The following is a 57035-nucleotide window of genomic DNA, read 5'->3' on the forward strand; positions in this document are numbered from 1 at the left end:
AGGACAAGGGCGGCTACTACCTGCTCAACGGCAGCAAGATGTGGATCACCAACGGGCCCGACGCCGACACGCTGGTGGTTTACGCCAAGACCGAACCCGAGCTGGGCGCGCGTGGCGTCACGGCCTTCCTGATCGAAAAAGGCATGAAGGGTTTTTCCGTTGCGCAAAAGCTCGACAAATTGGGCATGCGCGGCTCGCACACCGGCGAGCTGGTCTTCAGCAATGTTGAGGTGCCGGCGCAGAACATTCTGGGCGGCCTCAACAGCGGCGCCAAGGTGCTCATGAGCGGGCTCGACTACGAACGCGCCGTGCTCACCGGTGGGCCGCTGGGCATCATGCAGTCCGTCATGGACAGCGTGATTCCCTACATCCACGACCGCAAACAGTTCGGCACCAGCATTGGTGAGTTCCAGCTGATTCAAGGCAAGGTGGCCGACATGTACACCGTGCTGCAGGCCGGGCGCTCGTTTGCCTACACCGTCGCCAAAAACCTCGACCTGCTGGGCACCGAGCACGTGCGCCAGGTGCGCAAGGACTGCGCTTCAGTCATTCTCTGGTGTGCCGAGAAGGCCACCTGGATGGCCGGCGAGGGCGTGCAGATCTTCGGCGGCAACGGCTACATCAACGACTACCCGCTGGGCCGCCTGTGGCGCGATGCCAAGCTGTACGAAATTGGCGCCGGCACCAGCGAGATCCGCCGCATGCTGATCGGCCGCGAGCTGTTTGCCGAGACCATGTGAAAATCTGGCGATGTCTTCTGAAATCCAAATACTTTTTTCCCACAACCGCGCATGGGCCGCGCAGATGGAGCGCGAGCGGCCAGGCTTTTTTACGAGCCTGATCAAGCAGCAGCGCCCCAAATACATGTGGATAGGCTGCTCCGACAGTCGCGTGCCCGCCAACCAGATCACCGGGCTGGAGCCGGGCGAGGTGTTTGTGCACCGCAACGTGGCCAACATCGTGGTGCACTCCGACCTCAATGCGCTGTCGGCCATCCAATTTGCGGTGGACATGCTCAAGGTCGAGCACATCATGGTGGTGGGTCACTACGGTTGCGGCGGCGTGCAGGCAGCGCTGGAAGGCGCGCGCATCGGTCTGGCCGACAACTGGATACGCCACATCCAGGACGTGCGCCATCGCCACCGGCAACTGCTCGACAGCCTGCCTGACGCCGTGCGCGCCGATGCGCTGTGCGACCTCAATGTGATCGAGCAGGTGGTCAACGTCTGCGTCAGCACCGTCATGGTTGATGCCTGGGCCAAGGGCCAGAAGGTCAGCATTCACGGCTGGGCTTTTGGCGTGCATGACGGCCTGCTGCAGGATTTGAAAATGACGATTTCCGACCCCGCCGATCTTGATGCGCTGTACCGCATAGCGGTCGAACGCGTCTGGGACTCCCGGCGTCCCGTCTGACGGTCATGTTTCCCCAGCGCCTCGACTCCCCCCTGGCCTACCAGGTCGCCAAGGCGATGATGGATGGCTTCAACCGCCACTACCAGCTGTTTCGCACCGAGTCGGCCCGCGCCAAACACCGGTTTGAAACCGCCGACTGGCACGGCCAGCAGCGGGCGCAGCGCGAACGCATCGAGTTTTACGACCTGCGCGTGCGCGAAGCCTCCATGCGCCTGGAGCGCGAGTTCAAGGCGGGCGAGCAGCCTATGGACGTCTGGCACCAGATCAAGCTGCATTACATCGGTTTGCTGGTGAACCACCACCAGCCCGAGCTGGCCGAAACCTTTTTCAATTCGGTTACCACCAAGATCCTGCACCGCAGCTACTTCCACAACGACTTCATTTTTGTCCGCCCGGCGGTCAGCACCGAGTACATTGAAAACGACGAGCTGGCCACCCAGCCGACCTACCGCGCCTATTACCCCCAGCGCGACACGCTGCATGAACACGTCGTCCGCATGGTCAATGACTTCGAACTGCATGTCGAGTTTGAAGACCTGGCACGCGACGCCGGCTATGTGGTGGAAGAGCTGAACAACCGGCTGGGCGAGGTGAAGTTGCGCGCCAATTTCCAGATCCAAGTGCTTTCCAGCATATTTTTCAGGAACAAGGGCGCCTACATCGTCGGCAAGCTGATCAACGGTTTCAGCGAGCTGCCTTTTGCGCTGCCGCTGCTGCATGCTAAATCGGGCAAGCTGGCGATTGACTCGGTGCTGGTCGGCGAAGACGACCTGCTGATCCTCTTCAGCTTCGCGCGTGCCTATTTCATGGTGGACATGGGCATTCCCTCCGCCTATGTGCAGTTCCTGCGCAGCATGATGCCGCGCATGCCGCGCGCCGAAATCTACAACGCGCTGGGCCTGGCCAAGCAGGGCAAGACCCTGTTTTATCGGGATTTTCTTTACCACCTGCGGCACTCGACCGACAAGTTTCGCATTGCGCCCGGCATCAAGGGCATGGTCATGCTGGTGTTTGACCTGCCGTCTTTTCCCTACGTGTTCAAGGTCATCAAGGACTATTACCCGCCGCAAAAAGACACCACGCGCGAGCAGATCAAGGGCAAGTACCTGCTGGTCAAGCAGCATGACCGCGTCGGCCGTATGGCCGATACGCAGGAGTACAGTGAAGTGGCATTCCCGCGTGAGCGCTTCGACGACGAGTTGCTCGCCGAAATCGAAAAGTTTGCGCCCAGCCAGCTCGAAATCAGCGACCGTGATGGCGACGGAAACATGGAGGTCATCATCAAACATGTGTACATCGAGCGGCGCATGATCCCGCTGAACATTTACCTCCAGGAAGCGTTTGACACCGGCGTTGAAGACCCGTTTGCGAAAGGCCAGATCGAGCGCGCCGTGGTCGAGTACGGCAACGCCATCAAGGACCTGGTGGCCGCCAACATCTTCCCCGGCGACATGCTCTGGAAAAATTTTGGCATCACGCGGCACGGCAAGGTGGTGTTCTATGACTACGACGAGATCGAATACATCACCGACTGCAATTTCCGCAAGGTGCCGACCCCGCGCAATGAAGAAGAGGAAATGAGCGGCGAGGTCTGGTACTCCGTCGGGCCCAAAGACGTGTTCCCGGAAACCTTCGAGCCCTTTTTGCTCGGCAACGACGCCGTGCGCGAAGTTTTCATGAAGCACCATGCCGACCTGCTCGACGCCACCTTCTGGCAGCAGCACAAGGACCGCATTGCCGCAGGCCATGTGCATGACGTCTTTCCTTACGAGCGCGAGCGGCGCTTTGTGCGCAAATACGCGGAGCAGAAAGCCTGAGCCCATGAGAGACGCCTGGGAATACGCCAGCTTTGTGGTGACCGCACTGGCTCTGCCTTTCGCGATTTTCTTCTTCGCCCTCGAGCAGCGCAAGGAGCGCAACAACGAGGAGGAAGAGGCCTACCAGCTGCTGTCCGACGCCTACAACGACTTCCTGAAGGTCGTGCTGGCCAACCCCGACCTGCACCTGCGCACCAGCGAGGCGCTGGAGCACCCCACGCCTGACCAGAACGAGCGCACCATGATCATCTACGAGATGCTCATCTCCCTATTCGAGCGTGCCTACATCGTCGCCTGGAACGAACGTATGAGCGAGGTCGAGGCGCGTCGCTGGAACAGCTGGGACGACTACATGCGCGAGTGGTGCCGGCGCGAGAATTTTTTCAATGCCCTGCCGCTGTTGCTGCGCGGCGAAGATCCGGGCTTTCAGCAATACATCCTGCGTGTCGCCCAGGAAGAGCGCGGCACAGTCATTCAACTTAACTGAAGGAGAAAACCATGTCCACATCCAACATCGCTGACCCCATCGTCATCCTCGGCGCAGCCCGCACTCCCATGGGTGGTTTCCAGGGCGACTTTTCCAGCCTGTCCGCCCATGACCTGGGCGGTGCTGCCATCAAGGCCGCCATCGAGCGCTCGGGCATTGCACCCGAGAAAATCGACGAAGTGCTGTTCGGCAACTGCCTGATGGCCGGCCAGGGCCAGGCGCCTGCCCGCCAGGCCGGCTTCAAGGGCGGCCTGCCGGCCAGCACCGGCGCCGTCACCCTCTCCAAAATGTGCGGCTCCGGCATGGAGGCCACCATGCTCGCGCACGACCAGCTCGTCGCCGGCAGCCGCGACGTGATGGTGACCGGCGGCATGGAAAGCATGACCAATGCGCCGCACCTGCTGCTCAAGGGCCGCAGCGGCATCCGTATCGGCCACGACCGTATTTTTGACCACATGATGCTCGACGGTCTGGAAGACGCGTACGAGCCCGGCCGCGCCATGGGCACCTTCGGCGAGCAGTGCGCCGAGAAGTACCAGTTCACGCGCGAAGCGCAGGACGCCTTTGCCATTGCCAGCGTGCAGCGCGCCAAGGCCGCCACCGAATCCGGCGCCTTCAAGGCCGAAATCACCCCCGTCACTGTCAAGGGCCGCGCCGGCGACACCGTTATTTCCATCGACGAAGGTCCGGGCAAGGTCAAGCTCGACAAGGTGGCCACGCTTAAGCCCGCGTTCAAGAAAGACGGCACCATCACCGCCGCCTCCAGCTCGTCCATCAACGACGGCGCCGCCGCGCTGGTGCTCACGCGCGCATCGACCGCGAAGGAACTGGGTGCCACGCCCATTGCCCGCATCGTCGGCCATGCCACTTTCGCGCAGGCGCCCGAGTGGTTCACCACCGCACCGGTCGGTGCCGTCAACAAACTGCTCAAAAAAATCGGCTGGAGCGTGAAAGACGTGGACCTTTGGGAAGTCAACGAGGCCTTTGCCGTCGTGCCCATGGCTGCCATGAAAGAACTCGGCATCAGCCACGACATCGTCAACGTCAACGGCGGCGCCTGTGCGCTGGGCCACCCCATAGGGGCATCCGGTGCGCGCATCATCGTCACCCTGATTCACGCGCTGAAAGCCCGTGGCCTCAAGAAAGGCGTGGCCACCTTGTGTATTGGCGGTGGTGAAGGCACGGCGCTGGCTGTGGAGTTGCTATAAATAAAATAGCTGCTTGCGCCCGCCGCATAAGGACTAGGGGCCAATTTTCCTTGAAACAACGCTGACATGAGCACTGTTCTCGTCATGGGCGCATCGCGCGGCATCGGTCTGGAGTTTGTGCGCCAGTACCGTGAGGCCGGCGCGCGCGTGATCGCCACCGCGCGCGACGACGCCGGGCTGGCGCGGCTGAAGGCGCTGGACGCCACGGCGCTGCGGGTTGACGTGGCTTCTCCGGCCAGTGTCAGTGGCCTGGCCTGGCAGCTCGATGGCGAGAAGATCGACGTGGCGCTGTATGTTGCGGGCGTGCTGGCCGGTGGCAATGCGGGTGATCCGCCGCCCGAAGCGGAGTTTGACCTGGTGATGCGCACCAATGTGCTGGCGCCCATGCGCGTGCTGCCCATGCTGACCGAAGTGCTTGCGCCCGGCGCCAGGCTGGTTGTGCTGTCGTCGCGCATGGGCTCCATGGGCCTGCGGACCAACGGCAGTAGTTGGTTGTACCGCGCCTCCAAGGCCGCGGTGAACTCGGTGCTCAAAGACATCTCGTTCGGCGTGCAGGGCAAGGCCATTTGTGCCGCCATGCACCCCGGCTGGGTGAAGACCGACATGGGCGGCGCGGGCGCCGACCTGGATGTTGCGCAAAGCGTGTCCGCCATGCGCGCGACGATTGCCAACTTGCGCGCCGAACACAACGGCACATTTCTCAACTACGACGGCCAGGCCTTGGCCTGGTAGGAAGCCCCATGATCCTGACCCAAGACCAGCAAATGATCCGCGACGCGGTGCGCGACTTCGCTCAGGCCGAGCTCTGGCCGAACGCCGCCAGGTGGGACAAGGAGCACCACTTCCCGGTCGAGGCGCACAAGGGTCTGGCGGCGCTGGGCGCTTACGGCATCTGTGTGCCCGAAGAATTCGGCGGCGCCAACCTCGACTACGTCACGCTGGCCCTGGTGCTGGAAGAAATTGCCGCCGGCGATGGCGGCACCAGCACCGCCATCAGCGTCACCAACTGCCCCGTCAGCGCCATCCTCATGCGTTATGGCAATGCGCAGCAGAAGAAGCAGTGGCTCACATCGCTGGCGCAGGGCGACATGCTAGGCGTGTTTTGCCTGACAGAGCCGCACGTAGGTAGCGACGCTTCGTCCCTGCGCACCACCGCCGTGAAAGACGGCGACGAATACGTGATCAACGGTGTCAAGCAGTTCATCACCAGCGGAAAGAACGGCCACGCCGCCATCGTCATCGCGGTTACCGACAAGGGGGCCGGCAAAAAAGGCATGAGCGCCTTCATCGTGCCGACCAGCGCACCGGGGTATGTGGTGGCACGGCTGGAAGACAAGCTGGGCCAGCATTCCAGCGACACGGCGCAGATCAATTTCGACAACTGCCGCGTCCCGGCCGACAACCTGATCGGCAACGAAGGCGAAGGCTACAGGATCGCACTGGGCGCGCTTGAAGGCGGGCGTATCGGCATCGCCGCGCAAAGCGTGGGCATGGCGCGCAGCGCTTTCGAGTTCGCACTCGCTTACGCCAAGGAACGCCAGAGCTTCGGCACCGCCATCTTCAACCATCAGGCGGTGGGTTTCCGCCTGGCCGATTGCGCCACGAAGATAGAGGCCGCACGCCAGCTGATCTGGCACGCCGCCAGCCTGCGTGACGCCGGCCTGCCCTGTCTGAAGGAGGCGGCCATGGCCAAACTTTTTGCCAGCGAAATGGCCGAAGAAGTTTGCAGCGCCGCCATCCAGACGCTGGGCGGCTACGGTTACGTCAGCGACTTTCCGGTGGAACGCATCTACCGCGACGTGCGGGTTTGCCAGATCTACGAAGGCACGTCCGACGTGCAGAAAATCATCATCCAAAGACAGCTCTAGGCACACCCCCGTTGAGGCTCACTGCGTATAGCCTCCTCCCCCCTTGCAGGGGGCGGCGCCTGCGGTCTGGCGAAGCCAGTCCCGCGGCCCCTACTTGAATTGTGCGTCGAGGTGCAGGCTTGTCATTGCGGACTTGATCCGCAATCCATGTATGTGTACTGGCGGCGGTGGTTTGTGCTGCATGGATCCCGGGTCAAGCCCGGGATGACAAACCGGGGTTAACGCAGGAATGGTGCACGCCGTAAACTTTGTCATTGCGGACTTGATCCGCAATCCATGTCCGCAAGCCAGCAAGCAGGAGACCAACCCCATGCCTATCACCAAAGGATTCCGCGCCCTCGTCGATGAGGCCATGGCGCAGGTCACCACTTATTCGGTCACCGAAGCCCAAGCCAAACTTGCCGACCCGAAGGTACAGATCGTCGACATCCGCGACGTGCGCGAGCTGGAGCGCGAAGGCACGGTGCCTGGTGCCTTGCTGGCGCCGCGCGGCATGCTGGAGTTCTGGGTGGACCCGGCCTCGCCCTATTTCAAACCGGTGTTCGGCGACGAGGGCAAGGAGTTCATCCTCTTTTGTGGGGCCGGCTGGCGCAGCGCGCTGGCCACCAAAACCCTGCAGGACATGGGCATGACCAACGTGGCGCACATCGACGGTGGTTTTGCCGAGTGGAAAAAGCAGGGCGCTCCCATGGAAACCCTGGAGGCGCACAAGCAGGCCCACGCGGCGCGCCACCCCGCTAGTACTGCAGCACGGAAGTAGCGAAACAAAATGAAAGTGATGACCTCGTGCCCAGGGCAAGGCGCAAGCCGCAGCGAAGGCTGTGCGCCTTCGCAAGGATTGCAACGCCGCCATGGGTGCGAAGGCGCGCTTTCATGGTTCGATATTTTCGGGCTGCAGTACTAGGGGCTGACGGTGGCCGCCTGCCCCTGCGGACGCGCCGATGCGCGCGGCCGGCCGCTGGCTTACGCCGCTTGCTGCGGCCGGTTCGTGGACCATTTTGCGCAGACGCCTGCACCCGATGCCGAAGCCCTGATGCGTTCGCGCTACAGCGCTTTTGTGTTCGAGCGCGCCGACTACCTGCGCGCCACCTGGCACACCAGCCGCCGTCCCTCAGACATCACGTTTGACCCCGGCGTCAAATGGTTGGGGCTGGAAGTGCTGCAGCACCAGGTGCCGGACACCACCCACGCCGAAGTCGAATTTGTCGCCCGCCAGAAAGGCCCCGGCAGCCCGGCCGTGCGCCTGCATGAGCGCAGCCGCTTCGTGCTCGAAGCCGGGCGCTGGTACTACGTGGACGGCGACCAGCTCTGAAGCTCCGGTTTAGAGTCAAAAGTGCCTCCAGCCCATACCCCCTGTGCGTGATAAGCTACCAAATAGATAGCGAAATTAAAGAACGCTTTCCCAGTTGAAAGGCTATGCACCGTGGTCTGGCGGTCCGCTGCAATGCGCGGTCAAATAGGCCTCCAGCCCTTATTCCACGGGCGCCACCAGCTACTTATTCGATAGCAATCCATGGCAACCATAGCACCCATAACAATTCAGAGAAAGGTTTTCCCTTGTTGAAATTCGATGCCGTGTTGTTCGACTGTGATGGCGTGCTGGTGGACAGCGAGCCCCTCACCAATGGCGTGTTGCGCGACATGCTAGAAGAGGCCGGCTGGAAGCTCAGCTCTGCGGAGTGCATGCGCCTGTTCATCGGCAAGGCCGTCAAGGACGAAATCGCCATCATCGAGGCGAACACCGGGCGCCCGCTGACGGCGCAGTGGCTGGACGAATTTCGCGGGCGGCGCAACGAGGCACTGGTCGAAGGCCTGCTGCCGATCCGCGGTGCGGTGGAGGCGGTGGCGCTGATTCACCAGTTGTACGACGGCCGCATTGCCTGTGGCTCCGGCGCCGACCGTTTCAAGGTAGAGCTGCAGCTCGAAAAGTGCGGCCTCATGCCTTATTTCAAGGGCCGCATCTTCAGCGGCCACGAACTGCCGCGCTCCAAGCCCGCGCCCGATGTTTACCTGGCCGCAGCCGCGGCGCTGGGCCTGGACGCCAGGCGCTGCGCGGTGGTGGAAGACACCGTCACCGGCGTCACTTCCGGCGTGGCCGCAGGCGCCACCGTGTTTGGCTACAGCCCGCCCGAAGCCGGGCATGACGCGCCGGAGGCCCTGCGCTCGGCAGGCGCCAGCCTCATCTTCATCGACATGGCCGAGCTGCCCGCGCTACTGATGGCCTGAGTGCGTCTTTGTGCCGGATTTATGCATGAAATCGGCCGCCCGCCCTTGGTCAGGATGCCTGCTTGGGTGGACCCATTCGCATCGGCCGGCTTCCGAGTTTTGCGCCCGTCACTGCATCGACGCCGATGGGCTGGATCTCAAGGCCCGTCTCATCGTCGATATAGCGCGCGAGGTTCTGGCCGCAGTTCCGCTGCGCCCAAGCACCGATCATCAGCAAGACCGGCAGGAAGTCGCGGCCGGCATCTGTCAGCACGTATTCCTCGCGCGGAGGGCGCTCGGAGTAGATCCGTTTTTCCAGCAATCCTGCGTCTGTCAGGGCACCTAGCCGCCGGGTGAGCATCGTCGGCGCAATTCCGAGGTTCTTCCTGAACTGGTCGAAGCGTGCCAGGCCTGCGTGCGCGTCCCGCAGGATCAGGATGCTCCAGGCATCACCGACGGATTCGAGGCCCCGAGCGACCGGACACCCCAGGGTCAAAATATTTTCTTCGATCATATCGTTTTGATAGTGACTTAGTACTGTTTTGATAGTAACATCCCTTTCATCGGCAATCCAGCCTGTGACGAAGGAGATCGAATGAACAACACAAACAAGGGTATCGCACTCGTGACGGGGGCTTCGTCGGGCATCGGGCGGGTGACTGCCCAGTCCCTGGTAAACGCCGGGTACCAGGTTTTTGGGACAAGCCGCAAGGCGATCTCCAGCCCTCCTCATGGCGTCACGATGCTGGTTTGCGACGTGACCGACGAGGCCTCTGTAAAGAGCCTCGTGGAGGAGGTCGTCAAGCAGGCGGGGCGTATCGACCTCGTCGTCAACAACGCAGGCGTGGGCCTGCTCGGCGCCGCCGAAGAGTCGTCGATCAACCAGGCCCAGCGCCTGTTCGACGTGAACGTGTTCGGCGTCGCCCGCGTCGTCAACGCGGTCCTGCCCATCATGCGGGCCCAAAAGGGCGGCCGCATCATCAACATGAGTTCGATCCTGGGGCTGATTCCTGCGCCGTTCAATGCTTTTTATTCGTCCACCAAACACGCGATCGAAGGCTATTCGGAATCCCTTGACCACGAAGTGCGCCGGTTCGGTATCCGCGTGGTATTGGTGGAGCCGGGCGTGACGCGCACCGCCTTCGAAGAGAACCTGACGCGGGCCGACCAGCCCATGGCAACCTATGCCGAAGACCGTGCACGCAGCGAGGCGCTCATGCGCACGTTGATGGAGGCCGGCGACGCCCCGCAGGTCGTTGCCGATGTCGTCGTCAAGGCCGCCACAGCCGCAACGCCGAAGTTGCGCTATTCGGCGGGCAAGCAGTCAAGCCAGGTGCGTGTGCTGCGCCGTTACATGCCCGAAAGCATGGTCGACAAGGCGCTGCGCAAGTTCAACGGCTTCCCGGTTTGACGATGGAAGATGCCTCCCACGCGCGGGCCGGCTTTGATTCATGTATCAAATTGGCATCCAGCCCTTGTCTGATGGTCGCGAGCAGCTACTGATTCAATAGCAACCCAGGGAAAGGTTTTCCCTTGCTGAAATGCGAAGCCGTGTTGTTCGTCCGTGATGGCGTGCTCGTTGGCAGCGAGCCCATCATCAATGGCGTGTTGCGCGACCTGTTGCGCGGGCACGGCGCAAAACCGGCTGCCGCCACGGGAAGGGCGGGCAGTGCTAAGCTGCCGGGCCGAACCTGTTTCAACTACTCCGAGAAAACCCTATGCCTGGATTGCTGCCCCACGTTGACCCTGATGGCCTGCTTGAATTTTCGGTGGTCTACACCGACCGCGCACTCAACCACATGTCCAAGAGCTTCCAGGGCGTGATGACCGACATCTCCTGCATCCTCAAGGAAGTTTATGGCGCGCACTCCGCCGTGCTGGTCCCCGGCAGCGGCACCTACGGCATGGAAGCCGTGGCACGCCAGTTCGCCGCCGGCAAACACGTCATGGTCATTCGCAACGGCTGGTTCAGCTACCGCTGGACGCAGATCTTCGACATGGGCAGCATCCCCGCCTCGTCCACCGTGCTCAAGGCACGCCAGACCAGCCAGGGCGCGCAAGCCCCCTGGGCGCCGGTGCCGATTGCCGAGGTGCAGGCCGCCATCGCCAAAGAAAAACCGGCCGTCGTGTTTGCCCCGCATGTGGAAACCGCTTCCGGCATGATCCTGCCCGACAGTTACCTCCAGGCCGTGGCCGACGCTGTACATGCCGTGGGTGGCCTCTTCGTGCTCGACTGCATCGCCTCCGGCGCCATGTGGGTAGACATGAAAACCACCGGCGTGGACGTGCTGATCTCGGCCCCGCAAAAAGGCTGGAGCAGCTCTCCCTGCTGCGCCATGGTCATGCTCAGCGAGCGTGCCCGCACCGCCATTGAAGGCACCACCAGCTCCAGCTTTGCCTGCGATTTGAAGAAGTGGCTGCAGATCATGGAAACGTATGAAAAAGGTGGCCACGCCTACCACGCCACTTTGCCCACCGACGCACTCACGCGCCTGCGCGCCGCCATGAAGGAAACCCAGGCCTACGGCTTTGCCAAAGTCAAAGCCGAGCAGGAAGCCTTGGGGCAAAAGGTGCGCAAGTTGTTTGAAAGCCGCGGCCTGCCCAGCGTGGCGGCCGAGGGCTTCAAGGCCCCGGGCGTGGTGGTCAGCTACACCACGGACCCGGACATCCAGTCCGGCAAGAAGTTTCTGGAGCAGGGTTTGCAAACTGCTGCCGGCGTGCCGCTGCAGTGCGACGAAGGCGCCGACTTCAAGACCTTCCGCATCGGCCTGTTCGGGCTGGAGAAGTGGCACCAGACAGACCGCACGGTCGGCCAGCTTGCGGCCGCGCTGGACCGCATCGGCCTGACAGCGCCGGTGGCCGAAGCGGTGGCTGGCTGAAGCCCGCCCGCTTCGACTTTTCTCTTTTCCTTCCTTTCCCTTTTTAATCTGAAGAAGAGATGTGCCCATGAAATGCGCATTGGTAGGCTCCCGTTTTTTCGCCGCTTCGGTTTTTGAGGCGCTGCGCAAGGAAGAAGGCATAGAGTTCACCAGCGTCGTCGCGCCGGCGGCCGATGACCGGCTGGCGCTGGCGGCGCAAGCGGCCGGCATTGCTGTGCATGTGCTGGCCAACCCCAAGATGGTTCCGGGCGAAGCGATTGCCGAGGGCACCGACCTCATCATCGCCGCGCACACGCATGCGCGGGTGAGCGACGAAGCGCTGGCGCGCTCGCGCCTGGGCGGCATCGGCTACCACCCCTCGCTGCTGCCGCGGCACCGCGGGATTGCCGCCGTTGAGTGGACCATTCTGGAAGGCGACGCCATCGCCGGCGGCTCGGTCTACCACCTGGCCGACGGCTGGGACGCCGGCGCCATTGCCGCGCAGGACTGGTGTTTTGTCAAAAAAGGCGAAACCGCACGCGAGCTCTGGGAGCGCGCCCTCGCGCCCATGGGGCTGGCCCTGCTCAGCAAGGTGGTCCAGATCGCCCGGCTGGAAGGCCGGGTGCCCGCCACCCTGCAAGACACCACCTTCGCCACCCGCGCACCCATGATCCGCCGGGCAGTTGTGCTGACCGAAGAAGCCTCGCCCACAACCGCCTCACTCGTCGTCTCCATCGTCGGGGCTGACCGGCACGGCATCGTGAGTTCGCTGGCTGAACGCGCCCATCGTTTCGGCGCCAACTGGGCAGCCAGCCGCATGACCCGGCTGGCCGGTGAGTTTGCCGGCATGGTGCACTTCGAGGTGCCACGCGAAAACGCAGACGCCCTGGCCGCCTCGCTGCGCGGGCTGGAGTCCAGCGGCCTGCAGGTGGTCGTGGCCAAGAGCAACGGCGCCAGCATGCCCACCTCGCTGCGCGTGGTGGAGCTGGAGCTGGTGGGCGAAGACAGGGTGGGCATCGTCAGCAACCTGACGAAGATGCTGGCCGAACGCGGCATCAGCATCGAGAACATCCACACCGACATCGTCCGCAGCGGCGTGTCGGGCAAGCAGACCTTCAAGGTCGAGGCGCACCTGCTGGTGCCCGCCGCCCTGTCCATCGAGGCCCTGCAGCGGGAACTCGGCCCCCTGGCCAGCGAGATGATGCTCGACATCGCTTTAGGTGAACGCCAGGCCCAAAGCCCGGCGCCCGCCCGCGCCGCGCCCGCCGGGGTGCTAGCACCGCAGTAGTGCTCCGCCGGTGCTCGGCCCCTGCGCCTACTCCCTCTCCATGCGGGAGAGGGCAGGGGTGAGGGCTCTCCCGCCAGAAAATATGGTCAAAAAGACCTCTAGCCCTTATATGACGGGCGCAAGCAGCTATTAAATACGTAGCATTTTTGATGCCTCCGATGGTTGCTTGGTCATAGTCCAACACAGGCAGCCTTGCGTGTTGTATCGCCGAGCGATACACTGCTTGGGTGATCAAATCGTTTCGCCACAAAGGGCTCCAGGCTTTTTTTGAGAAGGGCAGCAAGGCGGGCATTCAGCCGCATCAAGCCGACAAACTTAATCGCCAGCTGACGGCCTTGAACCAGGCGGCCGCGCCAGAGCAGATGGACATTCCCGGTTGGCGACTTCATGCCCTGGCTGGGGACTTGAAGGGTCATTGGTCTGTAGGGGTCAACGGTAACTGGCGGCTGACTTTTGTGTTTGAAGGACAGGACGCCATGCTGGTTGACTACCAGGACTACCACTAGCGTGTTTGAAAGTTGATGAAGATGACTATGCACAATCCCACCCACCCCGGTCTGATCATTCGTGATGACGTCCTACCCGAATTGCAGCTCAGCGTGAACGAAGCGGCAGAGCAGTTGGGCGTGTCACGTGTCACCTTGTCGCGTGTGATCAACGGGCGCGCCGCCATCACAGCCGAGATGGCGCTTCGCGTAGGCAAGTGGGTCGGCAATGGCCCCGAAATATGGCTGCGCATGCAGGGCCAGTACGACCTCTGGCAAGCGAAGAAAAAAGGCGAGCCGAAAGTCAAGAAAGCCAAACGGCCTACGGTGGCTTCCGGTTTGCCCGCATGAGCGCCTGAAGGTAGACAAATACCGGCTTGCGAAAGGAAAAGCCTCCCTGGTGGAGGCTTTTTTCTTATTAAGCCGGATTCATGTCGAAACGCAGGCTCGCCATTCGTCGTACAGGTGTGACGTTCAACAACCCTCAAAGGACCTTCCCATGAAATACCTCTGCCTCGCCTACTACCACCCCGAAAAATTCGCCGCCATGGCGGCCGCCGATGTGCAGGCCCTGGTCAGCCAATGCCCGGCCAAAGACGCCGAACTCAAGAAAACCGGCCAACTGGTGGTCAGCGCCTCGCTCGGCGGCCCGGAAGCTGCTTTTGCCCTGCGCCCGCGCAGCGGCAAGACACAGGTGACCGATGGGCCCTATGCCGAGGCCAAGGAGCTGGTTGGTGGGTTCTTCATCATTGAAGCGGCGGATCGGGACGAGGCCGTGCGGGTGGCCTCGCTGCACCCGGCCGCGACTTTGGGTGAAGCTGTGGGGTGGGGGATCGAGATTCACCCGATTGGGTTTTTTGAGATGACACCGGGCCAATAAGCCGTCAGTGCGGCGCAAGTACCTGTAGCCGCAAGTCGTCGAGCGCGCCTTGACCGAGCAGGTGGCAGGACGCGGTTGCGTACAAAAATCATTCGAGTGATGGAGCAAACAATGAGAAAGCTGAAACTGGAAATGCAGGTCTCCGCCGACGGTTTTGTTGCGGACGATGAAGGCGGTACCGACTGGATGGTGTGGAACTGGGCGCCCGAATGGCAGTGGGACCCGCGCCTGCGCGAATACCATAACGCGCTCACCGCTTCGTCCGACTGCATCCTTCTGAGCAGGGCCATGGCGCAGAAGGCTTCATCGACCATTGGGAGCAGGTGGCGCGCAACCCGGCGGATCCCCAGTACGCGTTTGCGCAGCGCATCACGCAGATGCGCAAGGTCGTGTTCAGCCGGACCCTGGAGCGGTCTTCATGGCCGCGCACGGAACTTGCCCACGGCGGCTTCGAAGAGGCCATCCATGCCCTCAAGCGCGAGCAGGGTCAGGACATCCTGGTCTATGGCGGGCCTACCTTCGCCTCTTCGCTGTTGGCGGCCGGGCTGATCGACGAATTGCACATTTTCCAGAACCCCACCTTCCTGGGCACCGGAAGGCCCATGTTCAAGGACTTGCGGAAACCGGTGGCGATGCAACTGCGGGGCGCGGTGCCGTTCGACTGCGGCGTGGTCGTGCTTCAGTACGTTTCACAGCGGCGATGAGCACCGCGACACGCGTCATTTGTCGTCGTTATGGAATTTCGCCGGGCTCAAGGCCACCGGCGAGCTAGGTGCAGCGCCTCCCTCAAAGGCCCGTAAGCTGCTTTCGCGCTGCGCCCGCGCAACGGCAAGCCGCAAGTGACCGGCGGGCCTTATGCCGAGGCCAAGGAGCTGGCCGGCGGGTTTTTATCATTGAAGCGGCGGATCGGGAAGAAGCGGTGCGAGTTGCCTCACTGCACCCGGCCGCGACTTTGGGTGAGGCAGTGGGGGTGGGGGATTGAGGTGCACCCGATTGGGTTCTTTGAGATGACGCCCAGCAAATAAAGCGTTTAGCACGGCGGAAGCAAAGACTGCGGCCGGCGTGCCGCTGTAGTGCGACTAAGGCCTCGACTTCACGACTTTCCGCACCGGCCTCCGTTGCTGGCTGAGGGCTGCTTCCCTGCTATTCAAAGAAAAGGCTTCCCGGGTGGAAGCCTTTTTATTGAAGAGTTTGAAAGAAGGACTTCCCATCCCGCCACTCAGCGTGCCTTCGAGACCAAGTCCGGTGCAATGTCCATGAGGAGCCTGTCAACTGAAGGCGAGACAAGCTGGGTCAAGGAGTCGTCAAACTCGCGAATGTTTCGCATGGCATCGTCGGTAGATGAGTATGTTTTTATCTGCGACGGGTATGGCCGAGCGTGGTGGGGATGAATTCCCGAGGGGACGCCCCACCAGATAAACGAGGGCGGAGAATTCGAACCATCTGACGAGGATTTTGTGGAGCTGGTTGTCGATGGTGATGCAGGAGAGAGAGGCTTTTTTGGCGGAAGGACGGTTCGAAGCGAATACCTGATGCAGGGAGAGACGCGGGGATAGCTGCAACTTCCGGCATCGAAACTCAGGCCAAGCACCGGCAAACCGCGCGAAAAAGGTACTGCTTCAAGTACCGGCAAGTTGTAACGTCGATCCGTCCCACCTCTCAGAGCGTAGGGGATGGGTAGCACCTCGACCGCAATGCTCGCTCGCTGGAGGCTTTCCACCAGCTGCGTTACAAACTTTTGGTGATGGTCCGTCGCAATACCGTTTTTTGAGGCGCTGTCCGCCAGTTTGGCGTGCATCGCGGTAAGAATTGCATCCGCGCGGGTTTCCCTGTCCGGCTGCGCCAAAGCCACCAAGAGATCCATTTCCCCAAATACAACGGCAATGGGAACGTTGTACTTGAAGGGCGCCTGGTCGACGACAAGCACAATCCGCGTCTGGTTTGCCGTCTTGAGTTGGTCCACCAGAGGCGCGGTGGAGACACAGCCCGTCAAAAAAAGAGCTGCGATCGTTACCACAAACCGGTGCAGCCCAATCTTCGGCAAGCTGCAGATTAAACCCGGGCGTCTTGTTGTTTGAAATTGCTGCATCTTGCCTCCATCTTTTTTTGATGCTACCAGAGAGAAAAGTCAACTTTCTAGGGCTCACTTGGTGCGGCAACTCTTAAGAGTCTCCTCAATCCAGGGCAAGGTGGTTGGCAGAGTTGCTATCCCAGAGAGGACTGAATCGGGTCCTCCTGTGGAAAAAACAAACCGTTTTCCTTTAAGCAAGTTGGCTGCAACTTCATCAGTGATGGGCTTTTCGTGTGTCTCCAATAAAGCTGGGTATTTGTTGTAGCCTCGTCTATGCATCCAAATAGCGACGTCTGCGTTCTGGCCCTCTTTCAAAGCGAATTTACTGGCCCAAGCAGGTCCCGGCGATGAAAGAACAATGCGGTCTACCCGTACCACTACTTCAACTTTGTCTGTCGGAGAGCAACTTCCTTCGGGATATTTCAACCTGCAATCCATACTGCGAGTCGCAAGAATCTCCCCCACGAAGATTTGTGGGGCGGCACAGACCATATTTTCTGGAATTGCCGGTGACAGTGCTAGGGCAGGCGCCGTTACTATTGCCAATAGAACGCCGTATCCAATGAGTGCCAAAGGCGATTTGTTATGCGTCTTATTCATTGAGTTAGGTGGTATATCAAATCCTACCCGCGCATCAAAAAATGCAGAGAGTGATCTCTTGGAGGGATGCCGGGAATACTAAGAATCAAGTTGTCGATAGGGTTGTTCGGATCAGCGTAAACCAAGTGCTCATTGCGCATGAAGTCCTCAATGAGGGTCGGTTTCTGGGATCTAAAAAAGAGCGAGCTGCGTGAATAAACCTGAATGGCATGGTTGCACTTTTCAACCTCATCATCGTCGAGAACGAGAGTTGATAAGCGAGGCTCAACCATGAAGGATCCTGGTCGGCTTACGATGACGCTCATATAAGGTGTAATTGGCACCAAAAGTTTTGGTGTAAGGGGTGCGGTGTTCACGGCAACAACGTTGTGAAAGAAACCATCGCCAAAGATAAACTCTCGCCCCTCTGAAAAAAGAACTGCGTACTTTCCTCGTGTACCGAAGCTGTCTGTGATGATGCGTTGCGAATGGCACATATTCACACCAATTAAGGCGTTTCGCTCATGACTTGGCAGGGTTCCTCGCAGCCTTTCAGCAAGTGCGACTGAGGCCGCGCGATTTCTGGGGCTACGAACTGCCAGTGAAACCACACTTTCGGTCAACAACCTAAGTTGATCGTCGCTGGCCGACAGTGCAAGGAACCTCCGGCGAAGATCGACCTCTGGTATGAATTTACGTTCGAGACCTTCTAGCCAAGAAATCACGGACGGGAAGTTGTTATCAGCGATATCAAACTCTCTCTCGAAACTTGAGTCCCATGAGGTTTCTACGCCTGGGGAATGACCTAATTTGATGTGATGGGCATTTCCAATCGCGCCCAACCGGTGGGGTGGAACGCGAACAATATTGCCATCCGGCCTTATCCAACCTGTGGTGCCGTCTTCTGCGGCCCAATTGCGAGAGACGCATCGGGGCCACCAGTGATGTTGTTCGGACTTTAGCTTCGCCATGCAACAACCAAAAGCAAATCGAAAAAGTAAAAAACCCACTCTTTTGGATCAGTACCCTCCCTGCTCGTGCAGACCGATAGTTGATCTTGTGGCATTTCAGTACTCGCTGCGAAAGGTAACTGGTTCACTATCGGGCGCCTTGAGTGTTGTTTCAAGCGCGTTCAAACGTTCTCTCAACTTCACCCATTGCGCGGTGCGCTTGTCGAGGAACACCCCAAAGAACTTCACGAATAGGTGCACGATCAAAAGGATGAGCGCCTCGGCATTTGCCAAGATGAGGACGAGCAGTTCCAGACGTCCCACAGGACCGTCCTTCATCAGGAAACTTACGTTGACCCAGCCGAAATAACAAACGGCAAAAGTGATCGCGGTACGTTGCCCCCAACGCGTCACGAGTTGGGTAGCAAAAAGGCGCTGTCTCGGCTTCAGCGCTGTCCATGAGATCACGAACGTCGCAAGGCCGCCAATTGCGGCGCCGAGTGCAGTTAACCACCAAGGCATTTGTTACTCCTCCTTTTTAAGAGATTTTCGTAGCAGAAGGGGTTTGAAAGGTGCGAGAAGACCCTTGCTTGCTACCAGAATTTCTACCTGTAACGGAAGCGCTATGGCCTGAAATACTCCTGCACCGTCTCCCAAGCCACCGCCTGCAAATGCTGTGCAACTGCCGGGTCCAGCCCGGCGCTGTACTTCAGGCCCACCGGTGACGCCTTGAACAGCGCGGCGTAGGTGGTGCAGGCTGCCAGGTAGCTGCCGGCAAGGCTGGGGTGGCGCTTGTCGGCCACGTAGAGGTTCAGGTCGGGCTTCTGGGCGATGGACCGGGCGAAGGCCAGGCCTGCGGGAATGACGAAGGCGTTGTTGTCGTTGCCGGCCTGGGTGTAGGCCTCGGCGAGTTCTGCCGTCATCGACGGCACGTCCTGGTAGGCCCAGGATATGAAGAATACCGGCTTGGCGCCATGCTTGCGCACGGTGTCGGCGTGTTTTTTGGCGTATTCCCTGAACACATCCTTGAGCTGCGGGTGCAGCGGGCACTGGCTGCAGTCCATCATGATGGCCACGTCGAACAAGCGATCGAGCTTGTTGAAGCTGACGGTGTTGTTGGCGCCGAAAGAGTACGAGCCTACGGCGTTGGGGCGGAAGTAGCTTTCCACGTCGTGCCAGTTGAAGCCCGAGCCGCTGATGGTGGCAGAGCTGGCGCGGTGGCGAAGGCCTGGCATGCTTTCCCTGATCAACTGCCCCACATGGTTGTGCAGGCTGTTGTTGTAATAAAAGAAACTGTTGCCGATGTAGATGGACGAGGTGGGCTTGTCGATGCCCACGTCCTTGAGTTTGGGTTTGGTCTGGGCCAGCGCGCCAGTGGCGGCGCTGCACAGCAGGGCGAGGCCGAGGGCCGCGGACAACAAAGGGCGAATCAAGAGGTGGCGCATGGTGTCTGTCTCCTTTTTTGCTTCTGGGTATCGGTCAGTCTAGTGGATAAACCGGTTTCACTGAGCATGCCGCAGGGTCATGGCTCCGACAGACTTATCCCGAACGGCGTGGTGTCATGATGTGCGATAACCATTCATCCATTAATTCAACAAGGCAAACCAACATGACCAACCCACCTGGCCCGACCCCTACCGGCCTTCAACTGCAGTCCCTGGTCAAACCTGAAGGCGTGCTGGAGATCTCGCTGACCAGCGTACCCACGCCCACGCCTGCCGCCGATGAAGTAGTGGTGCGCATCGAGGCCACGCCCATCAACCCGTCCGATATCGGCCTGCTGTTTGGCGCGGGCGACATCAGCACCGCTACGCTGGCGGGCACGGCCGGCCAGCCCGTGGTGACGTTACAGATTCCGCCGGCGGCCATGAAGGCCATGGCTGGCCGGCTGGGCCAAGCCATGCCCGTGGGCAACGAAGGCGCGGGCGTGGTGGTGGCCGCCGGCAACTCGGCCGCCGCGCAGGCGCTGCTGGGCAAAACAGTGGCCACGCTGGGCGGCGCCATGTATGCGCAATACCGCTGCGTCAAGGCCGAGCAGTGCCTGCTGTTGCCAGAAGGCAGCACGCCGGCCGACGGAGCCTCGTGTTTCGTCAACCCGCTGACCGCACTGGGCATGGTCGAGACCATGCGGCGCGAGGGGCACACGGCTCTGGTGCACACGGCGGCGGCCTCCAACCTGGGTCAGATGCTCAACAAGATCTGCCTCAAGGACGGCATCGGCCTGGTGAACATTGTGCGCAAGCCCGAGCAGGCGGCGCTGTTGAAGTCGTTGGGCGCGAAATATGTGTGCGACGCGTCAACCCCGACGTTTATCGAAGACCTGACGCAGGCCCTGGTGGCCACCGGCGCCACCCTGGCCTTCGACGCCACCGGCGGCGGCAAGCTGGCAGGACAGATTCTCGGCTGCATGGAGGCCGCTCTGAACCTGACCGCCAAGGAATACAGCCGCTACGGGTCAACGACCCACAAGCAGGTCTATATCTATGGTGGCCTGGACACGCGACCGACGGAGTTCAACCGCAACTTCGGCATGACCTGGGGCATGGGCGGCTGGCTGCTGTTCCCCTTTCTGCAGCGTATTGGCCCGGTGGCCGCACAAGCCTTGCGCGAGCGTGTGGCCAGCGAGCTGAAAACCACCTTTGCCAGCAGCTACTCGAAAGAGATTTCGCTGGCCGAGGCGCTGCAACCCGCAGAGATTGCGGTGTACGGCCAGCGCGCCACGGGCACCAAGTATTTACTCAACCCCAACAAGGGCATCGCCGCTTAATCGCGTGGCGCTGGTTTGGCCCAAAACCTCAGCACGCCGTCGCGCAGCGGTGAAAACTTCAGCGCCAGCAGGTCCAGCAGGTAGTTCTGGTACATGCGCCATGGCCGCCTTAAGCCCTGGCGCGCCAGCAGGTGGGCAGAGCGCTGTACATAGCCCGAGCTCAGGTCGATGAAGGCCTGCGTCGGCAGCTGCGGGTCGTCATTGACCGGCATACACACGTCGAGCTTGCGCGCCTCCATGTCATTGAGCAGGCGGCAGACATAACGCGCCACCAGCTCGCACTTGAGCGTCCACGACGCATTGGTGTAGCCCGAGGCCACCGCCAGATTGGGCACGCCGCTGAACATCGCGCCCCGGTAGACGATGGCCTTCGACATGTCCACCGCTGCGCCGTCCATGCTGAGTGACACGCCGCCCAGTACCTTGAGCTGCAGGCCGGTGGCGGTGACAATCACGTCCGCCGCAATTTCCTCGCCAGAGCTCAGGCGCAGGCCGCGTGATGTGAAGCACTCGATTTGCCCGGTCACGATGTCGGCCTTGCCCGACCGCACGGCCTTGAAGATGTCTGCATCCGGCGCAATGCACAGGCGCTGGTCCCAGGGCTTGTAGCTGGGCGCAAGATGGCGCTCTACGTCGAAGGCAGGGCCCAGCAGCCGCCTGGCCTGCCGCAGGATCAGGCGCCTGACGGTGGCCGGCCTGCGCCGCGCGAATTGGTAGAAAGCGCTGGCCAGCGAAATGTTCTTCCACCGGATCAGCGTGTGCGAGATCCGGTCCGGCAGGCATCGCCGCAACAGCGCGCCAATACCGTCGTGTGTCGGCAGGGCGACGATGTAGCTGGGCGAGCGCTGCAACATCGTCACATGGGCGGCGCTGCCTGCCATCTCGGGCACCAGCGTCACCGCGCTGGCGCCGCTGCCTATCACCACCACCTTGCGGTTGCGGTAGTCGAGGTCTGCCGGCCAGTGTTGTGGATGCACGATGCGGCCGGCGAAAGTCTCGCGGCCCGGCCACTGCGGCTCGTAGCCCTGCGCGTAGTCGTAGTAGCCGCTGCAAAAGAACAGAAAGCAACAGCTAAAGCGCACTTCGCGAGGGGGCTCGCCATCGGCGTTGAGGGTGGCGGTGATGGTCCAGCGGGCTTGCTGCGCGTCCCACGCGGCGGCGCTGACGCGATGGCCGAAACGGATGTGCTGGTCTATGCCTTCATCGCGCGCGGTGGCGGTCACGTAGTCGCGGATGTCCGGACCCGCCGCAAAGCTGGCGTTGCTCTGCCAGGGCCGGAAGCTGTAACCCAGGGTGAACATGTCGGAGTCGGAGCGCACGCCGGGATAACGGAACAGGTCCCAGGTGCCGCCGATCGCCTGCCGGTTTTCCAGAATGACGTAGCTGCGTGCGGCGCACAGGGTCTGAAGATAGTGAGCTGCTGCGATGCCGGAGAGCCCGGCGCCCACGACCACCACGTCGAAGAAAGGGGTGTCAGGGTCGGCGACTGTCATGCGGACAGTTTATGTCACGCCCTGCGCACGCGAGCAAGCGCCTACGCCTGAACGCCTTTGCGAAACTCGCCCGGACTGGCCCCCGTCCATTGCTTGAAGGCCCGGGTAAAAGCCCGCTGCTACAACTGCCGCAGATCGTTGCCTTCGAGCCGTTCACGGACGCGACGCTCGTGTGAAGGGCGATGGCATGGGGCCTGTTACCAGGCCCAAGCTCTGTTGGTGCGCGGAAAAATCAAGGATTGCCTGGACGACAGGTTCGCTGTCCCCGCACCACCAAAAATGATCTTCACCTTCGAGCGGGCGCCAAATTGCGCCGGGAATTTTTTGCGCAAGATGCTCACCCGCTTCAAAACGAACCGCCCGGTCGCCTCGCCGATGCATCACAAGTGTTGGCACGGCGATACGCCCCAGATCGGCGCGCATGTCGGTATCGCGCAGGCCTTCAAGAATGGCTTCGAGTCCGCCGGGAGACGCCGCATGCCGCACGAGGCGAGCCCACCAGGCGCGTAGCGCGGGGTCGTCTTTCTCACTTGGCGCAAACGTCTCGATGCCGACCGGTCCGCCCCATGCAGCAATGAGCCGCTCCAGCCACACGCCATACGCAGTTGTGGACAGGGCCCATGGGTAGTCGGGCGCGGCTGAGCCGCGTGCAAGTGATCCAAACAGGCACAAGCCATGGACCCGGTCCGGATGATCGATGGCGAGGCGCATCGCCCCCATGCCACCCTCGGACGATCCGAAAAGCCATGCCTTCGATACGCCTGCGTGTTCGAGGATCGCCTCGATATCGGCAGCCGTGGCGGAAGGCGTGCTGGTGGCGCCCAGGCGCTCGGACAAGCCGACACCGCGCCGGTCGAACATGATGACCTGGAAGCGCTCCGCCAGTGCCTCGACGAAAGCGTGAAAAGGCGGATGTTCCAGCGCGATCTCGATCTGGCAGACGAACCCGGGGGCGATCACCAGGGTTTGGTCACCTGCGCCGAGCCTGGTATAGGCAACGACACCAAAGCGACTTTCGGCGAAACGCACGGCCGGCCGTACCACCCGGCTGGACGACAGGCGCTTCAGGTCCTCCGTCAGTCGCAGGTACGCCGTCTCGGTTTGTGGGCCAGGCCGGATGCCGAACTCCGCTCTCAAGACGTCCGCGCAGCGCGTGTAGGTCGCCTCGACACCGGCGCTATGGCCCTGGCGAGCGTGCAGCTGCATCAGTAGCACGTAGCTTGGTTCACGGTACACGTCCTGCGCAATTAAAACTTCGGCAAGATCCAGCGCTGGCGCCAGGTCGCTTCGCGTGCCAAGCGCGTCGATCAGGCGCTCGAGCAAACGCGCCAGCAGCCGCTCGTGTTCAATGGAGGTCGCCTTGAGCCAGTCGTCAAAGATGTCAGATCCGAAAGCGATGCCTTGCAGCAGTGGACGACGCGCCAGTTCCACCCACTGGCAGGCTTGCGTCAGGGCGTCGTCGTCGAGCGCTGCCGCGGCGACTGCGCCACGGGCGAAATGCGCGAACCGGAGTGCGTCGATTTCGACCATCTGGGCAATGAGCGCGAGACAGTCATTGTCGGAAGAAAAGATCCTGCAACCCACTGCGCTTTCAATCGTGTAGATCAGCCTGCGCAGGCGGGCGCGCCCCTGTGTTTCGCCTGCGTCCGGCCACAGCACGGTTGCCAGGTGCGCCCGCGGCACGGGCCCGATGTTGAAGGCGAGATACGCGAGCAGCGCGACGGCGCGCTTTAGCGGGAGTGGCGTTTCGCGTCCCTGTACGAGTGTCATGGGCGCGCCTAAGATCTGCAGTTGCAACGCGAGTGATGAAAGGTGCGACGGCATGAGGTGTTTATAGCTGTGCAGGCGTTTTTTGCATAGGGACGTTCAAGGGACGCCCATCTTCTAAGCTTGCGCACATCGCCCTGCCGCTTCATGCTTCATGTAAGCAGGAGGTTTTCGCGATGTGCTGCTGCAGCGGCCGGAACCGAATGCCCGGGCGTTGCGCATGCTTCCACGTTTTGCCTCGGTGCGCAGCGCCGGGGCTTCAGTTTGTCTTTGCAATAGGAGGTCGCCCATGCGCGGTCTGTTTTCGTTTCTCTACGGTGTGGTTGCCTACGTCGCGGGCATGGCTGCGCTGCTGTATTTCGTCGGCTTCAGCGGCAACCTGCTGGTGCCCAGGTCGGTGGATGTCGGCGCGAGCGCACCCGTGGGCGTTGCCCTGCGCACTGATCTGCTGTTGCTGGCCATGTTCGGCATTCAGCACAGCGTGATGGCCCGTCAAGGTTTCAAACGTTGGTGGACGCGCGTCGTCCCTGCGGCCCTGGAGCGAAGCACCTATTTGCTGGCTACGTGCGCCGTGCTGGTGGCGATGTTCTGGTTCTGGTTGCCGATAAAGGCGCCTATCGTGTGGCAGGTCGACCACAGCGTCGGTGTGGCACTGCTGTGGAGCCTGTTCGGGCTCGGCTGGCTGTTGGCTCTGCTCAGTACTTTTCTTATCAATCATTTCGAGTTGTTCGGACTGCAACAGGTCCTTGCACGCCTGACACGGCGTGCCATGCCGGAGGCCCAGTTCAGGACACCGCTGCTTTACCGCTACGTGCGCCACCCGCTGTATGCGGGCTTGCTGCTGGGCCTTTGGTCCGTGCCAGTCATGACGGGCGGGCGGCTGCTGTTCGCTCTGGGGCTGAGCGCCTACATCCTGATCGGCATCGCGTTTGAGGAACGCGACCTTCTCCAGCAATTCGGCGATCGCTACCGCAGGTATCGCGAGCAGGTCGGCATGCTGTTTCCGCGCACGCGATCTTCCAGGCGAATGGCGGACGATGGCCTGGATCCCAAAGACTGATGTTGTCTACCAACTTTTCTACCAAGGACCTGAATGTGAAATCCGTGCAACACCGGCCACGCGCATTCGATGCGGCTCACGACCCCTTTGACGATGGCCGCGCCCTGCAGGACCGCCTGCAAGTGCATTGCTTCGGGTGCGGCACGCTCAATGAACGGGGTTTGCATATCAAGAGCCGTTGGGACGGCGACGAGTTCGTCTGTGTCTGGCAGCCCAGGCCCGAGCACATAGGGTTCCCGGGCTACGTCTACGGCGGCACGATTGCGTCTGTTGTCGATTGCCACGCCATCTGGGCATCGATGTCAATGCATTGCCGTGATTCGGGGCATGACCTGAACAGCGGCCCCCCGCCTTTTGGCGTGGTGACCGGCAGCTTGCGTGTGACCTACCTCAAGCCGGCGCTGGTGGCCCACGCGCTGGAACTACGCGCCCGGATCGTCGCGCATGGCGAGCGCAAATCGATCGTGGCCTGCAGCGTGCGCCAATGTTCGGTGGAATGCGCCACAGCCGAAGTGATCACCGTGCGTGTGAAGGCATTGGGCTGAGATGCGTGCCGTCATCTGCAGCAGCTTCGACGGTATAGGCGCACTGGAGCTTGGCGAGCTTGCTGACCCCGTCCCGGGTCCGGGGGAGGTGCTGGTTGACGTCCATGCGGCTGCCGTAAGTTTCATGGACACGTTGATAGTCGCCGGCCGCTACCAATTGAAACCGGCCCTGCCTTTCGTTCCCGGCAGCGACGCCGCGGGGACAGTGCTGGCTGTTGGCGAGGGCGTCCAGCGGGTGTGCGTGGGGGACAGGGTGGCCTGCAGCCACTGGTACGGCGGCATGGCCGAGCGCATGGTGACGCCCGAGTGGGGGGTCACGAAACTGCCGGATGGTGTCGATTTTGAAATCGGCTCGACTGTGCGATACGCCTACGGTACCGCTCATTACGCGCTGAGTCGCGCACAACTGCGACCGGGGGAAACCGTATTTGTCAGCGGTGCGGCAGGTGGTGTCGGTATGGCCGCTGTCAACCTGGCGAGCCAGCTGGGTGCCACGGTTATTGCGGGCACCAGCTCGGCAGCCAAGGGCGACGCGGCACGCGAGCAGGGCGCGGCCCACACCATTGACTACTCTTGTGAACCGGTACGCAGCCGCTTGCTTGAATTGACCGAGGGTCGTGGCGTGGACGTCTATTTCGACAACGTCGGCGGTGTCCTGTTCGGCACCGTGTCACGGGTAATGGCCTGGGGTGGCCGCATTCTGCCTATTGGATTCACCGGCGGTGACATACCAAGCCTTGCCATGAACCTTCCGCTCATGAAGAACTACAGCGTGGTGGGTTGTTATTGGGGCGCATGGACGGAGCGGCAGCCACAGGAAAGTCATCTTGCTGACAAGCAACTTTTCGCTGCAGTGGCACAAGGCACCCTTCGGCCTCAAGTCTCGGTCGTCCTGCCGCTGTCGTCATTCGCCGATGCCTTGCGGCGACTGGAACGCCGTGAAGTGATGGGACGGATTGTCCTGAGCGCAAAGCAGCGCCCTGGCGCGCTCGCATGATGCCGATAGGTCGCTATGGGTGCCTGTCCGGGCAGCGCCATTCACGACAACCCCGGCGGCGGCACGACGTAACTTGCCGGCCGCTGCCGGCGGATCAGGAGGTTCTTCACCTCCCATTGCACGCCCGCCTCGAGTTCCCGCAGATAGCGGATGTCGCCGCCGCTTTGCACTGCGATCGGCACGCCGCCCTCGAAGAGCAGCCGGTTTCCCGCCAGGCGCGGCACCTTGTCGCCCGGTGTCAGGATGCCGGCGAGATTCAGTGGATCAACCGCCGAGATGGCCACCCGCTCGTGGCCCGGCACCTTCGCCGTCTTGCGCAGGGCCGCGGCGGCCTCGGGCAGCGCAAACTGCTCGCCGGAGAAGCCGCTGACGAAACGGCCGCCGCGCACCTCGCCGCGCGCTTCTAGCCGGCGCAGCACGTAGTACAGCTCGCGCCACGGCGGCAGCCCGTCCTCGCGTTCGATCAGTTTGCGGAACAGCACGCCGTAGCGGCGCAGAAGCACGCGAGCGATGTGCTCGACGTGCGGTGCCGCCAGCGCGCCTGGTGCATCGGGCGCGGGGCGCGCCCGGCGCGTCAGCGACCAGCGGCCGGCGTCGTCCATGGGGTCGTGCGCGCCACGTTTGCGCCGCAGCTTGTTGCGCCGGTCTTCCGGCATGACCAGGGTGCGCAGCCCGGCGAACGAGTCGCAGGTGACCAGGCCGTGCGCCACCAGCTCGGCCAGCGCCTGCTCGGCTTGCGTGCCCAGCAGCCGGGTGTCGTGCTGCAGGTCGGCAAAGAAGCTGGCCCCGTGTGTGCGCAGCGCATCGAGCACCTGGCGTGCGGTGCCGGAGAGCGTCGCTTCATCAACCACCGCCGCGCCGGCGGCCTGCTGCCAGTGCGGCAGGGCGTCGCGTTCGCACAGCAGCACCGGCGTGCCGCGGATGGGCCCGGTCTTGCGGGGAATCCGTTCGTCCGGGGCTTGTCCAGGCCGTTCAACCAAGGCCTGCCGAAGGGCCGGCCGCCACCATGCCATGCGCCCCACGGCGCACAGCTTGTCCAGCATCGCCGGCGTGTAGTCGTTGATGCGCGCTGTCAGCAGGTCTTCCTCCCAGGCCGACACCGGCGCTGAATGACCTTCGAGCTGCCGCAGCACATCCAGCAGCCCGCTTTCGCCTTCACGACGTTCGTCGCCATCGCTGGTGTCGAGCTGGTGCCAGCGGAACAGGAACCGCATGAACTGCGCTGGTGGCACCGGCTGGAACTCGGCGCGCAGCTTGTCGCGCGTGCCGCGGTGGATGCGCGCGAGCAGGCGGCGGTCGCACCACTCGGCCGCGCCGGCGGCGGTGAAGGCGCCGCGCATCACCGCGCCTTCGGCTTCGAGCTGCAGCAGGGCCGGCAGCACGGCGTTGCCGTTCATGCCCAGTGGCTCGCCCAGCGCCCCGGCCGTGACCGGGCCGAGCAGTTCCAGGCGTCCACGCAGGATCTCGCGCAAGGCTTCGTCAGAGGCGGGCCGGTTGGCAGACGTTGGTGCTATGGGCTCCGACAACGCTGCGCCCGGGAAAACCGCTTGGAACTCGTGCAGGCGCTCTGCCGCCACAAGAAGGGTGGCGCCCGCCGACGTGTGCAGGCGCGTGATGCGGCGCTGCTGCGCGAGGATGCCTTCGAAAGCCGGAAACGGCGCTTCACCGGCGGCGAGGAAGCTGTGCACCACCAGTGCATCGTGCAGCTCGTTGGCGTCGCGGATTTCGGGCCAGGCGTCTTCGCGCACCTGTGCAATCACCAGCGGGTCGAGTTTGCCGATGTCCTGCGCGGTCTGCAGGTCCATCAGAGGCTGGGTGCTGACGGTCTTGGTGCGCCGCTCTTCGGCCGCGCCGTCGTCGAGGAAGGCGAAAGGGCGCGCGTTGAGAATGGCATAGGACAACGGCGAAGGGGCCGCCAGGTCGCGGGTGATGACTTCCACCTCGCCGGCTTCGATGCGTGCCAGCAGCTGCTCGAAGCCGTCAACGTCCATGGTTTCGTGCAGGCAGTCGTGCAGCGTCTGCGCCACCAGCGGGTGGTCGGGAATCTCGCGTTCGCCGACGAGGTTTTCTGCGCACGCGAGCTGGTCCGGGAACACCACCGTGAGCAGGTCTTCTGCATCGGAACGCTGGAACTGCGGCGGCACCTTGCGCCCGCCGTTCATGCGGCGCACAGCCAGCGAGGCGGTGGCATTCCAGCGCCAGCGGGTGCCGAACATCGGTGCGTCCAGCAGCGCCTGCACCAGCACGTCGCGCGCACTGGCGGACTTCAGGTAGTGCTGTATTTCCTCCAGCGCAAAGCTGTGCGTCGGGCCCAGCGACAGCACGATGCTGTCTTCCAGCGCGCTGGCCTGCAGCTCGAAGTTGAACTTGCGGCACATGCGCTTGCGCAGCGCCAAGCCCCAGGCCCGGTTGATGCGCGAGCCATAGGGCGAGTGGATCACCAGGTGTGTATCGCCGACTTCGTCGAAGAAACGCTCGAACACGATGCAGCGCCGGCTGGGCAACACGCCCAACGCGGCCCTGGCCGCCCCGAGGTACAGCGCGAGCTGCTGCGATGCCGCTGCCGGCAGGTGCAGGTCGTTTTGCAGCCAGTGCTCGCAAGCCGCCACGCTGTCACGAAGGCGGGTGTCCGCCCCTTCGCAGATGCGCGACACGGCCTCGCACAGTTCGTCGGTGCGGCCCAGGCTTTCGCCGAGCCAGAAGGGCATGGAGGGCGGCTGCCCCTTCGCGTCTTCCACCAACACCTTGCCGGTCTCTACCTTAGCGATGCGGTAAGAGGTGTTGCCGAGCTGGAAGATGTCGCCGGGCAGGCTCTCGAAGGCAAAGTCCTCGTTGAGTGTGCCCACGCGGTGCCCTTCCGGCTGCAGCACCACATCGTAGTCGAATTGGTCAGGAATCACACCCGCATTGGTGACGGCGGCAATGCGCGCACCGCGCCGCGCGCGCAACACGCGGTTGACCGCGTCGTAATGCAGGTAGGCGCCGCGCCGGCCGCGCCGGGTGGTGTAGCCGTCGGCCAGCATCTGCACAACCTGCTCGAACTCCCGCAGCAAAAGCTCGCGATACGGCCACGCGCGCCGGAAGTATGCGTACAGCGCATCAAGCTGCCATTCGCGGCAGGCGGTTTCGGCAATGATGTGCTGCGCCAGCGCGTCCAGCGGTTTGGCCGGCACACGAATGCGGTCGAGCTCGCCCCGGGCCACGGCGTCGAGCAGGGCGGTGCACTCCAGCAGGTCGTCGAGCGCCAGCGGGAACAGTCGCCCCTTGGGTACCGCACCAATGGCGTGGCCGGCCCGGCCGACGCGCTGCAGAAGGGCGTTGACCGCGCGCGGCGAGCCGAGCTGGCACACCAGGTCGATGTCGCCGATGTCGATGCCGAGCTCGAGCGAACTGGTGGCCACCAGTGCCTTGAGTTCGCCCTGTTTGAGCCGCTGCTCTGCCTGCAGCCGGTGTTCGCGCGCCAGGCTGCCGTGGTGCGCGGTCACGTGTGCTTCGCCAAGCCGCTCGGCCAGGTGGCGCGCCACCCTTTCGGCGATGCGGCGCTGGTTGACGAAGATGAGTGTGGTGCGGTGCTCGCTCACCAGTTCGGCGAGCCGGTCGTACATCTCGCTCCACACTTCGGTGGGCATCACCGCGGTGAGCGGCGAGCGCGGCACTTCAATCGCGAGATCACGGTCGCGCACATGGCCGGCGTCGATGATTTCCGCTACCTCATCACGTTGGCCAATGAGGAAATGCGCCATCTCGTCCAGCGGCTTCACGGTGGCAGACAGGCCGATGCGCACTGGGGGCTGCGCGCACAGCGCTTCGAGCCGTTCCAGCGAAAGCATCAGGTGCGAGCCGCGCTTGCTGCCGGCCACCGCATGCAGCTCGTCAACAATCACGCTTTTCACCGACTTCAGCATCGCGCGGCCCGAGTCGGAGCTGAGCAGGATGTAGAGAGACTCCGGCGTGGTCACCAGAATGTGCGGCGGCGTGCGGCGCATGCGTTCGCGCTCCACAGCCGGCGTGTCGCCGGTGCGCACCGCGGCACGAATGCCGAGGTCGGGCAAGCCCATCGCGACCAGCCCCGCTTGAATGCCGGCCAGCGGTTCCTGCAGGTTTTTGCGAATGTCGTTAGACAGCGCCTTTAGCGGCGACACATAAAGCACATGCACCTCGTCCGCGAGCCCGCTGGCAAGGCCTTCGCGCACCAGCTCGTCAATGGCCGCCAGGAAGGCTGCAAGTGTCTTGCCCGAGCCGGTGGGTGCGGCAATCAGGGCATGGCGGCGCTGCGAAGTGACGGCCCATGCCTGGGCCTGCACTTCGGTCGGGCGGCCGAAGCGGCCCTCTAGCCAGGCGGAAACGGCCGGGTGAAATGGAAGCTGGGACACCTTGCTATTTTCGGGCTCAGGCGGCCTTGGCGCAGGCAGAAGTTTGCAGAAACCTGCCTCGACGCAGGGTTTCGCCCGGGCCGGCGGAAATGCCTTCATTGGCGAATGCAAGTGAGCATGGCCTGCCGCTCAATGAAGGCCACCGCTTCTTCGACACCCCGTTCTTTGCGGATCTTCGCGCTCAGGTCCTGGGCCTTGGCTCTCATGTCCGGATTCTTTACCTCGTGGAGCGCGCGGGCCAGGCTGTCAGCGGACAAGCGCCTGGCAGCCAGCGGGGCAGGGCCGGCACCGAGCGCGGCAACGCGGTGGCCCCAGAAGGGTTGGTCGCCAAAGAACGGGCAAATAACCATGGGTTTGCCTGCCCGGAGTGCAGCGGCCGTTGTGCCGGCTCCGCCATGGTGAACGACGGCGCCCATCAAGGGGAAGAGCCGGTCATGCGGAGCGCTGTCAAGCAGATACACACTGTCGGGCAAGCGCCCCGCTGCCGGGCCACCCCACGCGGAAGGCAGCACGGCACGCTGGCCAGTTTTCCCAAGCGCTTCCGCCACGATGCCAGCCATGAGCGCCGGGTCGGGAATCGGCATGCTGCCAAACCCCACGTAAACCGGCGGCGGACCCGCTGCAAGAAAAGCTGCCAGGGCAGCGGGCGGCTCCCAGGGCGCATCGTCCAGGAACCAGTAGCCGCTGACCAGGACGTCGTCGCCCCATTCGGAGGGAACCGGTACCACTGCCGGGCTGTAGGCGTACAAGGTTGCGGTTTTGCCGGCGTGGGTTGGCGCAGGGCCCGGCCCCCAGGTGGCCTGTTCCCATGAACGCAGCACGCCGCCAAACAGCAGGGTGGAGGAGCGGGCTGTCAACAGATGACTCAGGCGATTGAATGGCCCGAGGTTCGTGAAGGGAAGAAGGGGCGTCGGGAAGTCGGATGTTGGTGTGAAGCCGGGCAGCGGCGAGGCGAGAACGGCACTGACGCCCAGGTGAGCTGCAATGCGGGGTGCGCCCAGTGCCTTCGGGTGATGCACCACGACATCGGGCCGGAACTGGCTGGCCGCAGCCCATTCCGCATCGAGCAAGCCAGCCATCATGGGCTTTGCCTGCTTGAGCAGCTTCCGGATGGACAGGATCCCCAGTCCTTTTGCCATAGCGCTCTTGAAAGCCGGGTCCTCCAGCAACTGGAGAAATCCCGCGGGGAGTTCGGCGAATCCTACGCCGTGGTTTTGAACAAAATGGCGGAATTGCGCGGGGGCGGCCATCAGCACTTCGTGTCCGGCCGCCTTCAGGCCAAGCGCCAGCGCGACGTAGGGCTGTACATCGCCACGTGTGCCGAGTGTGTGAATGGAAATTTTCATGGGGTGGCTAAAGCGTAGAGCAATCGTCAATCGTTGCGAGGGGTTTGGCGGGATTGTTCACTCCGGCAGGCTTTTCCGGAATTCCCCGGGGCTCATTCCCGCCCACGCCCGGAATGCCCGGATAAAACTTTTCTCATTGGTAAACCCCACGGCCGCTGCCACCTGTTTCACCGGCCGGGTGCTGCGATAGAGCAGGTCCTTGGCGCGCTCGAAACGCGCCTCGTCTTTCAATTCCTGCAGCGACGCGCCTTCTTCTTTTAATTGCCGGTGCAGTGTGCGCGCGGAGATGTTCAGCAGGGCTGCCACGCCGTCGGCGTTGTGAGCCTGGTCGGGGTGGGCCGTCAGCGTCTGCCGCACCTGCTGCACCAGCAGCCTGTCTCGCCGGTACTGCAACACCGTGAGTGGCAGCGCGCGCTGCAGCATCTGCTGCAGGGCTTTTTCATCGCGCCGCAAGGGCAGGGCCAGGTAACGCGCGTCGAAGCGGATTTCCGCTTGCGCGGCATCGAAGCGCAGCGGGCCGGGAAACATCAGCGCGTAGGCATCGGCATGCGGCGGTGCGGGAAACGGAAAACGCGCACCCTGCAAGGCAATGCGCGAGTCGATGTACCAGCAGGCCAGGCCGTGGATGTTGCGCAGCACATGCACCAGGCAGAACTCGCGCGCGCCTTGCCCGTGGCACCCCAGGTCGGCGCGCTCCTCGATCTGGAGGGCGACGCCGTCACCGGCGCTTACCAGCTTCAGGTGAATGTCGTCGGCCAGCAAGGCATGGTGGCGGCACCAGCGCTTGAGCGCCACGCCCAGGTTGGGCGCGCTGAGTGAGGCGCGGGCCAGCATGCCGTAGCTGCCCCAGGGCAGTTTTCTTGAGAAGGCGCCCAGGGCTTCGTCGTCCAGCTCCTGCATGGCGGCACCGGACAGCACCTCCATCTGGCGGGCCGTGATGCGGGCGTCACTTTGCTGCAAACGCGCTGGCGTGATTTGTGCCAGCTTGAGCGCCGCCGCCGGGTTCTGACCGTACTGCTGGTAGGCAGCAGCAATCACCCGTGCGAAGGCCATGGGTGTGGCTGCGGCGGGTGGGGAGGGGCTGGCGGACGAGGTGCGGCTGGGCATGACCCAAGTTTCAGGCATGCTGGCACGATTTGCAACCTGAGTGGCGGCGATTTGGCGGGGTTTGCGCCTAAGCTGTCCCATTGGCGTTAAGGTGTGGCTTCGGCGCGGCGGGGCTCAACCCGAACGCGGCATCCGTTCAGCCTGCACCCCAAGCCGCGCGATTCGAACAGAGGAGACACATGCCAGTTCTGGAAACCAAACTCAACGCCCGTTCGGCCGACTTTCAGGCCAATGTCGCCGCCATGCGCGTGCTGGTGAACGACCTGAAACTGCAGGTGGCCAAGGCCGCTGCCGGCGGCGGCGAGGCGGCCCGGGCCAAACACGTGGCGCGCGGCAAGCTGCCGCCGCGCGAGCGGGTGCAGATGCTGCTGGATCCGGGCACACCCTTCCTGGAGCTGGCCCCGCTGGCGGCGCTGGCCATGTACCCCGACCGCGACGGCAGCGACAGCGCACCGTGTGCCGGCGTGATCACCGGCATTGGCCGCGTCAACGGCGTGGACTGCATGATTGTCTGCAACGACGCGACGGTGAAGGGCGGCACCTACTACCCGATGACGGTCAAAAAGCATTTGCGTGCCCAGGAAGTGGCGCAGCAGAACCGCCTGCCCTGCATTTACCTGGTGGACTCTGGCGGCGCCAACCTGCCGAACCAGGACGAGGTGTTTCCCGACCGCGACCATTTCGGCCGCATCTTCTACAACCAGGCCAACATGAGCGCGCAGGGCATTGCGCAGATCGCCGTGGTCATGGGCAGCTGCACAGCCGGGGGCGCCTATGTGCCGGCCATGAGCGATGAAAGCATCATCGTCAAGAACCAGGGCACGATTTTTCTGGGCGGGCCGCCGCTGGTGAAGGCTGCAACAGGCGAGGTGGTCACAGCCGAAGACCTGGGCGGTGGCGACGTCCATACGCGTTTATCGGGTGTGGCTGATCATCTGGCGCAGGACGACCTGCACGCGCTGGCGCTGGCGCGCAATTGCGTCAAGAATTTAAATAAAAATACGGCTCCAGCCCTTGTTCCACGTGCGCCAGTAGCTCCTAAATTAGTAGCAGAAGAGTTGTACGGCGTGATTCCGGTCGATACCCGCAAACCCTTTGACGTGCGGGAGATCATTGCCCGCATCGTGGACGGCAGCGAGTTTGACGAGTTCAAGGCCCGCTACGGCACCACGCTGATCTGCGGATTCGCCCATATTGAAGGCATGCCGGTGGGTATCATCGCCAACAACGGCATTCTGTTCAGCGAGTCGGCCCTGAAGGCCACCCATTTCATCGAGCTGTGCTGCCAACGCAAAATTCCGCTGGTGTTTCTGCAGAACATCACCGGCTTCATGGTGGGCCGCAAATACGAGAACGAAGGCATTGCCCGCAACGGCGCCAAGATGGTGACGGCCGTGGCCACCGCCCAGGTGCCCAAGTTCACCATCATCATTGGCGGCAGTTTTGGTGCCGGCAACTATGGCATGTGCGGCCGCGCCTACAGCCCGCGCTTTTTGTGGATGTGGCCCAACGCCCGCATCAGCGTCATGGGTGGCGAGCAGGCCGCTGGCGTGCTGGCAACCGTCAAGCGCGACGGCATTGAAGGCAAGGGCGGCAGCTGGAGCGCCGAAGAAGAAGAAGCCTTCAAGGCGCCCATACGCCGCCAGTACGAAGACCAGGGCCACCCCTATTACGCCACCGCCCGGCTCTGGGACGACGGCGTGATTGACCCCGCCGATACCCGTCGCGTGCTGGCTTTGGGCTTGCGGGCTTCGCTGAACGCGCCGATTCCCGAAACGAAGTTCGGTTTGTTCCGGATGTAAGCCATGAAACACCTCCAACTCAACATGCAGGGCCCTGTGGCAACGCTGGTTCTCAACCGCCCCGAGGTGCGCAATGCCTTCAACGACGAGGTGATTGCCGAGCTGACGGCCGCGTTTCTGGAACTGGGCGGCCGCGACGATGTGCGCTGCATCGTGCTGGCGGCCAACGGCACCGCCTTCTGCGCCGGCGCAGACCTGAACTGGATGAAACGCATGGCCGACTACACGCGCGATGAAAACGTGGCCGATGCCAGCGCGCTGGCCGAAATGCTGCGTGTCGTCTACACCTGCCCCAAACCAACCATTGCGAAGGTGCAGGGCGATGTGTACGCCGGCGGTACCGGGCTGGTGGCGGCCTGCGACATCGCTGTGTCGGTGGACACCGCCGGTTATTGCCTGAGCGAAGTCAAGCTGGGCCTGATTCCCGCGACGATCAGCCCTTACGTGATTCGCGCCATGGGGGCACGTGCGGCGCACCGCTACTTCTTGACGGCCGAACGGTTTGATGCGGCCGAGGCCTTGCGCATTGGTTTTGTGCACGAAGTGGTTGCCGCTGACGCGCTCGACGGCAAGGTGGCCGAACTGGCGAAAACGCTGGTCAACGCCGGCCCACAGGCGGTGCGCCTGTGCAAACAGCTGGTGCAGGACGTGGCCGGGCAGGCGATCACGCCGGAGCTTGTGCAAATGACCGTCGAGGGAATTGCCGACATTCGCGTCAGCGACGAGGGGCGTGAAGGTGTGCAGTCCTTTCTGCAAAAGCGCAAGCCTCACTGGTTGCTCACGGTCTGAAGGCGGCACAAGCGATGACCCTCCCCAAACTCATCCTGGTCGCTGCGCTGCTGGGCAGCTCGCTGGGCCCGGTCATGGCGCAGTCCGGGGACACCGACCCCTCGCTCAACGAGACCGTGGTGCAAATACCCAAAAAAGGTCTGTTCACCATCACGCTGGAGACCACGCTCTACAAGCCCGATGGCGAGGGTCCGTTCCCGGTGGCCGTGATCAACCATGGAAAGGCCTATGGCGACGCTCGTTTTCAGGGGCGTTACCGGCCGGCGATGGCGGCTCGCTACTTTCTGCAACGCGGCTACGTGGTGGTGGTACCGATGCGGCAGGGCTTCTCGAAATCCGGTGGCAGCTACATAGGCGGCGGATGCAATGTGGAGAGCAATGGCAAGGTGCAGGCAGAGGACGTCAAAGCCGTGCTCGACCATGTGGTCGCCCAAGCTTGGGCCGACAAGGACCGCATCGTGGTGTTGGGCCAATCCCATGGCGGCTGGACCACGCTGGCTTTTGGCCCACAAAACTACCCTGGGGTGAAGGGCCTGGTTAATTTCGCGGGGGGCTTGCGCCAGGAAGGCTGCAACAGCTGGCAGAAGGCTCTGGCTTCGGGGGCGGCAAGTTATGCCGCTCAGACCCGTTTGCCCTCCCTGTGGTTCTACGGAGACAACGACAGCTATTTCACGACAGACACTTACCAAGCCATGTTTGAGCAATACACGGCGGCCGGCGGGCAGGCCCGGCTGGTGGCTTTCGGTACCTTTGGCAGTGATGCGCACAACATGTTTGGATCGCGTGCTGGACAGCGAATCTGGCAGCCGGAAGTCTCACGCCTGCTGGCGTCTGTGGGCCTTCCGAGCGAACCTGTGGGCGCTTTTGCAAAATACGGCGCGGCAGGACTGATGCCTGTGCCCCCCAGAACCGGATTTGCCGCACTCGACGACGAAAACAAACTTCCTCTTGTGCGCGACACCGGGCGGGCGGCTTACAAAACCTACCTGACAAAATTTGTCCCGCGGGCCTTCGCCATAGGGACGGATGGCGCCTGGGGCTGGGCCGATGGCGGCGAAGATCCCTTGCGACGCGCCGTGGACAACTGCCAGCGCAACAGCAAGGCGCAATGCAAACTTTATTCGGTGGACGACTTCATCGTCTGGCCCTGAGGAGACGCGTATGCAAGCCATGGACACCGCACAACTGATTGCACTCGCCGGCGTGCTGGGCTGGGCCAGCGGTGTGCGGCTGTATCTAGTGGTGCTGCTGACCGGCCTGGCCGGTTTCATGGGTTGGATCCAGTTGCCGCAGGGGCTGCACCTGCTGGCCCACCCAGTGGTGCTGGGTGCCAGCGGTTTCATGGTGTTTGTTGAATTTTTTGCCGACAAGATTCCGGGGCTGGACTCCTTGTGGGATGTGGTGCACACCATGATCCGCATTCCGGCTGGCGCTGCACTGGCTGCGGGTGTTTTCGGCGCCGATAGCGGGTTGATGGCGCTGGCGGCCGCATTGATGGGCGGCACGCTGGCCGCTACCAGCCATGCTGCCAAGGCCACCAGCCGCGCGGCCATCAACACCTCACCGGAGCCTTTTACCAACGTGGGCGTTTCGCTCGTGGAAGACGGCATGGTTCCCGCGGGTTTATGGCTGGCTATCGCGCATCCCCTGGTGTTTGTGGCTGTGCTGATTCTTGTGCTGGTTCTCAGTGTGTGGTTGATCCGCATTTGCTGGCGCTTTCTGAGGCAGCTTTTTGCCCGGGTCGCCCGCATTTTCAGCGGCAAACCCGACATAGGGCCGTCACCGGCTTTCACCCTGAAATCTCCCTTCTCAAAGAACGATCGACATGTTTAAAAAAGTACTCATTGCAAATAGAGGCGACCAGCCGCAAGGCGGCGCAGCGGCGAAGCTACATTGCATGGCACGCAAAGCGGGCGCAGGCGATTTCACCGCGGGAACCCACCATGTTTAAGAAAATACTGATTGCTAACCGCGGTGAAATTGCATGCAGGGTGGCTGAGACCGCCCGGCGCATGGCCATCCAGACCGTCGCCGTTTATTCCGACGCAGATGCCGGGGCCAAACATGTGAGTGTGTGCGACGAAGCTATCCACATCGGCGGCAGTGCGCCCAAAGACAGCTACCTGCGTTGGGAAAAAATCATTGCCGCTGCCAAGGCCATCGGTGCCGAAGCGATTCACCCCGGCTATGGCTTCCTGAGCGAGAACGAAGAGTTTGCGAAGGCTTGTGGCGATGCGGGACTCGTCTTCATCGGTCCGCCGGCCTCGGCCATCAAGGCCATGGGCCTGAAGGCCGAATCCAAACAGCTGATGCAAAAAGCCGGCGTGCCGCTGGTGCCTGGCTACCACGGCAGCGATCAGGACCCGGCCCTGCTCAAGCGCGAAGCCGACCGCATTGGCTACCCGGTGCTGATCAAGGCCAGTGCCGGTGGCGGCGGCAAGGGCATGCGGGCCGTCGAGAAGTCGGAAGACTTTGAAGCCGCGTTGGCCTCCTGCAAGCGCGAGGCCATCAACAGCTTCGGCGACGACGCGGTGCTGGTCGAAAAATACGCGCAGCGGCCGCGGCATATCGAGATCCAGGTATTTGGCGACAGCCACGGCAACTACGTCTACCTGTTCGAGCGCGACTGCTCGGTGCAGCGCCGTCACCAGAAGGTGCTGGAGGAAGCGCCCGCGCCCGGCATGACCGGGGCGATGCGCCAGCAAATGGGCGAAGCCGCGGTGGCGGCGGCGCGTGCCGTCAACTATGTCGGTGCGGGCACGGTGGAGTTCATCGTCGAACAGCGCAGCGACGGCACGATGAATTTCTTCTTCATGGAGATGAATACAAGGTTGCAGGTTGAGCATCCTGTGACTGAGGCCATCACTGGGCTGGACCTGGTGGAGTGGCAGCTGCGTGTGGCTTCAGGCGAGAAGCTGCCGCTGGCGCAAGAGCAGTTGCGCATTCACGGCCATGCGATCGAGGCGCGCATCTGCGCCGAAAGCCCGGACAACAACTTCCTGCCGGCTACGGGCACGCTGCATGTGTACGGCCTGCCGCCTTCGGTGTCTTTTGAGCGTGGCTTGGTGCGCGTGGACGCTGGTGTGCGCGAGGGCGATGTCATCTCACCGTTTTACGACTCGATGATCGCCAAGTTGATCGTGCACGGCGACACGCGCGAGCAGGCGCTGGCGCGCATGGACGAAGCGCTGGCGCAAGTGCACATCGTGGGCCTGAGCACCAATGTGCAGTTTCTGCGCCACGTGGTGAAGAGTCGCTCGTTCGCACAGGCTGATCTGGACACGGCGTTGATCCCGCGCGAAGAAGCCGTGCTGTTCAAGCAGGAAAAAATTGGCCTGCCTCTGGCCGCTGCTGCTGCGGTGGCCTTGAGCCTGCTGGAAGAAAAGGCGCAGGAAACAAACGACCCTTTCAGCAAGCGGGATGGCTGGCGTTCACATGGCGTCACTGAGCGGCGTTTCGAGTTTGAGTTCCACGGCGAAGCGGCGCAGGCCAAGCTGACCTATCTGCATGACGGTGGGCTGCGCCTGGCCGTCGGCGGGGAGGATGTGCTTCTGTTTGCGGGCAGCGGCGGCGCGGTGGATGTTCGCTTCGGCGAGCAGCGCCTGGACGCGCATGTTTACCGGCGCGGCGAAACCGTGCATGTGTTTGCGCGGCAGGGCGCCACGCATATCACGGTGATTGACCTGCTGGCCCATGCCGGTGAAGCCCATGGTGAGGCCGGCCGCCTGACAGCGCCCATGCCGGGCAAGGTGGTGTCCTTCGCGGTGAAGGCCGGCGACAAGGTTAGCAAGGGCCAGGCGTTGGCCGTGATGGAAGCCATGAAGATGGAACACACGATTGCCGCCCCTGCCGACGGCGTGGTGCAGGAAATCCTGTATGCACCCGGTGACCAAGTGGTCGAGGGGGCCGAACTGCTGAAAATGGCTGCCTGAGGCGTTGCGCGTTCACGGCACAATCCGGGCATGAAAATTTCATTTTGTTGTACCGATACCAAGGCCGAACCCTGGCTCGCCGGGCTGCGCGCCGCGTTTCCGGCTGATGTTGTTGAACAGTGGGTGCCAGGCGCCGAGCCGGCTGATTACGCCGTGGTCTGGGCACCGCCCCAGCAATTCCTGGACGAGCAGCCGCAGCTGAAAGCCTTGTTCAATATCGGAGCGGGGGTGGACGCAATGCTGAAGCTGCGCCTGCCGCCCAGGGCCGCGGTGGTGCGGCTGGACGATGCCGGCATGTCGGTGCAGATGGCCGAGTATGTGTGCCATGCGGTGATCCGGCACTTCCGCGAGTTCGATGCCTATGAAGCCGATGTGAAGCTGGGCAAGTGGTCTTATCGAAAACCCCGGCTGCGCGCTGATTTTCCGGTGGGTGTCATGGGCCTGGGCGTGCTGGGTGAGCGGGTGGCCAAGGCGCTGGCGCAGTTTGACTTTCCGGTGCGGGGCTGGAGCCGTTCTTCCAGGGAAGTTGCGGGTGTGCAGTGCTTTTCGGGCGATGCCGGTTTCCAGGACTTTTTGTCGGGCACGCGGATTCTGGTGTGCCTGCTGCCGCTCACGTCGGGCACGGAAAACGTCATGGACCGGCAAACGCTGTCGCGGTTGTTGCCCGGCGGCTATGTCATCAACGTGGCGCGGGGCGCGCATCTGGTTGATGAAGACCTGATCGCGTTGATCGACAGCGGCCACCTGGCCGGCGCGACACTGGACGTGTTTCGCACCGAGCCCCTGCCGGCAGAACATGCTTTCTGGCAGCATCCCAAAATCACGGTGACGCCGCACACTTCGGCACGTACCTTGCGCGAGGAAAGCATTGCGCAGATTGCGGGCAAGATGGCCGCCATGTCACGAGGCGAGCCAGTAGCTGGTATCGTGGACTTGCAGCGCGGCTATTGAGGCGGCTGGTCGCTCGGAGTATTCATGTCATCTTCCAAAACCCGTCAACTGCTGGGCCTGTTGGGCTGGTTTCTGCTGCTGCCCAGTGGTTTGACAGCGCTGGCTGCGCTCTGGCTTATTGGCTCAAGCGCAGACCTCTGGAACGACACGCGCAGCGCGACCGGGCGCGTGGTCGGCCACGAGCAGGTGCGCCTGAAGGTCAACGTTGCGCAGAAGAGTGTGGTTGAATTTACCGCGCACGATGGCCGCGCCTTGCGTTTTGTGGACCCGCTGGCGCGGCAGCAGGCTGCCGTGCACAAGGTGGGCGAGTCGGTGAAAGTGCGCTACCCGGTCAGGCAGCCCGAGCAGGCGCAGATCGCCGAGTCCGTCGTGGTGCAGGTGGTCATCGGTAGCGTGTTGCTGCTGTTCGGTGCGTTGGGGGCGGCGGCAGGGGCCTTGCTGTTGCGCTTGCGTTCGCGCGCTGCTGGCGCCGCCGCGCCGGCCTGAGATCAGGAAAATACGGAGAACATCATGTCCATCCCCCGCAAAGTCAAAATTGTCGATGTTGGCCCGCGCGACGGCCTGCAGAACGAAAAAGCGCAGGTGCCTACCGCCGTCAAGATCGAGCTGGTGCATCGCCTGCAGGATGCCGGGCTTACCGAAATTGAAGTCACCAGTTTTGTGTCGCCGAAATGGGTGCCGCAAATGGCGGACGCCGCCGAGGTCATGGCCGGCATCACGCGCAAACCCGGTGTGCGGTATTCGGTGTTGACGCCCAATATGAAGGGCTTCGAGGCGGCCGTGTTGTCCAAACCCGATGAAATCGTGGTGTTTGCCGCAGCCAGCGAGGCTTTCAGCCAGCGCAACATCAATTGTTCCATTGAAGAAAGCATTGAGCGTTTCCGTCCCGTGGCCGAAGCTGCCCGGGCGCACAACATTCGCGTGCGCGGCGCCATTTCCTGCGCCGTGGGCTGCCCCTACGAAGGAGAGGTCGCGCCGGAACGTGTCGGTATGGTGGCGCGCCTGCTCAAGAACATCGGCGTGCAGCACATCGGTGTGGCCGACACGATTGGCGTGGGCACGCCGCTGAAGGTCCAGCGCGCGATGGAGGCCGCACTGAAACACTACGCCATCGACGAGGTGTCGGGCCACTTCCACGACACCTATGGCCAGGCCCTGGGCAACACGCTGATCTGCCTCGAAATGGGCATCTGGAACTACGACACGTCGTCAGCAGGCCTGGGCGGCTGCCCCTATGCCAAAGGCGCCACCGGCAATGTGGCGACCGAAGACGTGGTCTACATGTTGCAAGGTATGGGTATAGATACCGGCATCGACCTTGACAAGTTGATCGACGCGGGCAAGTTCATCAGCGACTACCTGGAGCGCAAACCCAATTCCCGCGCCGCCACGGCGCTGCTCAACAAGAGGTTGGGGTGATGTGCGGCAGTGAGCTCAAGGTGCTGCCTGAAGGTGTGCGTCGCGTCGCGGCCGAATTGCAGGCGAAAGGCCATCCGCACATGCCGGTGATGCTGGACGACGCGGCGCGTACCGCGCAGCAAGCGGCGGATGCGCTGGGCATCGCCTTGGGCCAGATCGCCAAAAGCATCATCTTCCGCCGCAAGTCGGATGACGCGGCGGTGCTGGTCATCACGGCCGGCGACCAGCGGGTGGACGAAAGGAAGGTGGAGGCTCTGGTCTGCCCCGACGGGCGGCGGCTGGGCCGTGCCGATGCAGCATTCGTCAAAACCCGCACCGGTTTTTCGATTGGCGGCGTCTCGCCGCTGGCGCATGCCACCCCGCCTGTGACGCTGATCGACCAGAGTCTGTTCCGTTTTGACGAGATCTGGGCGGCTGCCGGCCATCCGCATGGCGTGTTCAAGCTGGGCCCGCAGGAGCTGGTAGCCCTGACCGGCGCCCCCGTCGCCGACGTGGCTGTGGACCCGGTGCTGGAAAAGATGGCACTGGAGAATGCTATATTTTTGGTAGCTGCTCGTGCCCGTGAAATAAGGGCTGAGGTCGAAAATCTTCCTTCACCCTGCATCTCGGTGTGTCGCATGGACGCTTCCAGCGGCCGGTGTGAAGGCTGCTTCCGGACACGTGACGAAATTGCTGCCTGGAGCCAGGCCAGCGATGCCGGCAAGCGCGCGGTCTGGACCCTGATCGAGCAGCGCATCGCAGCGCTGAAGGCGCAGCCGTGACACCCGCCAGCCATTCACAGGAGGCCGCAGCGCTGGCCGGACCGATGAAACACATCACCTTCTACCTGGACTTCATCTCGCCCTACGCCTACCTGGCGTTCGAGAAACTGCCTGAAGCCCTGAAAGGCATCAGTTACAGCGTGACCTACAAGCCGCTGCTGTTTGCCGGCCTGCTCAGGCATTACGGCCAGCTTGGCCCCGCAGAAATGGCCGGCAAGCGCGAATGGACGTACCGGCAGGTAGCGTGGCTGGCGCACCAGCAAGGCGTTGCATTGCAACTGCCAGCAAGCCATCCCTTCAATCCGCTGGCCCTGCTGCGCCTGGCTGTGGCCTGCCCCGCGCACGGCTCACCCAACCGTTATGTCTGCGAGGCGCTGTTTCGCCATGTCTGGCAGGGTGGCGCTGAAGCCGCCGACCCGCAGCGTGTGGCCGCGCTCTCGGCGCAACTGGCGCCGCAGCGCGACCCGAACGGCGCGGACGTCAAGACACAGCTGAAGGCGAACAGCGACGAAGCCATCGCGCAGGGCGTGTTTGGTGTGCCTGCATTGGCGGTGGACAGCAAGGTGTTCTGGGGCCAGGACGCGTTGCCCATGCTGCGGTCTTTCCTGCTGGGCGACGCCTGGTTTGACGGCCCCGCCTGGGACGCCGCCGCGCAGTTGCCGGGCATTCAGCGCCGGACTTAGCGCATGAACTTGCCGTCTGTGCCGATGATGGACAGGTCGGCGAAATCCAGTCCGGTGTGGTCTTCAGGCGAGTAGCTCACCTCGAGCCCACCCAGATCGAATTTGCGTATGCCTTCCAGTGCAGCCTGGATTTTTTCGCGGGTGGGTTTGGGGCCGGCACGGCGCAGTCCTTCGACCAAAACCTTGGCGGCAGCGAATCCTTCGAGCATGGCCGGGCTGATGTCGCCGGCGCCTTTGGCCTTGGACATTTCCTGGGCTTCCTTGACCATGGCAAAGGCAATGGAGCGTTCGTAAGGAAAGACCTGGGTCACGATCACGCCGCGGGCATTGTCGCCCAGGCTTTTGATGAAACCGCCAGACGCGTTGTTGGACAGTGTGACGATTTGTGCAGCGGAACCGGCGGCCCGGAACGCCTTGGTGCCATCAACCACCGCCTGCCCGGAGGCCACCATGATGACGGCTTGTGTGTTGGTCTGGGTAATCTTGGGGGCGATAGGTCCGAAGTCAGGCTTGCTGCGGTTGAACTTCTCCAGAACGGAAGGCTGGAGCTTGGCCCCGGCCAGGCCTTTTTGCGCGCCTGCCACGCCGTCGGCGCCGAAGCTGTCGTCGGCATAAACAATCGCGATGCGCGTGATGCCCATGGAGCTCAGGTGCGAGACGGCCTTTTCAGCCTCACGCTGGTAGGTTGCGCGCACGTTGAAAACATGCTTTTTGACCGGCAGGTGTAAGACCATGGCGCCGGTAGACGGGCCCACCAGGGAAACCCCGTGTTTGTCCAGGTGCGGAATGATGGCTTCCGTGTGAGGCGTTCCGCGCGTGAGGAACAAGGCCAGCACGTTCTGCTCTTCAATCAGCTTGCGGGCGTTTTCAGCTGCCAGCTTGGGGTCGAACTTGTCGTCGAGCGAGATCAGTTCAATTTTCTGCCCATTGACGCCGCCCTTGGCATTGATGGTGTCGATGTAAAGCTTGGCGCCATCCGTCGTTTCTTTCACGCCGGCACCCACGGGGCCGGTAAAGCCGGCGGTTTGCCCGATCAGGAGTTGTGCCTGGCTGGCATGGCTGAGCGCGACCATGGCAATGGCGGCGCACCATAAACTCAGTTTTTTCATCTTCAGTCCTTGGCTGTTCGGTAGACATCAGCTAGTTGACCATAAAAGCGGAAAAACGAGGAGATGAAACGCCATCATTGCGCTGCAAATCCGCGGTCAAAGCAGCTTTAACCCCACATCTCCGCCTGCTTTGCCGCTTGCCTAGAATGTTTGACCTACACGAAAGCAAACCCACCCATGTCTCAGGGAATCATCCGCATTCGCGGCGCGCGTCAGCACAACCTCAAAAACATTGACCTGGATATCCGCACGGGCGAGATGACGGTAGTCACCGGCCCCAGCGGCTCGGGCAAATCGTCGCTGGTCTTTGACACCCTGTTTGCCGAAGGCCAGCGCCGTTACGTGGAGACTTTCTCAGCGTATGCCCGGCAGTTCCTGGACCGCATGGACAAACCGGCGGTGGACAAGGTGGAGGGCGTTCCCCCGGCGATTGCGATTGACCAGACCAATCCGGTGCGTAGTTCCCGTTCGACGGTGGGCACGATGACGGAACTCAATGACCATCTAAAACTTTTGTACGCACGCGCCGCGCAGCTGTTCGACAAAAAAACAGCCCAAGCGGTGCGACATGACACGCCGGAATCGATTTATGCCGAACTGATGGCGCGCACGGCTTCTACCGATCCGAGAGTGGTCATGACCTTCCCGGTAGAGCTGCCCGGCAACACCAGCACCGATGAGGTGACGCAGTGGCTCTCAGCCAGCGGTTTCACGCGGGTGCATGCCGAGCGTGATGTGGCAACGCCGGCAGGACCACACAAGCTGCTTGACGTGGTGGCGGACCGCTTTCGTCTCCAGACTGCGGAAAAGGCCCGCGTGATCGAAGCCATTGAGCTGGCGCTCAAGCGCGGCGGTCGCCTCAATGTTTATGCCCAATCCGCAGAAGAGGGCGCCGTGGACGAAATGTGGCGCTTCTCCACAGGCCTGCATTGCCCCGACAGCGACCTGCGTTACGCCGAGCCCACGCCGTCGCTGTTTTCCTTCAACTCGGCCATGGGCGCTTGCGAAACCTGCCGTGGTTTTGGCCGTGTCATCGGGGTCGACTACGGCCTGGTAATCCCCAACGACAAGCTGACCTTGCGCTCAGGCGCGATCAAGACCTTGCAAACGCCGGCCTGGGCTGAAAACCAGGACGACCTGATGCGCCACGCAGAAGCCGCAGGCGTTCCGCGCGATACACCCTGGTACAAACTCACGCCGGATCAGCAGCACTGGGTGATCCACGGCACGCCGGGCTACAAGAACGGCCAGTGGAAGAAACAGTGGTATGGCATCAAGCGCTTTTTTGCTTACCTGGAAACCAAAGCCTACAAGATGCATATCCGTGTGCTGCTGTCCAAGTACCGCAGCTACACGCCATGCGAAACCTGTGGCGGCGCGCGCCTGAAGCTCGATGCGCTGCTCTGGCGCCTGGGCTCCAAGAGCGCAGCCGACGCTGCACTACCGCCGGAGAAACGCTTCATGCCAGTCGGCGTGGACTGGACTCGCGCCCAGCTTGAAGCCCTGCCAGGCCTGAGCCTGCATGACCTGATGCAGTTGCCGATTGACCGCCTGCGCGAGTTTTTCAACGGCTTGGCACCGGCTGCATTGCAGGACGGCAGCGCACCCGATGCCGAGTTCAAGGCGCTCAAGTCGCTGTTCGAGGAAATCCATACCCGGCTCAAATATTTATGTGACGTCGGCATCGGCTACCTGACGCTGGACCGGCAAAGCCGCACGCTGTCGGGCGGCGAGGTGCAGCGCATCAACCTCACCACGGCACTGGGCACCTCGCTGGTCAACACGCTGTTTGTGCTTGACGAGCCATCCATCGGCCTGCATCCGCGCGACATGAACCGCATTACCCAGGCCATGCACCGCTTGCGTGACGCGGGCAACACGCTGGTGGTGGTCGAGCACGACCCCGCCGTGATGCTGGCGGCCGACCGCATGATCGACATGGGTCCCGGCCCGGGTGAAAAGGGCGGCCAGATTGTTTTTGACGGCACGCCGGAAGACCTCAAACACGCCGACACGCTGACCGGTGCCTACCTTGGCTCGCGCAAGCAGGTGGGCATGGGTTTCAAGCGCCCAGTAACCGACAGCACGCCTCGCCTCATCCTGGAGGGCGCGCGTGACCACAACCTGAAAAACCTGACGGTCGAATTTCCGCTGCAGCGCCTGGTGTGTGTCACAGGTGTCAGCGGCTCCGGAAAATCGACGCTGATGCAGGACATCCTGGCGCCAGCGCTGTTGCGCCAGTTCGGCAAAGCCACCGAAACGCCCGGCCTGCACGACCGGCTGATGGGCGCAGACTATTTGACTGACGTGGTGTTCGTGGACCAGTCGCCGATTGGCAAGACCGCACGTTCCAACCCGGCCAGCTATGTCGGCGCCTGGGATGCGGTGCGTGAGCTGTTCGCGCAGGCGCCGCTGGCTCGCCAGCGCAGTTACACCGCGTCCAAGTTCAGCTTCAACAATGGCGACGGGCGTTGCCCGACCTGTGGCGGCTCGGGCTTCGAGCATGTGGAGATGCAGTTTCTCAGCGACGTCTATTTGCGTTGCCCCGACTGTGATGGCAAGCGTTACCGTCCCGAGATCCTGGAAGTCACCATCGAGCGCAAGGCCATCGGCGACGTGCATCCGCGCCTGATGAATGTGTCCGACGTGCTGGATCTGACGGTCAGCGAGGCCAGCCAGTTGTTCGCACAGGACCGCGAAGTCATTCGCGCACTGCAACCCATCGTCGATGTCGGCCTGGAATACGTCAAGCTGGGGCAGCCGGTGCCGACCCTGTCGGGTGGCGAGGCGCAACGCCTCAAGCTCGCCGGCTTTCTGGCCGGTGCATCGAAAACGGCGAGCAACAGCCGCCAGCCGCTGGCCATCAAAAACATCAACCGCGGCACGCTGTTCCTGTTCGATGAGCCAACCACCGGCCTGCACTTCGACGACATCGCCAAGCTCATGCGGGCGCTGCGCAAACTGCTGGACATTGGCCATTCACTGATCATCATCGAGCACAACCTTGACGTGATCCGCTCGGCCGACTGGCTGATCGACCTCGGCCCCGAAGGTGGCGAAGCCGGCGGCCTGCTGGTGGCCCAGGGAACGCCCGAAGCCGTGCGCGAACATCCGACCTCGCACACCGCGCTGGCGCTGCGCGAATACGAGCAGGCCATGGGCAAGGTGCATGGTGTGGAAGAAGCCCGTGCCAAGGCCTGGACCACGAAACCGGCCTTTTCCAACCTGATCCAGATCGTCAACGCCAAGGAGCACAACCTCAAGAGCCTGTCGGTCAACATTCCGCGCGGCCAGTTCAATGTGGTGACCGGTGTCTCGGGCTCCGGCAAATCGACGCTGGCCTTCGACATTCTGTTCAACGAGGGCCAGCGGCGCTATCTGGAGTCGCTCAACGCTTATGCGCGCAGCATCGTGCAGCCAGCGGGGCGGCCTGAGGTTGATGCGGTGTACGGCATCCCGCCGACGGTGGCGATTGAGCAGCGGCTGTCACGCGGCGGGCGCAAGTCCACCGTTGGCACGACGACGGAGGTCTGGCACTTTTTGCGCCTGCTCTACGTCAAGCTGGGCATCCAGCACTGCACCAAAGACGGCGCGGCGGTCATGCCGCAAAGCCCGGAAAGCATTGCCGCGCAACTACTGAAGGCTTACCGCGGCCAGCATATCGGCCTGCTGGCGCCGCTGGTGATCAACCGCAAGGGTGTCTACACCGAGCTGGCGGACTGGGCGCGGCCGCGCGGCTATACGCACTTACGCATCGACGGCGAGTTTTTGCCGACCACCGGTTTCCCGCGCATTGACCGCTTCAAGGAACACACGGTCGAGCTGCCGATTGCCGACATCCACGTGACACCCGACAACGAGGCCGCCTTGCGCCAGGCACTGGCCACCGCGCTGCAGCACGGCAAGGGCGTGGTACATGTGCTGGCGCCGTTGGATGGCCTGCGCGGCGCGATGATGGCCGGTGTGTCCACGAAGCAGATAGGCAGGCTGCAGGCCTCGTCTACACAGCGTGCCTGCCCGGTGTGCGCCACGTCTTACCCCGAGCTTGACCCGCGCCTGTTCAGCTACAACAGCAAACACGGCTGGTGCCCGGACTGCGTCGGCACCGGCGTCAAGCTCACCAAGGAACAGCGCAAGGTGTTTGACGACTCCGTGCGAGACGACAACAACAAGGGCCGCGAACAGAGCTTTGCCGAGCCGGACGCTGAAGACGTGGTGGACGCCGCCTGTCCAAGCTGCCACGGCACGCGCCTGAATGCGCAGGCGCGCGCGGTGAAGTTCGCCGGCATTGGCATTGCCGACATTGCCGCGCTGTCGGTGACCGATGTGCGCGCCTGGGTCGAAAAGCTGTCGCTGTCGGGGCGTGAAGCCGGCATTGCGCGCGACCTGATTCCCGAAATCAAAAGCCGGCTCGAGTTCCTTGAGGATGTCGGCCTGGGCTACCTGACACTGGACCGCGGCGCACCCACGCTGTCGGGGGGCGAGGCGCAGCGTATCCGGCTGGCTGCGCAGCTGGGCTCCAACCTGCAGGGCGTCTGTTATGTGCTCGACGAGCCGACCATCGGCCTGCACCCGCGCGACAACCAGATCCTGCTGCGTGCGTTGGGCAAACTCAGCGAACGTGGCAACACGCTGGTGGTGGTGGAGCACGACGAAGACACGATTCGCCGTGCCGACAACATCATCGACATCGGCCCCGGTGCCGGCAAACGCGGCGGACGGCTGGTCGGGCAGGGCACGGCGGCGCACCTGGCCACCTTGCCCGATTCACTGACCGGGCGTTACCTGGCGAATCCGCTGATCCATCCGCTGCAGCTTCGCCGCGAGACACGCACAGGCGCTGCTCCGGTAGCTGCCGTGCTGGTGTTGCCCGTTGTGGCCGGCGCCAGGCCTGTGAGCAAGCAGAAGACGGCCGCGTTGAAGGCACAGGCCCTGAAAGCGGCCGCCGCGAGCGCCAGTGCGCTGCACAACGCGGTACCGGCAGCAGCCGGGCCTTTCACCTCCTGGCTGAACGTGGTGGGCGCCGATCTGCACAACCTCAAGAAGGTGTCCGTCACCGTGCCCCTGTACCGGCTGGTCGCGGTCACGGGTGTGTCCGGCTCGGGCAAATCGACACTGGCGCGCGACGTGCTGCTGGCCAATGTGCAGGCCGGCGTGGCGCAACGCTCCACCAGGGCCGGGCGTGATGCTGACGATGCCGGCAAACACCCGGCCTGGACCGGCTGCGAGCGGATCGAGGGTTACGAGGTGGTGGACCGCGTGCTGGAAGTGGACCAGACGCCCATCGGCAAGACGCCACGCTCCTGCCCGGCCACCTACATTGGCTTCTGGGACACCGTGCGCAAGCTGTTTGCCGACACACTGGAAGCCAAGGCGCGCGGGTACAGCGCGGGGCGTTTCAGCTTCAACACCGGCGAGGGCCGCTGCCCGACCTGCGAGGGCGCGGGTGTGCGCACCATAGGCATGAGCTTTTTGCCGGATGTGAAGGTGCTCTGCGAAACCTGCCATGGCGCACGTTTCAACCCCGAGACCCAGGCCGTGACCTGGCGCGGCAAAAACATCGGCGATGTGTTGACCATGGAAGTGGACGAAGCGGTCGAGTTTTTTGCTTCCATGCCTGCCATTGCGCACCCGCTGCAGTTGCTGAAAGACGTGGGCCTGGGGTACCTGACTTTGGGCCAGCCCTCACCGACGCTGTCGGGCGGCGAGGCGCAACGCATCAAGCTGGTGACTGAGCTGTCCAAGGTGCGCGACGACATCACGCGGCGCGGGCAGAAGGCGCCGCACACGCTTTATGTGCTGGACGAGCCCACGGTGGGCCTGCACATGGCCGACGTGGAAAAACTCATCCACGTGCTGCACCGGCTGGTCAATGGTGGACACAGCGTGGTGGTGATCGAACACGACCTCGACGTGGTTGCCGAGGCGGACTGGGTGATTGACCTTGGGCCGGACGGCGGCAACGCTGGCGGTCAAGTGGTGGCGTCTGCGCCGCCGGAAGCGGTGGTGAAGCTGGGCACGGCAACCGGCAAGGCTTTGCAGGGCGTGCTGGAAAGAGTTTGAACAGCCCTGTCGGCGGGGCATAGGCGCAAGCCTGCATTTTGCTATCCAATCGATAGCTGCTTGCCACCGCCCCATAAGGGCTGATGGCCAATTTTACTAATATCCTGTGTCGTAAGTGAGGCGATGTCCCATCGCCTTTATTTGCGGGACCGGACGCTAACCGAGTGGTTTAGACCATCCAGTCTTCCAGTTTCAAGCCAGGGATGCGCTCAAAGTGGCGGGTGTTGTGAGTGACCAGCGTCAGGCCTTCGGCCAGGGCGTGGGCGGCGATCAATGTGTCCATTGCGCCAATGACTTGTCCGCTTTGTTGCAGGTGGGCAGCAATGTCGCCGTACTGGTCGGCGGCAGCGGAAGTCCAGGGTAGCGCGGGATACTCTTGCAATAACAAGCCCACTGCGGCGCGGCGCTTGTCATTGTTATTGAGCAGCGCCAGACCGTAACGTGTTTCCGCACGGGTAATGACGGAAATGGCCACTTCCTGTTTGAGCATGGCTGCCAGCATTCGTCGTTGCAGCGACCCGGGACTGTGCCGTGCAAAGTAACCGAGGATGTTGGTGTCCGCTAAATAACGGATCACTTTTCAGCCCCGTCTTCGGCCTTGCCGGGCTGAGCGGCTTCAGGCCATTCGGCAAACGGGTTGCGTGCAGGTTCGTTGTGGCGGGTGGCGTCAGACAAAAAATCATCCGGTAAAGGGTCGTCTGCAATCATCTTGAACAGCTTTTCAAGGTTGTGCTTGCGCTGTTCTTCGTTTTCTTTGGGCTTGAGTGTGATCTCGCCGGTGACATCATTTTTGGTGATCCACATTTCACTGGTGGTCACCCGAAACGCCTTGGGCAACCGCACAGCCTGGCTGTTGCCGGTGGTAAAGACTTTGGCGGTGGTGAGCATGATGACTCCAAAAGTATATACAAAATCGTAGATACTTTATCATGAATCGGAGGGCCATCCTATCGGGCTGTCTTTGTTTTACCGTGATAGCCCCACCAGATGGACACCCGCGATCACTCAGTTCGATGCGTTTTCAGCAGGGCTGCCGCCACTTCGGCAAAACCCGCGCCGCGCTCTCCGTTGGTGATGTAGCGCGGCTTGTGGCTCAGTTCGGCCTCAAAGCGGCGTATGTTGGCCACGCCCACCGAATGCGGGAAGGCCTCGAACATCAGCTGGTCGTTGGTCGAGTCGCCGACATAAACCCAGCGGTCCATTTCGGTGTCCAGGTCGCGGCCGAACAATTCGCGGACGATCCAGCGCGCGCCTTCCAGCTTGTTGTGCGCACCGAACCAGCCGTTGATGTGGATGGAACTCACCGTCGCGTTCATGCCTTCGCTTTGCATGATCTGCACCGCGCGGGTGATGTCCTCGGGCGGAAGGTGCACAAATTCGCTGTGGTCGATGGCGATGTCGGTTTCACGGCCAGGGCTGTCTTCGGACAGCACAGCGCCGGGCACCTCACGCACCACGCGGCTTGCCACCTGCTGCATGCGTGCGTAGTTGGTCAGCCGTGTTGGCTCGTCCTGCTGATATCTTTTTGATAGCTGTATGTGCCCGCCAGTCAAGGGCTGGAGCCCGATTTGGCTTGAAATCAGCGCCACCGCACCATTTTCAGCAACGATGGCATCAACGGGCCAGCTTTGCGCAAAAGGTTCGCTCCAGCCGACCGGCCGGCCGGTGATGGGAATCACGTGCAGGCCGGCGGCTTTCAGCGCAGCCAGCGCCTGCAGCGCATCGGGCGTGATCGCGCCCTCGGTGGTCAGGGTGTCGTCAATGTCGGTGAAGACGCCGGTGATGGCGCGGCGCTCAGAGGCGGGCCAAGTGCTCAATTCTTGCATCGTGAATTATGTGCCCCCACGTTCGCTCGCTTCGCGTAGCTCTCTGCCCCCCGAGGGGGCCGCTGCGCCTGCGGCCCGGCGAAGCCGGTTCCGCGGCCCCTGCTTGAAAAGAGAAAAGCCCCAACCGTCGCGCACTGCGCGTGGTGCCCTGCCACCCAGGAGGCGCTGCGCCAGCGGCCTGCCGAAGCCAGTTCTGCGGCCCGTGCTGGTGAATTGCTCACGGGTTGGTATAATTCGGCCTTCCTGAGGAGCGTTGCAACCCACGGCATGTGGTCTAGGCTCAGGACTCTCATTTGCAACCACGCTCACCCGCATGTGCTTTCAAGCCGGGTGAGACAACAAACTCCCCGTCCCATTGATGCCTTGTGGCCGTGGCTATTTTGCCCAGTTGACCCCCTGATTTTGGAGTGCCCAAATGAACGCCGTATTGAAACCCGCTACCCCTGACCACGTGATCGCCGACATTTCCCTTGCTGCCTGGGGCCGCAAGGAACTGAACATTGCCCAGACCGAAATGCCCGGCCTGATGGCTATTCGCGAAGAGTTCGCCAAGGCCCAGCCGCTGAAGGGCGCGCGCATCACCGGCTCGCTGCACATGACGATCCAGACCGGCGTGTTGATCGAGACGCTGCAGGCCCTGGGCGCTGACGTGCGATGGGCTTCGTGCAACATCTTCTCCACGCAGGACCACGCCGCCGCTGCAATCGCCGCCGCCGGCACGCCGGTGTTCGCCATCAAGGGTGAGACCCTGGCCGACTACTGGGACTACACCCACCGCATTTTTGAATTCACCGGCGCCAAGGGCACACCCGAAGAAGGCCCGAACATGATCCTGGACGACGGCGGGGATGCAACCTTGCTGATGCACCTGGGCACCAAGGCCGAAAAAGACGCCAGCCTGATCTCCAAGCCCGGCAGCGAAGAAGAAATCTGCCTGTTCAACTCGATCAAGGCCAAGCTCGCGATTGATCCGACCTGGTACAGCCGCCGCCTGAAAAACATCATCGGCGTGACCGAAGAAACCACCACCGGCGTGCTGCGTTTGAACGAGATGTCGGCCAAGGGCACGCTGGCCCTGCGCGCCATCAACGTGAACGATTCCGTCACCAAGTCCAAGTTCGACAACCTTTATGGCTGCCGCGAGTCGCTGGTCGATGCGATCAAGCGCGCGACCGACGTGATGGTCGCCGGCAAGGTGGCTTGCGTGGCCGGTTACGGCGACGTGGGCAAGGGCTCGGCACAAGCGCTGCGCGCACTGAGCGCACAAGTCTGGGTGACCGAGATCGATCCCATCAACGCCCTGCAGGCTGCGATGGAAGGCTACAAGGTCGTGACCATGGAATACGCTGCCGACAAGGCCGACATTTTTGTGTCTGCCACCGGCAACAAGAACGTCATCACCTATGACCACATGGCCAAGATGAAAAACCAGGCCATCGTCTGCAACATCGGCCACTTCGACAATGAAATCGACGTTGCCTCGCTGGAAAAATGCACCTGGGAAGAGATCAAGCCGCAAGTCGACCACGTGATCTTCCCGGACGGCAAACGCATCATCCTGCTGGCCAAGGGCCGCCTGGTCAACCTCGGCTGCGGCACGGGCCATCCGAGCTTCGTGATGTCTTCCAGCTTTGCCAACCAGACCATTGCGCAGATCGAGCTGTTCACCAAGCAGGCCGACTACGAAGTGGGCAAGGTTTATGTGTTGCCGAAACACCTGGACGAAAAAGTCGCGCGCCTGCACCTGAAGAAGGTTGGCGCGATGCTGAGCGAGCTGAGCGATGAGCAGGCTGCGTACATTGGTGTGAGCAAGGCTGGCCCGTACAAGGCAAACACCTACCGCTATTGAGCTGCGCTACTGCGCGGCCGTGATGCGTCGTTGCGGGTCCCGATCGGGCAATCCTCATGCACCTGAAGTGCACTCCGGTTGCCCGACGCCCGCGCCTAGCCTGACGGTCGCTCGCTACGCGCCGAACCACCTGTTGGAGATCCATGCGCGCTGACCTCTTCCTCGTCGACAACGGCTTTGCCGCCACCCGTTCCCAGGCGCAGCGCCTGATCGCTTCGGGCGTGCAGTGGCGCGCCGAAGAAAGCGCCCCCTGGAAGAAGGTCGCCAAGAATGGCGACGAGATTCCGGAAGGCGCCGAGCTGGAGATTCCCGACACCACCGAGGCCAAATACATCTCGCGCGGCGGGCTCAAGCTCGAAGGCGCCCTTAAAAGCACCGGCCTGCAAGTGGCTGGTCTGCGCTGCCTTGACATCGGGCAATCCACCGGCGGTTTTACCGATTGCCTGCTGCAGCAGGGCGCCGTGCAGGTGGTGGGTGTGGACGTGGGCCACGGCCAGCTGCACCCCAGCCTGCGCGAGGACGCTCGTGTGGTGTGTATTGAAGGTCTCAATGCGCGCTCCATGACTGCTATGGATTTGGTAGCTGGTCCTGCCCATGCGGCGGGGGCTGAGGGTGAATTTGATGATGAAAACTTCGACGATGAAGATGTTGAGCCCGTTGAGGCCAACTTCGACTTCCTGACCGGCGACTTGTCTTTCATCTCTCTCACGCTGGTGCTGCCGGCGGTGGTGCGCCTGCTCAAGTCCGGCGGTGATTTGCTGATGCTGGTCAAGCCCCAGTTTGAACTGCAGCCCGGCCAGATCGGCAAGGGCGGCATTGTGCGTGATGCCGTGCATTTCGAATTTGTGGAAAAGCGTTTGCGTGACGCCTGTGCTGCCCTCGGGCTGGACGTGAAAGCCTGGCTGGCGTCGCCGATTGAAGGCGGCGACGGCAACCGCGAGTTTTTCATTCACGCGCTCAAGGGCCAGAGCAACGCCGGCGAAGACCAGCCCTTGCCGGCGGCGCCTCCGCGCAAGGCCGCCAAACGCACACCGCGCAGCGAACTGCGCGCTATGCATGAGGCGCATGAGGACTCTGAAGAGGCACACGCGGGCCAGCACGGCCCGGCGCGCGGCAAACGCCGCGACAAGAAAACCGACAACGAGTGAGATTGACAATGGATCTTCCCATCAGTTTTGAATTTTTTCCGCCCAAGACACCCGAAGGTACCGACAAACTGCGCCTGGCGCGCAAGGCGCTGTACGCCTACAAGCCCGAGTTCTGCTCTGTCACTTTTGGGGCGGGTGGCTCCACGCAGGACGGCACCTTCGGCACCGTTGGTGACATCCTGAAAGAGGGCGTTGATGCGGCCTGTCACTTCTCCTGCGTCGGTGCGACCAAGGCCACGGTGCGCCAGCAGCTGGCTGCGCTGCAGGCCATGGGCGTGAAGCGCCTGGTGGCCCTGCGCGGTGATCTGCCCAGCGGCTACGGCATCGGGGGCGAGTTTCATTACGCGAGCGACCTGGTGGCTTTCATCCGCGAGTTCACCGGTGACGCCTTTCACATCGAGGTGGCGGCCTACCCCGAGATTCACCCGCAGGCCAAATCAGCCGATGCCGACCTGCAGGCGTTTGCCGCCAAGGTCAAGGCCGGCGCCAACTCGGCCATCACCCAGTATTTCTTCAACGCAGACGCCTACTTCCGCTTTGTCGATGACGCGAAAAAGATGGGCCTGGATGTGCCTGTGGTGCCCGGCATCATGCCCATCATCAGCTCCACGCAGCTGATGCGTTTTTCCGATGCCTGTGGTGCGGAAATCCCGCGCTGGATCCGCCTGCGACTGCAGGGCTTTGGCGACGACATCGCTTCCATCAAGAGTTTCGGCCTGGATGTGGTGACCGACCTGTGCGAGCAGCTGCGCAGCGCAGGCGTGCCCGGCATTCATTTCTACACCATGAATCAGGCTCAGGCGACGGTGGAAATCTGCAAGCGGCTGGGATGGTGACTATGGAGCTGATCCGCCTGCGCTGGGCTATCCCCCGCCTTCATTCGGCTGGATGAGGGATTGATTTTGTCTGCCGGCGCTGTCAGGCTCTGGATCTTTGCAAGCCTGCTGGTGCTGTCGTCGGGCTGCACAACCCCACCCGCGTCCGACACCGCGCCTTCAACACCCGCGCCCGGTGCTTCCTCCCGACCGGCTGCCATGCCGCCCGCTGAGGCAGGTGTCCCCGCCGAATCTTCTCCCGTCGCCGCGCCACTGCTGCCGGCCAATGAGGCGCTCACGGAGTTCGAACAGGGAAAAGCTTCC

At 62.6% G+C, this 57035-nt stretch carries 51 protein-coding genes, 1 pseudogene and 1 riboswitch (1 of these 53 running past the window's edge); of the genes and pseudogenes, 37 read left to right on the forward strand and 15 right to left on the reverse strand.

Annotated features, from left to right (window positions below):
- The 10 genes from ABI660_RS01110 to ABI660_RS01155 form a co-directional block, all read left to right on the forward strand.
- A partial coding sequence (locus tag ABI660_RS01110) for an acyl-CoA dehydrogenase family protein (protein ID WP_348064102.1) occupies window positions 1-740 on the forward strand: 740 nt, incomplete at its 5' end.
- Between the two features lie 10 nt (window positions 741-750).
- A complete protein-coding gene (gene can, locus ABI660_RS01115) occupies window positions 751-1413 on the forward strand; it encodes a carbonate dehydratase (RefSeq protein WP_348064104.1) in 663 nt (220 codons plus the stop codon).
- 5 nt (window positions 1414-1418) lie between these two features.
- Complete coding sequence (gene aceK / locus ABI660_RS01120; protein ID WP_348064106.1) at window positions 1419-3230, forward strand: bifunctional isocitrate dehydrogenase kinase/phosphatase; 1812 nt, start codon at window positions 1419-1421, stop codon at window positions 3228-3230.
- 4 nt (window positions 3231-3234) lie between these two features.
- A complete protein-coding gene (locus ABI660_RS01125; RefSeq protein WP_348064108.1) occupies window positions 3235-3717 on the forward strand; it encodes a hypothetical protein in 483 nt (160 codons plus the stop codon).
- Between the two features lie 26 nt (window positions 3718-3743).
- Entirely contained in the window at window positions 3744-4925 is a 1182-nt protein-coding gene (locus ABI660_RS01130) for an acetyl-CoA C-acyltransferase (protein WP_348064327.1), read from the forward strand.
- A 66-nt stretch (window positions 4926-4991) separates the two neighbouring features.
- The gene (locus ABI660_RS01135; protein WP_348064110.1) at window positions 4992-5657 is read left to right on the forward strand and encodes an SDR family oxidoreductase; all 666 of its coding nucleotides are present in this window, start codon (window positions 4992-4994) and stop codon (window positions 5655-5657) included.
- An 8-nt stretch (window positions 5658-5665) separates the two neighbouring features.
- Window positions 5666-6793: an acyl-CoA dehydrogenase family protein gene (locus ABI660_RS01140; protein WP_348064112.1), complete on the forward strand. Its 1128-nt coding sequence runs from the start codon at window positions 5666-5668 to the stop codon at window positions 6791-6793.
- A 310-nt stretch (window positions 6794-7103) separates the two neighbouring features.
- Window positions 7104-7553 (forward strand): rhodanese-like domain-containing protein, encoded by a 450-nt coding sequence (locus ABI660_RS01145; RefSeq protein WP_348064114.1) that lies wholly within the window; start codon window positions 7104-7106, stop codon window positions 7551-7553.
- Between the two features lie 153 nt (window positions 7554-7706).
- Window positions 7707-8105: a YchJ family metal-binding protein gene (locus ABI660_RS01150; RefSeq protein WP_348064116.1), complete on the forward strand. Its 399-nt coding sequence runs from the start codon at window positions 7707-7709 to the stop codon at window positions 8103-8105.
- A 248-nt stretch (window positions 8106-8353) separates the two neighbouring features.
- Window positions 8354-9019, forward strand: a complete 666-nt coding sequence (locus tag ABI660_RS01155; protein WP_348064329.1) for an HAD family phosphatase — start codon at window positions 8354-8356, stop codon at window positions 9017-9019.
- A gap of 49 nt (window positions 9020-9068) precedes the next feature.
- Here ABI660_RS01155 and ABI660_RS01160 read toward each other — a convergent pair whose 3' ends face one another.
- Entirely contained in the window at window positions 9069-9512 is a 444-nt protein-coding gene (locus ABI660_RS01160) for a helix-turn-helix domain-containing protein (protein ID WP_348064118.1), read from the reverse strand.
- A gap of 81 nt (window positions 9513-9593) precedes the next feature.
- On the opposite strand from ABI660_RS01160, the gene ABI660_RS01165 reads away from it, so the two are divergent.
- The 8 genes and pseudogenes from ABI660_RS01165 to ABI660_RS01200 all read left to right on the forward strand — a co-directional run bounded on the left by ABI660_RS01165 (window position 9594) and on the right by ABI660_RS01200 (window position 15213).
- On the forward strand, window positions 9594-10409 hold the full coding sequence (locus ABI660_RS01165) for an oxidoreductase (RefSeq protein WP_348064120.1): 816 nt from the start codon (window positions 9594-9596) through the stop codon (window positions 10407-10409).
- A 125-nt stretch (window positions 10410-10534) separates the two neighbouring features.
- Window positions 10535-10621 (forward strand): annotated as a pseudogene (locus ABI660_RS01170) (HAD family hydrolase); the annotation flags it as partial.
- Window positions 10622-10716: 95 nt separating this feature from the next.
- A complete protein-coding gene (locus ABI660_RS01175; protein WP_348064122.1) occupies window positions 10717-11877 on the forward strand; it encodes an aminotransferase class V-fold PLP-dependent enzyme in 1161 nt (386 codons plus the stop codon).
- Window positions 11878-11944: 67 nt separating this feature from the next.
- Window positions 11945-13144, forward strand: a complete 1200-nt coding sequence (locus ABI660_RS01180) for a formyltransferase family protein (RefSeq protein WP_348064124.1) — start codon at window positions 11945-11947, stop codon at window positions 13142-13144.
- Between the two features lie 227 nt (window positions 13145-13371).
- Window positions 13372-13650 (forward strand): type II toxin-antitoxin system RelE/ParE family toxin, encoded by a 279-nt coding sequence (locus tag ABI660_RS01185; RefSeq protein WP_348064126.1) that lies wholly within the window; start codon window positions 13372-13374, stop codon window positions 13648-13650.
- Between the two features lie 21 nt (window positions 13651-13671).
- Window positions 13672-13980 carry a HigA family addiction module antitoxin gene (locus tag ABI660_RS01190; RefSeq protein WP_348064128.1) on the forward strand — a complete coding sequence of 103 codons (309 nt, stop codon included), beginning with the start codon at window positions 13672-13674 and terminating at the stop codon, window positions 13978-13980.
- A 148-nt stretch (window positions 13981-14128) separates the two neighbouring features.
- A complete protein-coding gene (locus ABI660_RS01195) occupies window positions 14129-14509 on the forward strand; it encodes a YciI family protein (RefSeq protein WP_348064130.1) in 381 nt (126 codons plus the stop codon).
- A 323-nt stretch (window positions 14510-14832) separates the two neighbouring features.
- Entirely contained in the window at window positions 14833-15213 is a 381-nt protein-coding gene (locus ABI660_RS01200; protein ID WP_348064131.1) for a dihydrofolate reductase family protein, read from the forward strand.
- 515 nt (window positions 15214-15728) lie between these two features.
- Here the strand turns inward: ABI660_RS01200 and ABI660_RS01205 are convergent.
- The 5 genes from ABI660_RS01205 to ABI660_RS01225 all read right to left on the reverse strand — a co-directional run bounded on the left by ABI660_RS01205 (window position 15729) and on the right by ABI660_RS01225 (window position 19554).
- On the reverse strand, window positions 15729-16598 hold the full coding sequence (locus ABI660_RS01205; protein WP_348064133.1) for a hypothetical protein: 870 nt from the start codon (window positions 16596-16598) through the stop codon (window positions 15729-15731).
- A 54-nt stretch (window positions 16599-16652) separates the two neighbouring features.
- The gene (locus ABI660_RS01210) at window positions 16653-17180 is read right to left on the reverse strand and encodes a hypothetical protein (protein WP_348064134.1); all 528 of its coding nucleotides are present in this window, start codon (window positions 17178-17180) and stop codon (window positions 16653-16655) included.
- Window positions 17181-17203: 23 nt separating this feature from the next.
- Window positions 17204-18130, reverse strand: coding sequence for a hypothetical protein (locus ABI660_RS01215; RefSeq protein WP_348064136.1), 927 nt, complete (start codon window positions 18128-18130; stop codon window positions 17204-17206).
- Between the two features lie 96 nt (window positions 18131-18226).
- The gene (locus ABI660_RS01220; RefSeq protein WP_348064137.1) at window positions 18227-18631 is read right to left on the reverse strand and encodes a hypothetical protein; all 405 of its coding nucleotides are present in this window, start codon (window positions 18629-18631) and stop codon (window positions 18227-18229) included.
- A gap of 101 nt (window positions 18632-18732) precedes the next feature.
- Window positions 18733-19554, reverse strand: a complete 822-nt coding sequence (locus ABI660_RS01225) for a hypothetical protein (RefSeq protein ID WP_348064139.1) — start codon at window positions 19552-19554, stop codon at window positions 18733-18735.
- 164 nt (window positions 19555-19718) lie between these two features.
- Between ABI660_RS01225 and ABI660_RS01230 the strand changes: the two genes are divergently transcribed.
- Window positions 19719-20876: a zinc-binding dehydrogenase gene (locus tag ABI660_RS01230; RefSeq protein WP_348064141.1), complete on the forward strand. Its 1158-nt coding sequence runs from the start codon at window positions 19719-19721 to the stop codon at window positions 20874-20876.
- Here ABI660_RS01230 and ABI660_RS01235 read toward each other — a convergent pair.
- Together ABI660_RS01235 and ABI660_RS01240 are read right to left on the reverse strand one after the other, a co-directional pair.
- Window positions 20873-22369, reverse strand: a complete 1497-nt coding sequence (locus ABI660_RS01235) for an NAD(P)/FAD-dependent oxidoreductase (protein WP_348064142.1) — start codon at window positions 22367-22369, stop codon at window positions 20873-20875. The two genes, ABI660_RS01230 and ABI660_RS01235, sit on opposite strands and share 4 nt — an antisense overlap.
- A gap of 153 nt (window positions 22370-22522) precedes the next feature.
- Window positions 22523-24139, reverse strand: coding sequence for an alpha/beta fold hydrolase (locus tag ABI660_RS01240; RefSeq protein WP_348064144.1), 1617 nt, complete (start codon window positions 24137-24139; stop codon window positions 22523-22525).
- Between the two features lie 286 nt (window positions 24140-24425).
- Between ABI660_RS01240 and mddA the strand changes: the two genes are divergently transcribed.
- From mddA to ABI660_RS01255, 3 genes are read left to right on the forward strand one after another with little or no spacing between them, the layout of a single operon-like run.
- Window positions 24426-25196 (forward strand): methanethiol S-methyltransferase, encoded by a 771-nt coding sequence (mddA, locus tag ABI660_RS01245; RefSeq protein WP_348064145.1) that lies wholly within the window; start codon window positions 24426-24428, stop codon window positions 25194-25196.
- Window positions 25196-25741, forward strand: coding sequence for a PaaI family thioesterase (locus ABI660_RS01250; protein WP_348064147.1), 546 nt, complete (start codon window positions 25196-25198; stop codon window positions 25739-25741). The genes mddA and ABI660_RS01250 overlap by 1 nt, the downstream gene beginning before the upstream one ends.
- 1 nt (window position 25742) lies before the next feature.
- A complete protein-coding gene (locus tag ABI660_RS01255; RefSeq protein WP_348064148.1) occupies window positions 25743-26738 on the forward strand; it encodes an NADPH:quinone oxidoreductase family protein in 996 nt (331 codons plus the stop codon).
- Between the two features lie 41 nt (window positions 26739-26779).
- Here the strand turns inward: ABI660_RS01255 and ABI660_RS01260 are convergent, their stop codons facing one another.
- From ABI660_RS01260 to ABI660_RS01270, 3 genes are all read right to left on the reverse strand, one after another.
- Window positions 26780-31111 (reverse strand): DEAD/DEAH box helicase, encoded by a 4332-nt coding sequence (locus ABI660_RS01260; protein ID WP_348064149.1) that lies wholly within the window; start codon window positions 31109-31111, stop codon window positions 26780-26782.
- A 95-nt stretch (window positions 31112-31206) separates the two neighbouring features.
- Complete coding sequence (locus ABI660_RS01265) at window positions 31207-32457, reverse strand: glycosyltransferase (RefSeq protein ID WP_348064151.1); 1251 nt, start codon at window positions 32455-32457, stop codon at window positions 31207-31209.
- Window positions 32458-32514: 57 nt separating this feature from the next.
- On the reverse strand, window positions 32515-33582 hold the full coding sequence (locus ABI660_RS01270) for an AraC family transcriptional regulator (RefSeq protein ID WP_348064152.1): 1068 nt from the start codon (window positions 33580-33582) through the stop codon (window positions 32515-32517).
- Window positions 33583-33743: 161 nt separating this feature from the next.
- Here ABI660_RS01270 and ABI660_RS01275 point away from each other — a divergent pair, with 161 nt between their 5' ends.
- The 10 genes from ABI660_RS01275 to ABI660_RS01320 all read left to right on the forward strand — a co-directional run bounded on the left by ABI660_RS01275 (window position 33744) and on the right by ABI660_RS01320 (window position 43901).
- Window positions 33744-35366 (forward strand): carboxyl transferase domain-containing protein, encoded by a 1623-nt coding sequence (locus ABI660_RS01275; RefSeq protein WP_348064154.1) that lies wholly within the window; start codon window positions 33744-33746, stop codon window positions 35364-35366.
- Between the two features lie 3 nt (window positions 35367-35369).
- Window positions 35370-36155, forward strand: a complete 786-nt coding sequence (locus ABI660_RS01280) for an enoyl-CoA hydratase/isomerase family protein (RefSeq protein WP_348064155.1) — start codon at window positions 35370-35372, stop codon at window positions 36153-36155.
- A 14-nt stretch (window positions 36156-36169) separates the two neighbouring features.
- The gene (locus ABI660_RS01285) at window positions 36170-37306 is read left to right on the forward strand and encodes a CocE/NonD family hydrolase (protein WP_348064157.1); all 1137 of its coding nucleotides are present in this window, start codon (window positions 36170-36172) and stop codon (window positions 37304-37306) included.
- A 10-nt stretch (window positions 37307-37316) separates the two neighbouring features.
- A complete protein-coding gene (locus ABI660_RS01290; protein WP_348064159.1) occupies window positions 37317-37988 on the forward strand; it encodes a DUF4126 domain-containing protein in 672 nt (223 codons plus the stop codon).
- 110 nt (window positions 37989-38098) lie between these two features.
- Complete coding sequence (locus ABI660_RS01295; protein ID WP_348064160.1) at window positions 38099-40087, forward strand: acetyl/propionyl/methylcrotonyl-CoA carboxylase subunit alpha; 1989 nt, start codon at window positions 38099-38101, stop codon at window positions 40085-40087.
- Window positions 40088-40117: 30 nt separating this feature from the next.
- Entirely contained in the window at window positions 40118-41038 is a 921-nt protein-coding gene (locus ABI660_RS01300; protein ID WP_348064161.1) for a glyoxylate/hydroxypyruvate reductase A, read from the forward strand.
- A gap of 24 nt (window positions 41039-41062) precedes the next feature.
- Window positions 41063-41524 carry a DUF3592 domain-containing protein gene (locus tag ABI660_RS01305; RefSeq protein ID WP_348064163.1) on the forward strand — a complete coding sequence of 154 codons (462 nt, stop codon included), beginning with the start codon at window positions 41063-41065 and terminating at the stop codon, window positions 41522-41524.
- Between the two features lie 24 nt (window positions 41525-41548).
- Window positions 41549-42457, forward strand: coding sequence for a hydroxymethylglutaryl-CoA lyase (locus tag ABI660_RS01310; RefSeq protein ID WP_348064164.1), 909 nt, complete (start codon window positions 41549-41551; stop codon window positions 42455-42457).
- The gene (locus ABI660_RS01315) at window positions 42457-43218 is read left to right on the forward strand and encodes a YbaK/EbsC family protein (RefSeq protein ID WP_348064166.1); all 762 of its coding nucleotides are present in this window, start codon (window positions 42457-42459) and stop codon (window positions 43216-43218) included. The genes ABI660_RS01310 and ABI660_RS01315 overlap by 1 nt, the downstream gene beginning before the upstream one ends.
- A gap of 44 nt (window positions 43219-43262) precedes the next feature.
- A complete protein-coding gene (locus ABI660_RS01320; RefSeq protein ID WP_348064331.1) occupies window positions 43263-43901 on the forward strand; it encodes a 2-hydroxychromene-2-carboxylate isomerase in 639 nt (212 codons plus the stop codon).
- Here ABI660_RS01320 and ABI660_RS01325 read toward each other — a convergent pair.
- Complete coding sequence (locus ABI660_RS01325; RefSeq protein WP_348064167.1) at window positions 43898-45010, reverse strand: ABC transporter substrate-binding protein; 1113 nt, start codon at window positions 45008-45010, stop codon at window positions 43898-43900. The genes ABI660_RS01320 and ABI660_RS01325 overlap by 4 nt on opposite strands.
- A 177-nt stretch (window positions 45011-45187) precedes the next feature.
- Here ABI660_RS01325 and uvrA point away from each other — a divergent pair, with 177 nt between their 5' ends.
- Window positions 45188-51073 carry an excinuclease ABC subunit UvrA gene (uvrA, locus tag ABI660_RS01330; RefSeq protein ID WP_348064168.1) on the forward strand — a complete coding sequence of 1962 codons (5886 nt, stop codon included), beginning with the start codon at window positions 45188-45190 and terminating at the stop codon, window positions 51071-51073.
- 169 nt (window positions 51074-51242) lie between these two features.
- Here the strand turns inward: uvrA and ABI660_RS01335 are convergent, their stop codons facing one another.
- The 3 genes from ABI660_RS01335 to ABI660_RS01345 all read right to left on the reverse strand — a co-directional run bounded on the left by ABI660_RS01335 (window position 51243) and on the right by ABI660_RS01345 (window position 52899).
- Window positions 51243-51650 (reverse strand): type II toxin-antitoxin system VapC family toxin, encoded by a 408-nt coding sequence (locus ABI660_RS01335; protein WP_348064170.1) that lies wholly within the window; start codon window positions 51648-51650, stop codon window positions 51243-51245.
- Window positions 51647-51961: an AbrB/MazE/SpoVT family DNA-binding domain-containing protein gene (locus tag ABI660_RS01340; protein ID WP_348064171.1), complete on the reverse strand. Its 315-nt coding sequence runs from the start codon at window positions 51959-51961 to the stop codon at window positions 51647-51649. The genes ABI660_RS01335 and ABI660_RS01340 overlap by 4 nt, the downstream gene beginning before the upstream one ends.
- A gap of 113 nt (window positions 51962-52074) precedes the next feature.
- The gene (locus ABI660_RS01345) at window positions 52075-52899 is read right to left on the reverse strand and encodes an HAD-IIB family hydrolase (RefSeq protein WP_348064172.1); all 825 of its coding nucleotides are present in this window, start codon (window positions 52897-52899) and stop codon (window positions 52075-52077) included.
- Window positions 52900-53138: 239 nt separating this feature from the next.
- Window positions 53139-53213, forward strand: a riboswitch (S-adenosyl-L-homocysteine riboswitch).
- A gap of 101 nt (window positions 53214-53314) precedes the next feature.
- Here ABI660_RS01345 and ahcY point away from each other — a divergent pair.
- The 4 genes from ahcY to ABI660_RS01365 form a co-directional block, all read left to right on the forward strand.
- On the forward strand, window positions 53315-54748 hold the full coding sequence (ahcY, locus tag ABI660_RS01350; RefSeq protein WP_348064174.1) for an adenosylhomocysteinase: 1434 nt from the start codon (window positions 53315-53317) through the stop codon (window positions 54746-54748).
- A gap of 143 nt (window positions 54749-54891) precedes the next feature.
- Window positions 54892-55896: a TlyA family RNA methyltransferase gene (locus ABI660_RS01355; RefSeq protein WP_348064175.1), complete on the forward strand. Its 1005-nt coding sequence runs from the start codon at window positions 54892-54894 to the stop codon at window positions 55894-55896.
- Between the two features lie 8 nt (window positions 55897-55904).
- Window positions 55905-56732 carry a methylenetetrahydrofolate reductase [NAD(P)H] gene (gene metF / locus ABI660_RS01360; protein ID WP_348064177.1) on the forward strand — a complete coding sequence of 276 codons (828 nt, stop codon included), beginning with the start codon at window positions 55905-55907 and terminating at the stop codon, window positions 56730-56732.
- Window positions 56733-56792: 60 nt separating this feature from the next.
- Window positions 56793-57035: the beginning of a septal ring lytic transglycosylase RlpA family protein gene (locus ABI660_RS01365; protein ID WP_348064178.1), read on the forward strand. Its footprint extends 342 nt past the window's final position; only the first 243 of its 585 coding nucleotides appear in the window; the start codon lies at window positions 56793-56795; its stop codon lies off the right edge, out of view.

Origin of the sequence: Polaromonas sp., from assembly GCF_039930745.1 — a bacterium.
GTDB lineage: Bacteria > Pseudomonadota > Gammaproteobacteria > Burkholderiales > Burkholderiaceae_C > Polaromonas.

Excerpts from the sequence above, each read along its gene's own strand:
- can (WP_348064104.1), top strand. The coding sequence starts at position 751 with ATGTCTTCTGAAATCCAAATACTTTTTTCCCACAACCGCGCATGGGCC.
- aceK (WP_348064106.1), top strand. The coding sequence starts at position 1,419 with ATGTTTCCCCAGCGCCTCGACTCCCCCCTGGCCTACCAGGTCGCCAAG.
- ABI660_RS01125 (WP_348064108.1), top strand. The coding sequence starts at position 3,235 with ATGAGAGACGCCTGGGAATACGCCAGCTTTGTGGTGACCGCACTGGCT.
- ABI660_RS01135 (WP_348064110.1), top strand. The coding sequence starts at position 4,992 with ATGAGCACTGTTCTCGTCATGGGCGCATCGCGCGGCATCGGTCTGGAG.
- ABI660_RS01140 (WP_348064112.1), top strand. The coding sequence starts at position 5,666 with ATGATCCTGACCCAAGACCAGCAAATGATCCGCGACGCGGTGCGCGAC.
- ABI660_RS01145 (WP_348064114.1), top strand. The coding sequence starts at position 7,104 with ATGCCTATCACCAAAGGATTCCGCGCCCTCGTCGATGAGGCCATGGCG.
- ABI660_RS01160 (WP_348064118.1), bottom strand. The coding sequence starts at position 9,512 with ATGATCGAAGAAAATATTTTGACCCTGGGGTGTCCGGTCGCTCGGGGC.
- ABI660_RS01165 (WP_348064120.1), top strand. The coding sequence starts at position 9,594 with ATGAACAACACAAACAAGGGTATCGCACTCGTGACGGGGGCTTCGTCG.
- ABI660_RS01175 (WP_348064122.1), top strand. The coding sequence starts at position 10,717 with ATGCCTGGATTGCTGCCCCACGTTGACCCTGATGGCCTGCTTGAATTT.
- ABI660_RS01180 (WP_348064124.1), top strand. The coding sequence starts at position 11,945 with ATGAAATGCGCATTGGTAGGCTCCCGTTTTTTCGCCGCTTCGGTTTTT.
- ABI660_RS01190 (WP_348064128.1), top strand. The coding sequence starts at position 13,672 with ATGACTATGCACAATCCCACCCACCCCGGTCTGATCATTCGTGATGAC.
- ABI660_RS01195 (WP_348064130.1), top strand. The coding sequence starts at position 14,129 with ATGAAATACCTCTGCCTCGCCTACTACCACCCCGAAAAATTCGCCGCC.
- ABI660_RS01205 (WP_348064133.1), bottom strand. The coding sequence starts at position 16,598 with ATGCAGCAATTTCAAACAACAAGACGCCCGGGTTTAATCTGCAGCTTG.
- ABI660_RS01210 (WP_348064134.1), bottom strand. The coding sequence starts at position 17,180 with ATGAATAAGACGCATAACAAATCGCCTTTGGCACTCATTGGATACGGC.
- ABI660_RS01215 (WP_348064136.1), bottom strand. The coding sequence starts at position 18,130 with ATGGCGAAGCTAAAGTCCGAACAACATCACTGGTGGCCCCGATGCGTC.
- ABI660_RS01220 (WP_348064137.1), bottom strand. The coding sequence starts at position 18,631 with ATGCCTTGGTGGTTAACTGCACTCGGCGCCGCAATTGGCGGCCTTGCG.
- ABI660_RS01225 (WP_348064139.1), bottom strand. The coding sequence starts at position 19,554 with ATGCGCCACCTCTTGATTCGCCCTTTGTTGTCCGCGGCCCTCGGCCTC.
- ABI660_RS01230 (WP_348064141.1), top strand. The coding sequence starts at position 19,719 with ATGACCAACCCACCTGGCCCGACCCCTACCGGCCTTCAACTGCAGTCC.
- ABI660_RS01235 (WP_348064142.1), bottom strand. The coding sequence starts at position 22,369 with ATGACAGTCGCCGACCCTGACACCCCTTTCTTCGACGTGGTGGTCGTG.
- ABI660_RS01240 (WP_348064144.1), bottom strand. The coding sequence starts at position 24,139 with ATGACACTCGTACAGGGACGCGAAACGCCACTCCCGCTAAAGCGCGCC.
- mddA (WP_348064145.1), top strand. The coding sequence starts at position 24,426 with ATGCGCGGTCTGTTTTCGTTTCTCTACGGTGTGGTTGCCTACGTCGCG.
- ABI660_RS01250 (WP_348064147.1), top strand. The coding sequence starts at position 25,196 with ATGTTGTCTACCAACTTTTCTACCAAGGACCTGAATGTGAAATCCGTG.
- ABI660_RS01255 (WP_348064148.1), top strand. The coding sequence starts at position 25,743 with ATGCGTGCCGTCATCTGCAGCAGCTTCGACGGTATAGGCGCACTGGAG.
- ABI660_RS01265 (WP_348064151.1), bottom strand. The coding sequence starts at position 32,457 with ATGAAAATTTCCATTCACACACTCGGCACACGTGGCGATGTACAGCCC.
- ABI660_RS01270 (WP_348064152.1), bottom strand. The coding sequence starts at position 33,582 with ATGCCTGAAACTTGGGTCATGCCCAGCCGCACCTCGTCCGCCAGCCCC.
- ABI660_RS01275 (WP_348064154.1), top strand. The coding sequence starts at position 33,744 with ATGCCAGTTCTGGAAACCAAACTCAACGCCCGTTCGGCCGACTTTCAG.
- ABI660_RS01280 (WP_348064155.1), top strand. The coding sequence starts at position 35,370 with ATGAAACACCTCCAACTCAACATGCAGGGCCCTGTGGCAACGCTGGTT.
- ABI660_RS01285 (WP_348064157.1), top strand. The coding sequence starts at position 36,170 with ATGACCCTCCCCAAACTCATCCTGGTCGCTGCGCTGCTGGGCAGCTCG.
- ABI660_RS01290 (WP_348064159.1), top strand. The coding sequence starts at position 37,317 with ATGCAAGCCATGGACACCGCACAACTGATTGCACTCGCCGGCGTGCTG.
- ABI660_RS01295 (WP_348064160.1), top strand. The coding sequence starts at position 38,099 with ATGTTTAAGAAAATACTGATTGCTAACCGCGGTGAAATTGCATGCAGG.
- ABI660_RS01300 (WP_348064161.1), top strand. The coding sequence starts at position 40,118 with ATGAAAATTTCATTTTGTTGTACCGATACCAAGGCCGAACCCTGGCTC.
- ABI660_RS01305 (WP_348064163.1), top strand. The coding sequence starts at position 41,063 with ATGTCATCTTCCAAAACCCGTCAACTGCTGGGCCTGTTGGGCTGGTTT.
- ABI660_RS01310 (WP_348064164.1), top strand. The coding sequence starts at position 41,549 with ATGTCCATCCCCCGCAAAGTCAAAATTGTCGATGTTGGCCCGCGCGAC.
- ABI660_RS01315 (WP_348064166.1), top strand. The coding sequence starts at position 42,457 with ATGTGCGGCAGTGAGCTCAAGGTGCTGCCTGAAGGTGTGCGTCGCGTC.
- ABI660_RS01320 (WP_348064331.1), top strand. The coding sequence starts at position 43,263 with ATGAAACACATCACCTTCTACCTGGACTTCATCTCGCCCTACGCCTAC.
- ABI660_RS01325 (WP_348064167.1), bottom strand. The coding sequence starts at position 45,010 with ATGAAAAAACTGAGTTTATGGTGCGCCGCCATTGCCATGGTCGCGCTC.
- uvrA (WP_348064168.1), top strand. The coding sequence starts at position 45,188 with ATGTCTCAGGGAATCATCCGCATTCGCGGCGCGCGTCAGCACAACCTC.
- ABI660_RS01340 (WP_348064171.1), bottom strand. The coding sequence starts at position 51,961 with ATGCTCACCACCGCCAAAGTCTTTACCACCGGCAACAGCCAGGCTGTG.
- ABI660_RS01345 (WP_348064172.1), bottom strand. The coding sequence starts at position 52,899 with ATGCAAGAATTGAGCACTTGGCCCGCCTCTGAGCGCCGCGCCATCACC.
- ahcY (WP_348064174.1), top strand. The coding sequence starts at position 53,315 with ATGAACGCCGTATTGAAACCCGCTACCCCTGACCACGTGATCGCCGAC.
- ABI660_RS01355 (WP_348064175.1), top strand. The coding sequence starts at position 54,892 with ATGCGCGCTGACCTCTTCCTCGTCGACAACGGCTTTGCCGCCACCCGT.
- metF (WP_348064177.1), top strand. The coding sequence starts at position 55,905 with ATGGATCTTCCCATCAGTTTTGAATTTTTTCCGCCCAAGACACCCGAA.